The sequence below is a fragment of the Vibrio mediterranei genome, from assembly GCF_900088415.1.
GTDB classification, from domain to species: Bacteria; Pseudomonadota; Gammaproteobacteria; order Enterobacterales; family Vibrionaceae; genus Vibrio; species Vibrio mediterranei.
Genome location: NZ_FLLQ01000004.1, coordinates 288,357 through 346,027, shown reverse-complemented (window position 1 = coordinate 346,027; position 57,671 = coordinate 288,357). Strand labels below are relative to the sequence as shown.

General features: G+C 44.0%; 56 protein-coding genes (2 of these 56 cut by a window edge). 36 read left to right on the top strand and 20 right to left on the bottom strand.

All coding sequences use genetic code 11. The features are described 5' to 3' along the window. The 3 genes from dnaX to recR form a co-directional block, all read left to right on the top strand. Positions 1 to 1,260 carry the 3' portion of a DNA polymerase III subunit gamma/tau gene (gene dnaX / locus VME0621_RS14060; RefSeq protein WP_062460394.1) on the top strand. The gene continues 909 nt to the left of window position 1, outside the view, so only the last 1,260 of its 2,169 coding nucleotides appear in the window; the start codon falls outside the window, past its left edge; the stop codon is at positions 1,258 to 1,260. 110 nt (positions 1,261 to 1,370) lie between these two features. Then, on the top strand, positions 1,371 to 1,700 hold the full coding sequence (locus VME0621_RS14055) for a YbaB/EbfC family nucleoid-associated protein (protein ID WP_006071316.1): 330 nt from the start codon (positions 1,371 to 1,373) through the stop codon (positions 1,698 to 1,700). A gap of 22 nt (positions 1,701 to 1,722) precedes the next feature. Then, positions 1,723 to 2,322 carry a recombination mediator RecR gene (gene recR, locus VME0621_RS14050; RefSeq protein WP_038229955.1) on the top strand — a complete coding sequence of 200 codons (600 nt, stop codon included), beginning with the start codon at positions 1,723 to 1,725 and terminating at the stop codon, positions 2,320 to 2,322. Positions 2,323 to 2,392: 70 nt separating this feature from the next. Here recR and aqpZ read toward each other — a convergent pair whose 3' ends face one another. Both aqpZ and VME0621_RS14040 read right to left on the bottom strand, forming a co-directional pair. Continuing rightward, positions 2,393 to 3,100, bottom strand: coding sequence for an aquaporin Z (gene aqpZ, locus VME0621_RS14045; RefSeq protein ID WP_338126414.1), 708 nt, complete (start codon positions 3,098 to 3,100; stop codon positions 2,393 to 2,395). Between the two features lie 65 nt (positions 3,101 to 3,165). After that, a complete protein-coding gene (locus VME0621_RS14040; protein ID WP_031493115.1) occupies positions 3,166 to 3,414 on the bottom strand; it encodes a YkgJ family cysteine cluster protein in 249 nt (82 codons plus the stop codon). Between the two features lie 159 nt (positions 3,415 to 3,573). Between VME0621_RS14040 and VME0621_RS14035 the strand changes: the two genes are divergently transcribed. Next, entirely contained in the window at positions 3,574 to 4,011 is a 438-nt protein-coding gene (locus VME0621_RS14035; protein WP_038229959.1) for a YcgN family cysteine cluster protein, read from the top strand. Between the two features lie 37 nt (positions 4,012 to 4,048). Here the strand turns inward: VME0621_RS14035 and VME0621_RS14030 are convergent, their stop codons facing one another. The 6 genes from VME0621_RS14030 to gap form a co-directional block, all read right to left on the bottom strand. Next, complete coding sequence (locus tag VME0621_RS14030) at positions 4,049 to 5,923, bottom strand: BCCT family transporter (protein WP_038229960.1); 1,875 nt, start codon at positions 5,921 to 5,923, stop codon at positions 4,049 to 4,051. Between the two features lie 91 nt (positions 5,924 to 6,014). After that, positions 6,015 to 6,380: a hypothetical protein gene (locus tag VME0621_RS14025; RefSeq protein ID WP_062460389.1), complete on the bottom strand. Its 366-nt coding sequence runs from the start codon at positions 6,378 to 6,380 to the stop codon at positions 6,015 to 6,017. A gap of 142 nt (positions 6,381 to 6,522) precedes the next feature. Continuing rightward, positions 6,523 to 7,473 (bottom strand): ChaN family lipoprotein, encoded by a 951-nt coding sequence (locus VME0621_RS14020; protein WP_062460388.1) that lies wholly within the window; start codon positions 7,471 to 7,473, stop codon positions 6,523 to 6,525. 104 nt (positions 7,474 to 7,577) lie between these two features. Continuing rightward, the gene (gene rlmA, locus VME0621_RS14015; protein ID WP_062460386.1) at positions 7,578 to 8,390 is read right to left on the bottom strand and encodes a 23S rRNA (guanine(745)-N(1))-methyltransferase; all 813 of its coding nucleotides are present in this window, start codon (positions 8,388 to 8,390) and stop codon (positions 7,578 to 7,580) included. A 70-nt stretch (positions 8,391 to 8,460) separates the two neighbouring features. Next, on the bottom strand, positions 8,461 to 9,345 hold the full coding sequence (locus VME0621_RS14010) for a D-hexose-6-phosphate mutarotase (RefSeq protein WP_038229968.1): 885 nt from the start codon (positions 9,343 to 9,345) through the stop codon (positions 8,461 to 8,463). A 144-nt stretch (positions 9,346 to 9,489) separates the two neighbouring features. Further along, complete coding sequence (gene gap / locus VME0621_RS14005; RefSeq protein ID WP_004748683.1) at positions 9,490 to 10,485, bottom strand: type I glyceraldehyde-3-phosphate dehydrogenase; 996 nt, start codon at positions 10,483 to 10,485, stop codon at positions 9,490 to 9,492. A 362-nt stretch (positions 10,486 to 10,847) separates the two neighbouring features. On the opposite strand from gap, the gene msrB reads away from it, so the two are divergent. After that, complete coding sequence (gene msrB / locus VME0621_RS14000; RefSeq protein WP_062460417.1) at positions 10,848 to 11,249, top strand: peptide-methionine (R)-S-oxide reductase MsrB; 402 nt, start codon at positions 10,848 to 10,850, stop codon at positions 11,247 to 11,249. An 84-nt stretch (positions 11,250 to 11,333) separates the two neighbouring features. Here the strand turns inward: msrB and VME0621_RS13995 are convergent, their stop codons facing one another. Further along, entirely contained in the window at positions 11,334 to 12,149 is an 816-nt protein-coding gene (locus tag VME0621_RS13995; RefSeq protein ID WP_062460384.1) for a DUF2989 domain-containing protein, read from the bottom strand. Between the two features lie 142 nt (positions 12,150 to 12,291). On the opposite strand from VME0621_RS13995, the gene VME0621_RS13990 reads away from it, so the two are divergent. Further along, a complete protein-coding gene (locus VME0621_RS13990) occupies positions 12,292 to 12,576 on the top strand; it encodes a YeaC family protein (protein ID WP_038229970.1) in 285 nt (94 codons plus the stop codon). Between the two features lie 38 nt (positions 12,577 to 12,614). Here the strand turns inward: VME0621_RS13990 and VME0621_RS13985 are convergent, their stop codons facing one another. Further along, a complete protein-coding gene (locus VME0621_RS13985) occupies positions 12,615 to 14,174 on the bottom strand; it encodes a SulP family inorganic anion transporter (protein WP_038229971.1) in 1,560 nt (519 codons plus the stop codon). Between the two features lie 327 nt (positions 14,175 to 14,501). Then, positions 14,502 to 17,465 (bottom strand): ribonuclease E, encoded by a 2,964-nt coding sequence (rne, locus tag VME0621_RS13980; protein ID WP_062460415.1) that lies wholly within the window; start codon positions 17,463 to 17,465, stop codon positions 14,502 to 14,504. Positions 17,466 to 18,082: 617 nt separating this feature from the next. Between rne and rluC the strand changes: the two genes are divergently transcribed. Next, positions 18,083 to 19,030 carry a 23S rRNA pseudouridine(955/2504/2580) synthase RluC gene (gene rluC / locus VME0621_RS13975; protein ID WP_006075500.1) on the top strand — a complete coding sequence of 316 codons (948 nt, stop codon included), beginning with the start codon at positions 18,083 to 18,085 and terminating at the stop codon, positions 19,028 to 19,030. Between the two features lie 57 nt (positions 19,031 to 19,087). Here rluC and VME0621_RS13970 read toward each other — a convergent pair whose 3' ends face one another. Continuing rightward, a complete protein-coding gene (locus VME0621_RS13970) occupies positions 19,088 to 19,672 on the bottom strand; it encodes a Maf family protein (protein ID WP_038229972.1) in 585 nt (194 codons plus the stop codon). A gap of 135 nt (positions 19,673 to 19,807) precedes the next feature. On the opposite strand from VME0621_RS13970, the gene yceD reads away from it, so the two are divergent. The 15 genes from yceD to VME0621_RS13895 all read left to right on the top strand — a co-directional run bounded on the left by yceD (position 19,808) and on the right by VME0621_RS13895 (position 32,993). Further along, positions 19,808 to 20,335, top strand: coding sequence for a 23S rRNA accumulation protein YceD (yceD, locus tag VME0621_RS13965; RefSeq protein ID WP_031493500.1), 528 nt, complete (start codon positions 19,808 to 19,810; stop codon positions 20,333 to 20,335). 43 nt (positions 20,336 to 20,378) lie between these two features. Beyond that, positions 20,379 to 20,549, top strand: coding sequence for a 50S ribosomal protein L32 (gene rpmF / locus VME0621_RS13960; protein WP_031493499.1), 171 nt, complete (start codon positions 20,379 to 20,381; stop codon positions 20,547 to 20,549). Positions 20,550 to 20,558: 9 nt separating this feature from the next. Beyond that, positions 20,559 to 21,584, top strand: a complete 1,026-nt coding sequence (plsX, locus tag VME0621_RS13955) for a phosphate acyltransferase PlsX (protein WP_031493498.1) — start codon at positions 20,559 to 20,561, stop codon at positions 21,582 to 21,584. Positions 21,585 to 21,589: 5 nt separating this feature from the next. Continuing rightward, positions 21,590 to 22,540 carry a beta-ketoacyl-ACP synthase III gene (locus VME0621_RS13950; RefSeq protein WP_038229973.1) on the top strand — a complete coding sequence of 317 codons (951 nt, stop codon included), beginning with the start codon at positions 21,590 to 21,592 and terminating at the stop codon, positions 22,538 to 22,540. Positions 22,541 to 22,596: 56 nt separating this feature from the next. Next, on the top strand, positions 22,597 to 23,520 hold the full coding sequence (gene fabD, locus VME0621_RS13945; protein WP_038229975.1) for an ACP S-malonyltransferase: 924 nt from the start codon (positions 22,597 to 22,599) through the stop codon (positions 23,518 to 23,520). Positions 23,521 to 23,536: 16 nt separating this feature from the next. After that, positions 23,537 to 24,271 carry a 3-oxoacyl-ACP reductase FabG gene (gene fabG, locus VME0621_RS13940; RefSeq protein WP_062460413.1) on the top strand — a complete coding sequence of 245 codons (735 nt, stop codon included), beginning with the start codon at positions 23,537 to 23,539 and terminating at the stop codon, positions 24,269 to 24,271. A gap of 162 nt (positions 24,272 to 24,433) precedes the next feature. Next, complete coding sequence (gene acpP, locus VME0621_RS13935) at positions 24,434 to 24,667, top strand: acyl carrier protein (RefSeq protein WP_004406112.1); 234 nt, start codon at positions 24,434 to 24,436, stop codon at positions 24,665 to 24,667. A gap of 94 nt (positions 24,668 to 24,761) precedes the next feature. Continuing rightward, the gene (gene fabF, locus VME0621_RS13930; protein ID WP_006075090.1) at positions 24,762 to 26,003 is read left to right on the top strand and encodes a beta-ketoacyl-ACP synthase II; all 1,242 of its coding nucleotides are present in this window, start codon (positions 24,762 to 24,764) and stop codon (positions 26,001 to 26,003) included. Positions 26,004 to 26,084: 81 nt separating this feature from the next. Beyond that, positions 26,085 to 26,888 (top strand): aminodeoxychorismate lyase, encoded by an 804-nt coding sequence (gene pabC, locus VME0621_RS13925; protein ID WP_062460383.1) that lies wholly within the window; start codon positions 26,085 to 26,087, stop codon positions 26,886 to 26,888. Further along, complete coding sequence (gene mltG, locus VME0621_RS13920; protein ID WP_062460381.1) at positions 26,885 to 27,901, top strand: endolytic transglycosylase MltG; 1,017 nt, start codon at positions 26,885 to 26,887, stop codon at positions 27,899 to 27,901. The genes pabC and mltG overlap by 4 nt, the downstream gene beginning before the upstream one ends. Continuing rightward, on the top strand, positions 27,898 to 28,536 hold the full coding sequence (tmk, locus tag VME0621_RS13915) for a dTMP kinase (protein WP_038229980.1): 639 nt from the start codon (positions 27,898 to 27,900) through the stop codon (positions 28,534 to 28,536). Before mltG ends, tmk begins: the two co-directional genes overlap by 4 nt. Positions 28,537 to 28,539: 3 nt before the next feature. Beyond that, entirely contained in the window at positions 28,540 to 29,496 is a 957-nt protein-coding gene (locus VME0621_RS13910; RefSeq protein ID WP_062460380.1) for a DNA polymerase III delta subunit-related protein, read from the top strand. A 91-nt stretch (positions 29,497 to 29,587) separates the two neighbouring features. Further along, positions 29,588 to 30,355, top strand: a complete 768-nt coding sequence (locus tag VME0621_RS13905; RefSeq protein WP_062460379.1) for a TatD family hydrolase — start codon at positions 29,588 to 29,590, stop codon at positions 30,353 to 30,355. A gap of 454 nt (positions 30,356 to 30,809) precedes the next feature. Then, complete coding sequence (gene ptsG, locus VME0621_RS13900) at positions 30,810 to 32,243, top strand: PTS glucose transporter subunit IIBC (protein ID WP_062460377.1); 1,434 nt, start codon at positions 30,810 to 30,812, stop codon at positions 32,241 to 32,243. A 207-nt stretch (positions 32,244 to 32,450) separates the two neighbouring features. Further along, positions 32,451 to 32,993 (top strand): hypothetical protein, encoded by a 543-nt coding sequence (locus tag VME0621_RS13895; protein WP_062460375.1) that lies wholly within the window; start codon positions 32,451 to 32,453, stop codon positions 32,991 to 32,993. Positions 32,994 to 33,056: 63 nt separating this feature from the next. Here the strand turns inward: VME0621_RS13895 and VME0621_RS26615 are convergent, their stop codons facing one another. The 3 genes from VME0621_RS26615 to VME0621_RS13885 all read right to left on the bottom strand — a co-directional run bounded on the left by VME0621_RS26615 (position 33,057) and on the right by VME0621_RS13885 (position 35,692). Continuing rightward, positions 33,057 to 33,149, bottom strand: a complete 93-nt coding sequence (locus VME0621_RS26615) for a MetS family NSS transporter small subunit (protein ID WP_006075081.1) — start codon at positions 33,147 to 33,149, stop codon at positions 33,057 to 33,059. A gap of 1 nt (position 33,150) precedes the next feature. Then, the gene (locus VME0621_RS13890) at positions 33,151 to 34,620 is read right to left on the bottom strand and encodes a sodium-dependent transporter (protein ID WP_062460373.1); all 1,470 of its coding nucleotides are present in this window, start codon (positions 34,618 to 34,620) and stop codon (positions 33,151 to 33,153) included. 484 nt (positions 34,621 to 35,104) lie between these two features. Further along, positions 35,105 to 35,692 (bottom strand): outer membrane protein, encoded by a 588-nt coding sequence (locus tag VME0621_RS13885; protein WP_062460372.1) that lies wholly within the window; start codon positions 35,690 to 35,692, stop codon positions 35,105 to 35,107. A 161-nt stretch (positions 35,693 to 35,853) separates the two neighbouring features. On the opposite strand from VME0621_RS13885, the gene cydH reads away from it, so the two are divergent. From cydH to VME0621_RS13870, 4 genes are all read left to right on the top strand, one after another. Further along, on the top strand, positions 35,854 to 35,946 hold the full coding sequence (cydH, locus tag VME0621_RS26610) for a cytochrome bd-I oxidase subunit CydH (RefSeq protein ID WP_096441502.1): 93 nt from the start codon (positions 35,854 to 35,856) through the stop codon (positions 35,944 to 35,946). Positions 35,947 to 35,953: 7 nt separating this feature from the next. Continuing rightward, positions 35,954 to 37,141 (top strand): patatin-like phospholipase family protein, encoded by a 1,188-nt coding sequence (locus VME0621_RS13880; protein ID WP_062460370.1) that lies wholly within the window; start codon positions 35,954 to 35,956, stop codon positions 37,139 to 37,141. Positions 37,142 to 37,375: 234 nt separating this feature from the next. Then, entirely contained in the window at positions 37,376 to 38,593 is a 1,218-nt protein-coding gene (gene mlc, locus VME0621_RS13875; RefSeq protein ID WP_006075076.1) for a sugar metabolism global transcriptional regulator Mlc, read from the top strand. A 119-nt stretch (positions 38,594 to 38,712) separates the two neighbouring features. Continuing rightward, positions 38,713 to 39,651: a chemotaxis protein CheV gene (locus VME0621_RS13870; protein WP_062460368.1), complete on the top strand. Its 939-nt coding sequence runs from the start codon at positions 38,713 to 38,715 to the stop codon at positions 39,649 to 39,651. Between the two features lie 286 nt (positions 39,652 to 39,937). Here VME0621_RS13870 and VME0621_RS13865 read toward each other — a convergent pair whose 3' ends face one another. The 3 genes from VME0621_RS13865 to imuA are packed head-to-tail and all read right to left on the bottom strand — an operon-like array spanning position 39,938 to position 45,161. Beyond that, positions 39,938 to 43,009 (bottom strand): error-prone DNA polymerase, encoded by a 3,072-nt coding sequence (locus VME0621_RS13865; protein ID WP_062460366.1) that lies wholly within the window; start codon positions 43,007 to 43,009, stop codon positions 39,938 to 39,940. 20 nt (positions 43,010 to 43,029) lie between these two features. Next, a complete protein-coding gene (locus VME0621_RS13860) occupies positions 43,030 to 44,454 on the bottom strand; it encodes a Y-family DNA polymerase (protein WP_062460364.1) in 1,425 nt (474 codons plus the stop codon). Positions 44,455 to 44,465: 11 nt separating this feature from the next. After that, entirely contained in the window at positions 44,466 to 45,161 is a 696-nt protein-coding gene (gene imuA, locus VME0621_RS13855) for a translesion DNA synthesis-associated protein ImuA (RefSeq protein WP_062460362.1), read from the bottom strand. Between the two features lie 223 nt (positions 45,162 to 45,384). Here imuA and VME0621_RS13850 point away from each other — a divergent pair, with 223 nt between their 5' ends. Beyond that, a complete protein-coding gene (locus tag VME0621_RS13850) occupies positions 45,385 to 46,530 on the top strand; it encodes a patatin-like phospholipase family protein (protein ID WP_062460360.1) in 1,146 nt (381 codons plus the stop codon). A gap of 62 nt (positions 46,531 to 46,592) precedes the next feature. Here the strand turns inward: VME0621_RS13850 and VME0621_RS13845 are convergent, their stop codons facing one another. Then, positions 46,593 to 47,345 (bottom strand): YciK family oxidoreductase, encoded by a 753-nt coding sequence (locus VME0621_RS13845; protein WP_006075070.1) that lies wholly within the window; start codon positions 47,343 to 47,345, stop codon positions 46,593 to 46,595. Between the two features lie 87 nt (positions 47,346 to 47,432). On the opposite strand from VME0621_RS13845, the gene sohB reads away from it, so the two are divergent. The 7 genes from sohB (at position 47,433) to pyrF (ending at position 54,083) form a co-directional block, all read left to right on the top strand. Further along, positions 47,433 to 48,494, top strand: a complete 1,062-nt coding sequence (sohB, locus tag VME0621_RS13840) for a protease SohB (RefSeq protein WP_038230006.1) — start codon at positions 47,433 to 47,435, stop codon at positions 48,492 to 48,494. Positions 48,495 to 48,671: 177 nt separating this feature from the next. Further along, the gene (gene cmk, locus VME0621_RS13835) at positions 48,672 to 49,352 is read left to right on the top strand and encodes a (d)CMP kinase (RefSeq protein WP_031496510.1); all 681 of its coding nucleotides are present in this window, start codon (positions 48,672 to 48,674) and stop codon (positions 49,350 to 49,352) included. Positions 49,353 to 49,472: 120 nt separating this feature from the next. Continuing rightward, positions 49,473 to 51,143 carry a 30S ribosomal protein S1 gene (gene rpsA / locus VME0621_RS13830; RefSeq protein ID WP_038230008.1) on the top strand — a complete coding sequence of 557 codons (1,671 nt, stop codon included), beginning with the start codon at positions 49,473 to 49,475 and terminating at the stop codon, positions 51,141 to 51,143. A 181-nt stretch (positions 51,144 to 51,324) separates the two neighbouring features. Beyond that, positions 51,325 to 51,609 (top strand): integration host factor subunit beta, encoded by a 285-nt coding sequence (gene ihfB / locus VME0621_RS13825; RefSeq protein WP_038230010.1) that lies wholly within the window; start codon positions 51,325 to 51,327, stop codon positions 51,607 to 51,609. A 215-nt stretch (positions 51,610 to 51,824) separates the two neighbouring features. Further along, positions 51,825 to 52,106, top strand: a complete 282-nt coding sequence (locus VME0621_RS13820) for a LapA family protein (protein WP_038230012.1) — start codon at positions 51,825 to 51,827, stop codon at positions 52,104 to 52,106. A gap of 32 nt (positions 52,107 to 52,138) precedes the next feature. Next, positions 52,139 to 53,308: a lipopolysaccharide assembly protein LapB gene (gene lapB, locus VME0621_RS13815; RefSeq protein WP_038230014.1), complete on the top strand. Its 1,170-nt coding sequence runs from the start codon at positions 52,139 to 52,141 to the stop codon at positions 53,306 to 53,308. 79 nt (positions 53,309 to 53,387) lie between these two features. Further along, on the top strand, positions 53,388 to 54,083 hold the full coding sequence (pyrF, locus tag VME0621_RS13810) for an orotidine-5'-phosphate decarboxylase (RefSeq protein WP_062460358.1): 696 nt from the start codon (positions 53,388 to 53,390) through the stop codon (positions 54,081 to 54,083). Positions 54,084 to 54,165: 82 nt separating this feature from the next. Here the strand turns inward: pyrF and miaE are convergent, their stop codons facing one another. Further along, on the bottom strand, positions 54,166 to 54,837 hold the full coding sequence (gene miaE / locus VME0621_RS13805; RefSeq protein ID WP_370736771.1) for a tRNA isopentenyl-2-thiomethyl-A-37 hydroxylase MiaE: 672 nt from the start codon (positions 54,835 to 54,837) through the stop codon (positions 54,166 to 54,168). A 165-nt stretch (positions 54,838 to 55,002) separates the two neighbouring features. Between miaE and VME0621_RS13800 the strand changes: the two genes are divergently transcribed. Continuing rightward, on the top strand, positions 55,003 to 55,839 hold the full coding sequence (locus tag VME0621_RS13800) for a hypothetical protein (protein ID WP_062460356.1): 837 nt from the start codon (positions 55,003 to 55,005) through the stop codon (positions 55,837 to 55,839). Continuing rightward, positions 55,832 to 57,671, top strand: partial view of a DEAD/DEAH box helicase gene (locus VME0621_RS13795; protein WP_062460354.1) — the 5' portion only. Its footprint extends 1,370 nt past the window's final position; the window shows 1,840 of its 3,210 coding nt (coding positions 1–1,840); its start codon is at positions 55,832 to 55,834; the stop codon falls past the right edge of the window. The genes VME0621_RS13800 and VME0621_RS13795 overlap by 8 nt, the downstream gene beginning before the upstream one ends.

The following is a 57,671-nucleotide window of genomic DNA, read 5'->3' as shown; positions in this document are numbered from 1 at the left end:
GCCGCAATTGCCGATAGCGAAAAAATTCAGCACCTTGCGCGTGTACTACAAGCAACTGATGTACAGCTGTACTATCAAATTGCTCTGAAAGGCCGACAAGATCTGCCCTTCGCCCCATCGCAACGTGTCGCCGTTGAGATGACGCTACTGCGTATGTTGGCATTTAGACCAAGCACTCAGCTCAGCGCCAATGAAATCACTGTTGCGAATCAAAGTGCAGTGGCTAAGCCTGCCTTGTCATCTTCACAAAGCATGGCAACACAACAGGTGTCGAGTGACACGAACGCTCAAACTTATGCCACACCGACGCCACAGTTTGATAGTACGCGTGAAGCGTATATTGATACTTCAACTATGCCGATGGGTAACCAGCCAGTACAGGCCGAACATCGACCAAGCGCGCAAAGTGAATGGCAAGCACCTCCATCAAGTCAAGAGCAGAATTCGCAAACATCTCCTGCGCAAATCCAGCCCACTAATGATGCTGTTCGCGGTGAGGTGCAGCGTTCAGCACCTGCCAGCGAGCCAGCAAGACCTGCGGGTGGATTGCGTCATCAATTACGTTCGAAACGACAATCGGCTTCTCAAGGTCAAGCGAATTCAGGAAACTCTCCTGTAAAAAAGCCTAAAGCGTCATCTGAATCTGCCTCTGTATTAGAGCGCGTTGCTCAGAGAACCCAAGGTCGCACGCCAAGTGCGTCAAATGGTTTAGATGCCGCTAAATCAAATACCGAGCAGGTTAAAGATAACGAGCCTTATCGATGGCGGCCAACAGGTAATGTTGTTGCTCAAGAAGTGAAGCCAGTCGTCAAACCGTCTACGCTTAAAAAGGCTCTTGAACATATCAAAACGCCAGAAATGGCGCAGCGACTCACGCAAGAAGCTGCTCAGCAAGACACTTGGGCTGAACTGATTGAACGTCTTGATATTGGCAAACTGGTGCAACAATTAGCGCTTAATTCAGTCTTCAAAAAAGATGGTTCATCCATTCAACTGGGACTGCGTGCTACGCATGCGCATCTAAATTCTGACAAAAATCAGTCAGAACTACTTGCAGGGCTTAATGTCTTATTGGGAGAAGAGTGTCATTTGTCGGTAGAGCTCTCTGAGGAGGGGACGACACCACTCGAACTTCGTGAGCAGTTATATCAAGGCAAGCTTTCTGATGCGGCCAAGAGCTTGCAAGCGGATCCTAACATTCAGTTTATTGTTACAAGGTTTGCGGCAGAGCTAGACGAAGAGAGTATTCGACCTTTATAAAGTTACTTTCCCGGTTGTTTGCTCGAGGTAAACAGCTAGGAAGCGGGGTTGCAATCTATGAATGCGTCCCCATGTTATTAGTTGAAACATGAATAAACCGAGAGAACCCTATGTTTGGTAAAGGTGGTATGGGCAACCTGATGAAGCAAGCCCAGCAAATGCAAGAGCAGATGCAAAAGCTTCAAGAAGAAATCGCTAACATGGAAGTAACAGGTGAGTCTGGTGCTGGCCTTGTTAAAGTAACCATCACAGGTAGCCACAGCACTCGTCGTGTTGAAATCGATGAAAGCCTTATGGAAGACGACAAAGAGATGCTAGAAGACTTGATTGCAGCGGCGTTCAATGACGCTGCTCGTCGTGTAGAGGAAACTCAAAAAGAGAAAATGGCTTCAGTAACTGGTGGAATGCAGCTACCACCAGGCATGAAAATGCCTTTCTAATTGAAGGATTAGAGAACAATTAATGCGTACTAGCCATATGCTGGAGCATTTGATGGAGGCCTTGCGATGTCTACCTGGGGTTGGCCCCAAGTCAGCACAACGCATGGCCTTTCATTTGTTACAGCGCGATAGAAAAGGCGGCCTTCAGCTGGCGGATGCACTTTCAAGTGCGATGACCGAAATTGGTCACTGTCAGGAATGCCGTACCTTTACCGAAGAAGAAGTTTGTCATATCTGTAGCAATCCTAAGCGTAAAGAGAATGGCCAACTTTGTGTGGTAGAGAGTCCTGCTGATATTGCTGCTGTAGAAGCTACAGGGCAATTCTCGGGTCGCTATTTTGTGCTAATGGGACACTTGTCGCCATTAGATGGCATCGGTCCTAGCGATATTGGATTGGATGTTCTCGATTATAGACTGCGCCAAGGCGACATCGGTGAAGTCATTTTAGCGACTAACCCAACAGTGGAAGGTGAAGCAACCGCGCACTACATTGCTGAACTGTGTCATGAGCACAAGGTATCAGCAAGTCGTATCGCTCATGGCGTTCCGGTGGGCGGAGAGTTAGAACTAGTCGATGGAACGACGTTGTCTCACTCTCTGTTGGGCAGACAAAAAATCTAAAGTAGATTGCTAAATAAGATTGATAGTGAAAAGGCGCATTTAGCGCCTTTTTTGTGTTCAAAAATCAGTTTTAGTCGCTATCACTGTTTAGCAATGAGCGATACACCCAAGCCCCAATGATTGCGCCAACAATAGGTGCCAACCAGAACAACCACAATTGTGCGACAGCCCAATCGCCAACGTAAAGCGCGACCCCTGTGCTGCGTGCTGGATTTACTGACGTGTTGGTTACTGGAATACTGATTAGGTGAATCAAAGTCAAACACAAGCCAATTGCAATAGGGGCGAAGCCCTGAGGTGCTCTTTTGTCAGTGGCTCCCATGATGACCAGTAAAAACATTGCTGTCATGACGACTTCGCAGACCAAGGCCGCGGTTAACGAGTACTTCCCGGGGGAGTGTTCTCCATAACCATTAGAGGCAAAGCCAGACGCGACTGCGTCAAATCCGGCTTGTCCGGAGGCTATAATATAGAGCACGCCACCGGCAAGTAAGCCACCGATGACTTGAGCAACAATATAGGGAAGTAGCTCTTTGGCGTCGAAGCGACCACCGGCCCAAAGGCCGATACTAACGGCTGGATTTAAATGGCAGCCAGAAATGTGGCCAATAGCAAATGCCATTGTGAGCACAGTCAAACCAAAGGCAAACGCCACACCTAATAAGCCAATACCTACATCTGGAAATGCTGCCGCTAATACTGCGGAACCGCAACCTCCGAGTACTAGCCAAAATGTACCAAATACCTCAGCCAAATATCTGTTCATAAAAAACACCATTCTTAATGTTGTGCGTCTTAACAACATAGCTTACTGGTTTGATACTGCCAGTTTGGGGGCAGATATTAGGTAATTCGTTCAAGCTCTAGGATGTTTGCCAATGCTTTAGCATTAGTATCACCACACACGTCTGGACAGGCTTTAAAAGCATGACACACTTTTGGCCGTTCTGGCTGACCAAACAACTTACAAAGATTGCGCTCATCAAGTTGTATGCAGCGAACGCCGCTGGGTTTGCCGTTTGGCATTCCTGGAATAGGGGAAGAAATACTTGGGGCGATACAACATGCCCCACAACCTAATCGACAATCCATCTTTTGCAGCCTTAAAATTGAAGGGCGCTGAGTTTACCAAAAATAAAGGTGTTGTACATAATTGAATCACAGCTACAGCATCTAGAGCGAACAGAGTACTTGCAGTTTGTATCGACTAGCGGTATAAAACGCCTCCATAGATTTAGAAGGTAATGCCACATGACCAGTCCATTTTGGAAAACAACACCATTAGAGCAAATGAGTGAACAGCAATGGGAATCATTGTGTGATGGTTGTGGTAAGTGTTGCCTACACAAACTTATGGATGAGGACTCGGATGAGGTCTATTACACTAATGTGGCTTGTAGTTGGCTGAACAGCAAAACTTGTTCGTGTAAGGATTATCCAAATCGATTCCAATCGGGTGAAGAATGTTTAAAGCTAACCCGTGAAAAAATCCACGAGTTTAATTGGCTCCCGGAAACGTGTTCATACCGTGTTTTATCAGAAGGAAAACCCCTTCCAGAATGGCACCCATTGATCACAGGCTCTAAGTCCGCTATGCACGCGGCAGGGGAAAGTGTTCGCAATAAAGTCGTGTATGAAATTGACGTGGTGGACTGGGAAGACCACATCATCAATCACCCGAATCGTTAACAAAAAAGCAGGCTTAGAGCCTGCTTTTTTGTTGTTATTAGCTTGCGGAACAAACCTCAGTAAACCTCATTCTCGCATCTTGTGCAGCTTGTGAGGACTGCTCTTTCGCGTTCTGAGCATCTGTGAGTAATTGAAGCTTCGCCTCTAAATCATCCAACAATTCCTGTGGGATCGCTTTACTGGTGTCATCGGCATGCTCTAATGCATAAGCGCGAATCTTTTTCTTAACTTTGAACAGAGCATGCAGCGCAGTTCGCTCTTCATCTGCGGCAATTTGCGCAGCGTCACGACACTTTTCAAAATTAGCTAGTGCAACCCCTTCATTTGACCAAGGATCAAACTCTGGCAGTTCTTCAATGTTAATGGTTGGCTCTACATAATCTTCTTGGTGACGAATATCCAACGTGGTGGCTTTTACCGCTGAGATCATCAACATAACTGCAATACCGAGTAGAGGCAGGCCGCCGACGATTGCTGCAGTTTGTAGTGTGCTCAAACCACCTAAGAACATGAGAACAGCAGGCATAAAGCTCAAAGTGAAAGCCCAAAATAAGCGGTTCCAGCGCATTGGCTCCTGCGTTACGTCTTTTTGAACCACAGACGCCAAGATGTAGGAGATCGAGTCGAATGTTGTTGCTGTAAAGATGATACACAGCAGTGTAAACAAAAGAATGATAAACCAAGCAAATGGTAGCTCTGACAACATAGAGAAGATGGCTTTTGTTGCACCAAACTCGTTTAAAATTGCGACAATATCAAGCTGTCCAGATAATTGTAGCGATAGACCGTAGTTTCCTAAGATGATGAAAAATAGGAAGCAACCACATGAACCAAAGAACAATGAACCTGCGACCATCTGTTTAATTGTGCGACCGCGGGAAATGCGTGCAACAAACAAGCCCATACTTGGCGCGAACACTAACCACCATGCCCAGTAGAAAATAGTCCAATCTTGTGGGAAGTGAGTGTTGTCAAATGTGCCGTAGCCACCAAATGGTTCCGCCCATGTCGCCATCACAAAGAAGTTAGACATCATTCGACCGATGGAATCTAGACCCGTCTCCAGAATAAAAATAGTTGGGCCTAAAACCAACACTAGAGCAAGAAGCAGCATTGCACCCCAGAAGTTGATGTTACTGAGGATCTTAATGCCTTTTTCCATCCCCGCAAACGAAGAGTAGGCGAAAATTGCGGTACAGATAGCTAATACGCCAATTTGTGAATAGGTGTTTTGCGGTAGCCCGAATAAGACACTCAAGCCCTCGCTGATAAGCGGGGCTGCAAGTCCTAATGTCGTCGCCGCACCACCTAATAGGCCAAAGATGAAAAGCACATCAATCAGTTTACCGAGTGCACCATTGGTGTGTTTCTCGCCGATGACAGGAATCAATGCGCTGGATACTTTCAGTGCAGGTTGCTTACGTACATAGAAAAAATAAGCGATCGGTAACGCAGGGATCAGATAGATGGCCCATGCAATAGGTCCCCAGTGGAAAATACCATATGTTGCCGCCCAGCGAACCGCTTCTTCACTTCCCGCTTCTAGTTGAAATGGTGGCGCTTGATAATAATAAGCCCACTCAATGCAGCCCCAGTAGAGAATACTGGCACCGATACCGCCGCAAAACAGCATTGCAGCCCAAGAAGATGTTGCAAATTCTGGTGCCTCGTCAGGTTCGCCTAGTTTAATTTGGCCGATATCGCTAAAAATGATGAATATCATAAAAAAGAGGGCAGCGAGGCCAAGGGCTAGATACAGGAAGCCAAACTTATCGGTCATAATTAGCTTAGCTTGCCCGATGATTTTTGCACCTTGTTCAGGGAACATTATCAGGGGAATGATAACGCTCAGGAGCAATGTGATTGCGCCAAAGAAAGTTGGCTTATCAATCAGCTTGAAGTGTCGATTCATAAATATTGATCATGCAGTTAAAGATGATCGATTATCAAGTGAATGTGGTTTCCACCTCAAACAGGATTATTTGTCGTTAGGATAAATGATGTTAAGCCAAAGCCAATATCAAAGCACCAATGGTCACAGCTGCGGAGACATACTGACCGGCAGAGTAGGAACTATCTTCTTGTTTCTCTAAGTCATCTGGATGGTCCATACCTAACGCACCGTGAGCAAAGGAGGTGACCGACTTACCTACGCTATCGTTATCGCCTTTTGAGATATTCTCTTTAGTAGCGCCTTCGCTCACTTCCTTTTCAAGCATTGCTTTAGCTTGAGGTGAGATGGATACACTATCTCCGTTGCCTGTAGGCAAAGTGTTGCCGTTAGCAGTGGCACCTTCTGCTACTGTCTTAGCGGCCGTCGCAACAGGTGCGTTTGTCTGGCTCAATAGGTTTGAATTGACGCTTTGCATAACTATCTCCATTAGCGCTATCAATCAATACATCGTCAAATGTGGCAAAAACTTTATAAAAGCTTCTATAAATGAGAGATTGATCGATGCTATTGACATGGACTAAGCAATTTGTGCGCCAATCATAACTTGTGTTGATGAGTTATTTACAAACCAGTGAGTCGTTACGTATTTTTAAGCTCTTATACGCCTTCATTCGGTTCTCGTTTTTAACGTAACGTTCTGGTGGTGGTAGTACTTCCAATTGGTAGTCATCGCTCGCACTAGCAATGTCATTCACTGGCGTAATCACGACGATACTCAAGTCAGGGTTCAATTGCTGGATCTGCGCAGCGGTTCCTAATGCTTGCTCGGTATGAAATTTACCTGCGATGTGCATGACCTGAGAGTTAGGATGTGCTGCCATATAGTTAACAATACTTTCTGCCATAGTCGCATCCCAGGCGAGTTGAGCAGCATATTGTTTCTTCGTTTGTTCAATGTCACCGTGATGCATAGAGGACATGAATTTTTCTTTGTATGGTGAACTTGACGTGTCTATCGTTGCTGCGACTAAAGAACGTTCTTGTTCATCCAGTTTATCTAAGTAGCCAACCCCTTGACGCCCAATACAGCGGACGATTGATTTTGGTGCGTTGCTGGCAATGATGTCGATATCTGAATCCTTGGCTAATTCAACGAGTGGGCGGTAGTCGCTTTCGTAATTTGGCCAAGCTCCTCCTTGTTTAATTAAGATCTGCTCACCAATTTGTGAAGCGAGATAGTCATCAACCACAGGCTGTTTGTCACGGGTAAACTGTTCCATAGAAAGCGCGGTGTCCGGATTGTTGTTGATGAGTTCTTTCAGAAGATCGGTTTGAAATCGGTGAATGCCCGCATGGGTATGCCATTCCCCGACTAGGATAACATTGGCATCCAATATCGCCTCCGGTAAAGCGCTCAGGCTGATTGATTCACCAGTAGGGCTGGCCAATTGGTAATCGTAAAATGAAGTGATACTTTCCGGTTTTGTAGCTGGGTATTCAGGTGAGTTTTTTGTCGTGGTGCAACCCGATAGAAGGGCGAGTGATATGAGAATGGGTAATGCTTTCATAGTCTGTTCTCTCTATAAAAATAGCCTTCATCGGAAGGCTATCTTGGAACCGTAATGGTAATAGAGATTGAACGTGGACTCAATCTAATTGAAAATAAATCTCATTACATTTTACGGTAGGCTCGAATCAAGAAGTCGGCGTTACATTGAAACTCTTGTTGTGACTTGAGGTTCGACCTTACTTCGTCTGTCGCTTTCCAAGCAAATGGTGTCATTTGCAACAAGTCATACGCTTGTTGTCCACTAAGGTTCATTTCATAGTCTAGTTTAGATTCAGACAAAAGTTCGAAGCCTTCAATTTGCTCGGCCGTTTCATCATGTAAACGAACATCTTGATAGATCAACGCCCTAAGTTCATATAGATGGTGACTACCTGGCGTTACGGTCAGCATGATACCTTGATCTTCAATACATCGAAGTAACTCATCGTGTTTACAAGGTGCGTAAATTCGAACCACCGCAGCTAGACTGTTTTCAGAGAAGGGCAGCTTATGACTTGAGGCAACACAAAAGTTGACGTTTGGATAGCGTTTTGCGCCGTATCGAACCGCCACTTTGGAAATATCCAGTCCATGAAAATCTAACTTTTTGTTCCTTTCTGCTAGGTAGTGCTGAAAAAAGCTAGTGTAATAACCTTCTCCACAGCCGATATCGAGAACCGTGCCTTGGTTTAAGAGATTGGCTAGAGTCTCCGCAACTTGTTGACGCATAGGTGCGTATAGGTCGTGCTCTAGAAAAGTACGTCGTGCCTGCATCATTTCTTTATTGTCGCCAGGATCTTTTGAGCGCTTGTGTTGCACAGGCATGAGATTGACATAACCTTCTTTTGCCAAGTCGAACTGGTGGTTGTTTTCACAGCGAAAACTACGCTCATTGAGGGACAACGATTGATGACAGAGCGGGCATTGATAGGACATAGGTTAGACTCGACGAAAATTTTCGTAAGTCTAACCATATCATGGGTTGGAAGCAATTAGCTCGGGCGATTTACTTTACCGAAAGAGTAGTTGCGAGCTGGTAAGTGTCACCAGGATTAAGTTCTTGCCCCGCTTCTAGTGTCTTAGCGTGTAATGTCGACTCTATACAGAACATAGTTAAGTAGCCATCATCGTTCATGTCGCCCATTGACTTCGCGCCTGCTTCCCAAGGATTCCAAAGGACTGCAGAATTGTCACCGTCATTAACGATGGAGAGTTGTCGATTGAATGCATTATCGTGAAGCACAATTTCTTTGCTTGGCTCGGTGTAAACACGATCGATAGTGTCGGTTAGAGACAGGATTTCGCCGCCTTGACACACTTTACCTTCTTGTAGGCCGTCAATATAAGTTGGACCCATCCCGGTTACTTCCATGTTATGAATGTCACCGATGTTTAGGTAAGTATGCAGTGCACCTGAGAACTTCCATGCAGCTGAGTCGGTGTTGGTAACATTGAGAGTAGCAGTGAGTGTTTCAGATACTTCTACGTTTAAAACGAGTTGGAAGCTGTGTGGCCAAATTTCGCGAGTTTGGTCATTGTCAGATAACCCCAAGCTTACAATAACACCAGCGTCGCTTTCACGGTGCTCGATTAGCGTCCAAGCGCTGTTGCGCGCAAAGCCATGAGCAGGGGCGGCAACGCGACCAAACCAGGGCCAGCAAATAGGGATACCACCTCGTAGTGCAGCTTTGTTATCGTAGACTGCGTCTTTGCTCATCCAAATCAACTCTTCTTGATTGGAGGGCTTAAACGAGATGATATGACCACCATGAAGGGAAATCGCAGCAGTTGCCTTAGGGTGGTTGATGCGAACGATCGTATTGTCGCCTAGCTTAGCAGTCGTTACGCAGTCAGAAAGTACAGTTAAAGCTGGTAGCGTAGACAAGTCCATAGATTGTAACTCCTAGGTGAGAGTTTCTGGTTCCTAGGGGAGGGTAATGTTTGACATTCCCAGGTGATATTGAACCCAGAAACAGATACAAAAAAGGCGACCCAATGAGTCGCCTTAATACAAATATTCAGCTAAAAGCTTACATTACTTAGAGATGTGAGCGATTAGGTCTAGAACTTTGTTTGAGTAACCGATTTCGTTGTCGTACCAAGATACAACTTTAACGAAGTTGTCAGTTAGAGCGATACCAGCTTTAGCATCGAATACTGAAGTTTGAACTTCACCGATGAAGTCTTGAGAAACAACTTGGTCTTCAGTGTAACCTAGAACACCTTTAAGAGCGCCTTCAGATGCTGCTTTCATAGCTGCACAGATAGCTTCGTAAGATGCACCGTTCTTAAGGTTAACAGTTAGGTCAACTACAGAAACGTTAGCAGTTGGTACGCGGAAAGCCATACCAGTTAGTTTGCCGTTTAGTTCTGGAAGAACAACGCCTACAGCTTTAGCAGCACCAGTTGAAGATGGGATGATGTTCTGAGAAGCACCACGACCACCGCGCCAGTCTTTAGCAGAAGGACCGTCTACAGTTTTTTGAGTAGCTGTAGTAGCGTGAACTGTAGTCATAAGACCAGATTCGATACCGAACTCGTCGTTAAGAACTTTAGCGATAGGCGCTAGACAGTTAGTAGTACAAGAAGCGTTAGAAACGATATCTTGACCAGCGTAAGTGTCTTGGTTAACGCCCATTACGAACATTGGAGTAGCGTCTTTAGAAGGACCAGTTAGAACAACTTTCTTCGCGCCAGCAGTGATGTGCTTACGTGCAGTCTCGTCAGTTAGGAAAAGACCAGTTGCTTCTGCTACTACGTCAACATCGATAGCATCCCATTTTAGATCTTCTGGGTTGCGCTCTGCAGTTACACGTACAGTTTTGCCGTTAACGATTAGGTTACCGCCTTCAACTTCAACAGTACCGTTGAAACGGCCGTGAGTTGAATCGTACTTAAGCATGTATGCCATGTACTCAACGTCGATTAGATCGTTGATACCTACTACTTCGATGTCGTTGCGCTCTTGCGCTGCACGAAATACGAAACGACCGATACGGCCAAAACCGTTAATACCTACTTTGATAGTCATTATAGTTGCTCCACAACTTAATTTCTGTTTAAAGATAACTGGTAGTAAAATTACAGAATCCAGTCACTAACTTCAATAGATAATCGGAATTAATTTGTTTAAAGTCAAAAAAAAGTGTCGCTTTTCTTAACATTCGGTATTAAATGACGTTTTTTTGAACTTTGACAGAGACTCTGTAATAGTTTTAGTTATGTATTTAACCTTGTAAGCAAGGTAAGTTAACATAACTGATACAGCTTGGTTGGAAATTGACAACAATGTGCTACAACCAAGTTTGCTATACGTATGATATATAGTGTGTATAAAATGTAGACAATAAAAAAGGGAGTGTAAAGGTCGTGAGTGGTGAAAATAAAAACGCGATGAAGCCCGATGATTACTGGCGTGAGACCCTGAATGATGAACAGTACCGTGTGTGCCGACAGCAGGGTACTGAAGCACCTTTTAGTGGTACTCTACTACACAACCGTGTTACTGGCTTATACCATTGTACTTGCTGTGAAGCGCCACTTTTTCATTCTGAAAGCAAGTATGATTCAGGCTGTGGCTGGCCTAGTTTTGATGCACCGGTCGATCAAGAAGCCATTCGATTTTTAGAAGATCTAAGTCATGGTATGCAGCGAATCGAGATTAGATGTAAGGCATGTGATAGCCATTTAGGGCATGTTTTTGAAGATGGTCCTAAAACAACGGGGCAAAGGTACTGTGTCAATTCAGTGTCGTTAATTTTCAACAAAAGTGAAAGTAGTGATGTATCTGACTGATTCTATGTACCATTCTTTCATTTTGTAGAGATAAAAAACGGGCGCCATTGTGGAGCCCGTTTTTATTTCCAATAATTTAGTAAACTACTGAAGCACCAAGTCTCTCGTATAGCTTCCGTTATCAATGGCTTTCGCGACAGTTTTTGCCTGCTCGTTGAGAGAGCGATAGTCTTCTTCCGTTAACCCAAAAAGCAATCTGAGTTCGTTGTCTGAAGCGATGGGGATGTCAAACTCTTTGCCAACCATTGCCCAAAGATAGGATTGCTTTGGGAGGTCTAGGTTTTGAGTCACGCTTGCTAAAGACTTAATCACTTCTTTGTTGACGTGTTTTCCACCTGCCGAAAGCTCTAGAGAGCGATTTAATAGTTGATAGGTTTTTTGCTTATCTCGTGAAATATAATAGGTGGCGAGAGCATATTGCATGGAAGAGGTGTCAAGTACACCGGTATTTTCCATGGCTAAAAAGCGACGTTTTGCTGCTTGGCTTCCCGTTTCGCTCCAAAGAAAATAGAGTGTTTCGGGCGAAGTTGAACTCGCTAAATCTCGTGTGATTCGTTCTTGTTCTTCTATCGAATACATCAGGGCGTTAAATCTTTTTGCCTTGAGGTCGGCCTGTTCAATTGGCTGAATTTGTGACGCTAACTCTAGACACTTTCGATATTCCTTGAGCAGGTGATAGTCCTTGATTTGATTATTTTCACTAGGGCTGTCAAGCATCTCATAACGATGCCAAATAAGGTCTGTTCTCGCGATTCGGCATTGACCATCGTTTATATTTAATGAAGAACAGTTCAAACTGGGCTCGTTTTCGCAGAGCTGATCTGTGTTCTTGCGAGTTTCAAAACAGCCGGATAAAAGTGAAGTGGCTACTAAGGCGGATAGGAGATAAGGTAATTTCATTCTACTACTTGTGATCAATTACACTGATTTGTCGTACTCAACTTGACTCAGTGTATCATCACGTTATGGTTCGAGTAACGAATTAACCTCTCAGAACCGAAATTTAGCGGGTCTGAAAGTTCAAGCAAAAAGAAGGTTCAGTATGGACGTAGAACAACTCTTAGAAGCCATGACTCCGGATGTTTATGAGAGACTTCTGTATGCCACTGAAACTGGTCGCTGGCCAGAAGGTAGTAGATTATCTCAAGACCAAAGAGACTCTTGTATGCAAGCGGTAATGCTTTATCAATCGAAGCATAACGTAGACCCTCAGCATATGTCGGTCGCCGCAGGGGGCGAAATTAGCTTTAAAAGCAAAGCAGAGCTAAAAAAACAGTTCGGTGCAGAACAGCAAGACATAATGAGAGTTAAAGTGAGTAATGAATAAAAAAGGGGCGATGAGCCCCTTTTTTATTTTGCTTTCTGTTATCCAGCAAGTACATCAGTTGCAACTTTGTAGCTCGGATCTTCTTTCACATTGATCTCGACTAAGCTGCCCGCCTTTTGTAACAGTGCGCGGCAGTCTGGACTTAAGTGTCTCAAGTGAAGCGTTTTACCCACTGCTGCATAACGTTCCGCTAACGTCTCAATAGCTTCAATAGCTGAGTGGTCTGTAACACGCGAGTTAGCAAAATCAACGATGACATCTGCTGGGTCGTTCTTAGCGTCAAACAACTCTAGGAAGTTCGCTGCAGAGCCGAAGAAGATAGGTCCGTTAATTTGGTACTCTTTAGAGCCTTCAGCATTGACGCTGCTACTCGCGTAGATGTGTTTCGCGTGTTCCCAAGCGAACATAAGCGCAGAGACAACAACACCCACAGCAACCGCTACGGCAAGGTCAGTAAGAACGGTAACTACCGTAACCAGCACAATAACAAAGAAATCTTGTTTAGGTACACGGCGCGCAAGCTTAAAGGTCGCCCATTCGAACGTCCCAATCACAACCATAAACATTACGCCTACTAGTGCGGCTAACGGAATCATTTCGATAAGTGCAGCTGCAAAAAGAATAAACATTAGTAGTGCAACGGCTGCAACGATACCTGACAAGCGGCCACGACCACCAGAGTTCACGTTGATCATTGACTGACCGATCATGGCACAACCACCCATCGCGCCAAACACCGAACAGGTTACGTTTGCTAGACCCTGACCTACACATTCACGGTTAGATTGACCACGTGTATTGGTCATTTCATCAAGCACGGTCAGTGTTAATAGTGACTCGATTAAGCCGATTGCCGCCAAAATAATAGCGTATGGCAGAATGATCTGTAGGGTTTCAAGCGTCAATGGAACCGCTGGGATGGAGAACTCTGGAAGAGAGCCCGCCAACGTTGCGTTCATATCACCTGACATAGAACGCAGAAAATCGACAACGGTGCGTGTATCCAAACCAAGACCCTGAACCAATAAGGTAACAGTCACGATAGCAACTAACGATGATGGAACAGCGGTAGTTAGTTTAGGTAGAAAGTGAATAATCCCCATAGTCAACGCGACTAATCCAAGCATCAGCATCATTTGATCTTGAGGTAGCCAAGTTAAGGCACCTGAAAGGTCAGGAGCTTTAAATTGTCCAAGCTGTGCCAAGAAGATAACGATCGCAAGGCCGTTAACGAAGCCGATCATAACAGGGTGGGGTACCATGCGAATGAATTTCCCCAATTTAAATAAACCTGCACTGATTTGTAGTAGGCCTGCAAGCATAATAGCGGCAAAGAGATATTGTACTCCGTGAGTCGCTACTAGACTGACCATTACTACAGCCATTGCGCCTGTAGCGCCAGAGATCATGCCCGGACGGCCACCGAAGATAGAAGTGACTAAACCGACGATAAAGGCGGCGTATAGGCCAACCATTGGGTCAACACCGGCAACGAACGCAAAAGCAACCGCTTCTGGCACTAATGCCAATGCAACGGTAAGGCCGGATAGAACATCGTTTTTTACCGAGTGCTTGGAAAACTGTGGAAATTCAAACATGTAATTGTGCTTACTTATGTTGTTGGATTTATATGGATTTCATCCAGCGCAAATTGAGACGTTCAAAGTGTAGAATTACTATATGAATAGCATAGGTGAAAATGATTCGTCGTCATTATCCATTTTCTATATGACATAGATATGGCGCATTGTTGATGAAATAATCAAAGCTCGGCATGCTACCGAAATGTGAACAAAACTTCAATATTGAAAGAAAGTGTTTCGATGCTAAGTGGCATCTTTATGCCTACGATTTTCGCCAACGTTTCCCGAATAATAAAAAAGGCTGCGATATTCGCAGCCTTTTAAAGTTTTCCTTTCTACGTATTAGTAGGTAGGTTTTGTCATTACTGCTGACGCAGAGTCAGTTGCTACTTGGCTACCTGCACCCTTCTGTTGGTAACGCTCAGCTTTAATAGGTGCTGCGTTGATGATAATTTCACCAAGTTCTTGCTTGCCCTCAGCTTTAGCCATTGGTGCACTCGCGTGGCCCTTGAAGCTAACAACTGCTTTCTCTGCAACAAGGCTTACTGGAGTAGGTTCCACGATAGTAGGTTGCTCTTCAACCACTGCATTTTCAGCTACCGAGACTTCAACCATAGGTTCGGTTTCAACAACAGCTTCTGTAGCAGGCTCAACGATTGCTGGTGCAGCTTCTGCAACTGGTTCAGCAACAACTTGAACTGGTTCAACTACTGCTTCAACGACCGTTTGCTCAGCTTTTGGTTCTGTTACAACAGGTGCTTCAATAGCTTCAGGCTTACGCATTACGATAACCTTACCCATTGCCATCTCAGGCATAGCAACACCTGTGGTTGTGACTAGCTCTTTAACTTCCGCTTCAGGTTTCGCTTTCGCCTTAGGTTTCACAATGCCATAGCTCGGCATTACTTTACCCATCGCCATTTCAGGAGAAGCTACACCACCCTTACGTAGGCGGAATGGGTTAGGGCGACGATCACGACCACGACGACGACGTTGACCACTTGCACGTAAGTGACGAGGAGAGCGACGGTTACGACGTTGTTTGCCTTCCTCTTTCGCTGGAGCTTCTGTTGCCGCTTCAGGTGCTTGAGGCTTTTCTACCGCAGTTTGAGCTGTCTCAACAGACGCAACCTGAGTCGCTTGCTCTTCTTGTTGTGCTTTTTGATCTTTTACGCGCACTTGCTTAGAAAGCTTACGACGCTGACGGCGCTCTTTAACTTTCGCCGCTTTTTCTTCAGAACGAGGTGCTTTTTTCTCAGCTTGAACATCAGCTGCGATTTGTTGACCTTGCTCTTCTACTTTTGATTTGCCGGCTGCTTCATCGCGCTTTTTATTACGACGATCTTGCTGCTTACCGCGACGATTTTGCTGTTTGCGTGACTCTTGAGCATTGTCGTTAGACTCTTTCTCTTCGTCACGAGCAGGTTTGTTACGGCGATTCTTGTTACGATCATTATCGCGAGAATCTTTACTATTACGGCGACGTTGATCGTTGTTTCGATTACGACGCTGTCTGCCGTTGCGATTCTTAGGTGCTTCTTCTTGCTTCTCTGGTTCTTTCTTAGGCTCTTCATTTGAAGAGAAAAGTGAACCAATAGCAGAAAGGATGCGAGACATCAGACCAGGCTGCTTCTCTTCTTTCTTCACTTCTACCTTAGCTGGCTTACTTGGCTTAGGCGCTGGAGTCGGGGCGTTTTGAGTAGGTGTCGCAAAACCTTGCAGTGCAGGTTGCTCAATCTTACGCGGCTTAGCTTCGACTTCGGCTTCCTTGGCTTCAGCCTCTTTGAGTGCTTCTAGCTTTTTAGGTAGCAAGTATGACAACAGGTCTTGTTCCTCACCTTCACGAACACGAATTACCTCAAAATGAGGCGTTTCCATATCAGAATCAGGAACAATAGTGATCTTAACGTCTTGTACGCGCTCAATGTGGTTAATGGAGCGACGCTTTTCGTTTAGTAGGTAAGAAGCAATTGGCACTGGCACGATGGCAAGAGCTTGAGACGTGTTGTCTTTCAAGGCTTCTTCTTCGATGAGACGAAGTACTGATAGCGCTAATGACTCGTTATCACGTACCACACCAGTACCAGTACAACGCGGGCAAATGTGATGACTTGCTTCAGCCAAAGATGGGCTCAAGCGTTGACGAGACATTTCTAGTAGACCAAAACGAGAAATACGACCTATTTGAACACGGGCACGATCAATTCGTACTGCCTCGCGCAGACGGTTCTCAACCTCACGTTGGTGACGTACAGGTGTCATATCAATAAAGTCGATAACAACTAAGCCACCTAGGTCGCGAAGACGTAGCTGACGAGCAATTTCATCTGCTGCTTCAAGGTTAGTATTCAGTGCAGTTTCTTCGATATCGCTGCCTTTGGTAGCGCGGGCAGAGTTGATATCGATAGACGTAAGTGCCTCAGTTGGGTCAATAACAATAGAACCACCAGATGGAAGCCTCACTTCACGCTGGAACGCTGACTCGATCTGGCTTTCAATCTGATAGTGACTAAATAGCGGTACTTCACCTTCGTATTTTTTCACTCGGTTCACAAAGTCTGGTCGAACCAATTGAATGTGCTGGCGAGCACGCTCGTAGATGGTGTTGCTATCAATCAAGATCTCGCCGATATCGCGACGTAGGTAGTCACGAAGTGCACGAACGATAACGTTACTTTCTTGATGGATTAAGAACGGAGCAGGGTTTTGGTCTGCTGCACCCTTAATGTTTTCCCAGTTGTTTAGGAGGAAACGCAAATCCCACTCAAGCTCTTCGGCACTTTTGCCTACGCCCGCGGTACGAACGATTAGGCCCATACCTTGTGGTAGTTCTAGAGTGCTCAAGGCGGCTTTTAGTTCTGTACGCTCTTCACCTTCAATGCGACGAGAAATACCGCCAGCGCGAGGGTTGTTAGGCATTAGTACTAAGTAGCTACCTGCTAGAGAGATGAAGGTTGTCAATGCAGCACCTTTGCTACCGCGTTCTTCTTTCTCAACTTGCACGATCACTTCTTGGCCTTCACTCAAGACATCTTTGATGCTTGGGCGACCTTGGTAGGTGTAGCCTTCAGGGAAGTATTCGCGTGCAATTTCTTTGAGAGGGAGGAAACCGTGGCGTTCGGCACCGTAGTCAACAAAAGCGGCCTCTAGGCTAGGCTCAACTCGAGTGATACGTCCTTTGTAGATATTCGCTTTTTTAGATTCGTGACCTGGACTTTCGATATCAAGATCGAATAGTCGCTGGCCATCGACCAAAGCGACACGCAACTCTTCTTTTTGAGTTGCGTTGATTAACATTCTTTTCATTACAGAAATTCTCGTTGTATTTTCTTTGTTTTCATCATTGCTCTTGTCACAGTTTTCGTAAGTCGTGGTGCCGGATCCCATGGCTTTGTAAAATGCAGCCTCCCGGCTGGAAGGGATGCTCTTGGGCACTACAGTCTTCACACAGAACTTTCGCTGTGTGCTCCGCATATGTGGCGGTGATACTCAACACGATTACGTGAGTAGGTGACAAGGAAGTCTTAGCGATCAACGTCTTATGCCAGTTGCTGCGTCTCAAAACTAAGCGTTCTACTCATAGTTAAAATTGCTCAAAGATAATATCGACAAATCATAAATCGATTTTTATTACCTATTGCAGCTGTGAACTATAGCAGCGCAGCGAATTATCAGCAATCAGCTTTAGTATAAACCACAGAAAAAATTCTGATTATACCTAGGCAATGTACGTTTAATGTGCTGATTTTAAGCAATAATATCTCAGGGCGTGTAAAAGCTGGTTCAAACTGGTTGATTTCTATCCACAGCTTGTTCAGCCAATGGCTAAGAGTGCGTTGTTGATGGTTTTTCCACTATCTCATCGACAAAATTACCAATAGAAAGCGTTATTTTCTTGCTGCTTTGAATGTTATAATAGCGAAATGAGTGAAATTAGAACTAAAGTCCAATTTGTCGATATTGACGACGATATGGCTGGTCAGCGCATCGATAACTTTTTGCGCAACCAATTGAAAAACATTCCTAAGAGTGTTGTGTACCGAATCGTGCGCAAGGGTGAGGTACGGGTAAACAAAAAGCGTGTCAAAGCGGAATACAAGCTTCAAGCAGGGGATAGCGTCCGTATACCTCCTGTCACAATAGAAGAGAAGCAAGAAGAAGCGCCTATCAGCACAAAGTTGAATAAAGTGGCAGAGCTTGAGTCGCAAATTATTTATGAAGACGACCACATGCTCATCTTAAACAAGCCATCTGGAATTGCGGTTCATGGTGGAAGTGGTTTGAAGTTTGGTGCGATTGAAGCTTTAAGGGCGTTACGTCCACAAGCGCGCTTCTTAGAATTAGTACACCGCATAGATCGCGATACTTCGGGTATTCTTTTGGTTGCGAAGAAACGGTCTGCTTTGCGTCATTTGCAAGCACAGTTTCGTGAGAAGACGGTGCAAAAGTATTACTTTGCCCTAGTAATGGGGAAATGGAAGCCTAGTTGCCGAGTAGTAAAAGCGCCGCTGCTAAAGAATGAAGTGAATAGTATTGTTAGAGTTAACCCTAATGGAAAACCTTCAGAAACTCGCTTTAAGGTACTGGAGTCTTTTGAGCAGGCAACGTTGATTCAAGCAAGCCCAATTACCGGGCGTACCCACCAAATTCGAGTTCACACTCAATACACGGGCCATCCGATAGCATGGGATGATCGCTATGGTGACCGCCGATTTGATGCTTATACAGCGAAAGTAGGTCTAGACCGTTTGTTCCTGCATGCCGCAAACATTGTCTTCATGCATCCAGCGAATGATGAAAAAATGGAAATACATGCTGAGATGGAACCAAAGTTGCAGCAAGCGATTAAAAAGCTAAAAGCAGGCGTATAACCTAAGAGCTGTAACTAGAGCGGAGTGCTTCGATCCAGATGCACTCCGTTTTTGTCTTTAAGCGAGTGGAGAAATGCCTTGTTTCGCTAATAGAGTGACAAGGTCAATGAGAGGTAGTCCGACTAAAGTATTTGGATCTTTACCATCGAGTTGACTAAATAACGTGATACCGAGCCCTTCGCTCTTAAAACTTCCAGCACAGTATAGTGGTTGCTCCATATCGACATAACGCTCGATTTGAGTGGTCGTTAATTTTCGAAACGTCACATCAAAAGTATCAATAACGGTCTCCGATTGCTGAGTCTTGGTGTTGTAGACTGCCAGCCCAGTATAGAACCGAACAGTTTTTCCACTTTGCTGCTGGAGCTGGTGTATCGCATTGCTGCGAGTCAACGGTTTGCCAATAATTTTGCCATCGATGACGCAAACTTGATCGCTGCCGATAATGACAGCGTCTTTTTCGTTTTTTAAGGCACTCGCTTTTTCCAATGCAAGCCGCTGAACCAGCTCCGTTGCCGTTTCGTGCTCTTGTGCTGTTTCTTCAACGTTTGGTGCAATAGCTTCAAAGTCTAAACCTAATTTGGATAGAAGCTCTGCACGGTACGGAGACGTTGAGGCTAAAATGAGTCGAATTGTTTTCATTTTCGGACAGTTTTTCTTATCATAATTGCAGATTCTAGACATAATGTTAGATTCTTAATCTGTAGGCAAAAAAAGTACAACTTTTTAGCCTTTTTCTTTGACTAAATCCGTTTTGGAAGATAATATTCGCGCCCTATGCAAAAGGTAAAAATACCGCGAACTGTTGACCCGGGTAAGACAGCACAGAAAAGATTGGACTTTGATGGCATCATCCAAGTAAGTCTTTTTAAGCGTCTGAGCGAGTCAGTTAGTAGCGTAAAACGCGATGCTGAAGTGACATTGTCCTTCGGGCATGATGAACAGCGACTCGTTGTTATCTCTGGTAAAGCTAACATCGAAGTTGATTTGGAATGTCAGCGTTGTAATGAGATTTTCACACACCTGTGTGAAGTCCAATTCACTTATACTCCTTACTATAGTGAGAAAAGTGAAGAGGATGCACCGGAAGATTACGATTTGGTAGATCTTAATGAGTACGGTGAGGTCGATCTCATACAATTAGTTGAAGACGAGTTCATCTTAAACCTGCCTCAAGTCGCAATGCACGATATAGCAGATTGTAGCGTTGACTCAAACAACATGGTTTTTGGAGATATTCCGGAAGAGGTTCCAGAAGATAAGCCAAATCCATTTGATGTTTTAAAGAGCTTAAAGCGTGAGTAACACAGTTACTGACGTTTAAATTACTAACATAGGAGTAGGGTCCATGGCCGTACAAAAAAGCAAGAAGTCACGTTCTATGCGTGGCATGCGTCGTTCACATGATGCGCTAACTTCAGCTGCACTATCTGTAGACGCAACTTCAGGTGAAACTCACCTACGTCACAATGTGACTGCTGACGGTTACTACCGTGGCAAAAAGGTTATCAACAAGTAAGGTTGACCTTTGCATAATATAACCGTTGCACTTGATGCAATGGGCGGGGATTTCGGTCCTTCCGTAACAGTGCCTGCCGCCGTGCAGGCACTGTCGCTTTTCCCAGAGCTAAAAGTGGTTCTTGTCGGCGACGAACCGTCGATAAATACACAACTCAATCAACTAGGTTACCAACGCAGTACCCGTTTAGAGGTAATGCATAGTGACCGAGTCATCTCGAATTCAGAAAAGCCTTCCTTTGCGCTTAGAAACAGTCACGATACCTCAATGCGTATTGCGATTGATCTCGTTGAGTCAGAAAACGCTGATGCTTGCGTAAGCAGCGGTAATACTGGCGCATTAATGGCGTTATCTCGCTTCAGACTGAAACTATTACCAGGTATTGATAGGCCTGCTTTAGTCACTGCGTTGCCGACGGTATCGGGCAGCAAAACGTGGATGCTCGACTTAGGTGCCAATGCATCGGTCGATGCAGATTCTCTCTTTCAGTTTGCGGTCATGGGGAGTGCACTAGCAGAACAGCATTTGGGCAGAAAACCAAAAGTTGCCATTCTAAATATTGGCGCTGAAGAAATAAAAGGCAACGATCTTGTGAAACGTTGCGCTGAAATGCTTACCCAAACGCAATCTATAAACTATATTGGTTTCGTCGAAGGTAATGAGTTGTTACACGACGCTGCTGATGTTGTTGTTTGCGATGGATTTGTTGGAAACACAGCGTTGAAAGCGTGCGAAGGAACGGCTCAACTCATTTTAGATAAACTAAAAGCAAAACTAACCGCCTCTACATGGAAAGGATGGATAGCAAGAATATTGTTTTCCGATCTCATAACTGAGGTGAAAACACTGAACCCCGACCAGTATAACGGGGCAAGTTTGTTAGGATTGCGCGGCATTGTCATAAAAAGCCACGGAAGTGCTGATATTTCAGCACTTGTTCATGCAATAGGCGAAGCGGTTCACGAGGTTAAACGCCAAGTCCCGAACCAAATCAGCGATCGTCTAGAAGCAGTGTTACTCGAGAGGCAGTATTAGTCTTCATGTATAGCAAAATTTTAGGTACAGGCAGCTACCTGCCATCTCAGGTCCGTACTAACGCGGATCTAGAGAAAATGGTAGATACGACAGATGAATGGATCGTAACTCGCACAGGTATCAAAGAGCGACGAATTGCCGCAGAAGACGAAACTGTTGCAGATATGGGCTACGAAGCTTCGATAAAAGCTATCGAAATGGCTGGTATCGATAAAGATGACATTGATCTCATTATCGTAGCAACGACCAGCAGTAGCCATGCTTTCCCATCATCCGCATGTCAAGTTCAAGCAAAACTTGGTATTAAAGGTTGTCCCGCATTTGATATGGCGGCAGCATGTACTGGTTTCGTTTATGCACTCTCAGTCGCCGATCAGCATATTCGCTCTGGTATGGCTAAAAATGTTTTAGTTATCGGCTCTGATTGCTTATCGAAGACAGTTGAAGATATTGATCGTTCTACTATTATTCTGTTCGGCGACGCTGCAGGCGCAGTCGTACTGGGTGCTAGCGAAGAACCTGGCATTATTTCTACTCACCTATACGCTGATGGTCGATTTGGAGACTTGTTAAGTCTTGAGATGCCAGTACGCGGTGGTGAACTGGATAAATGGCTAAATATGTCAGGCAATGAAGTCTTTAAGGTTGCGGTGACACAATTGTCAAAGCTGGTCAAAGACACATTAGCGGCAAATGATATGGATAAGTCAGAACTAGACTGGCTTGTTCCGCATCAAGCGAACTATCGAATTATTTCAGCAACAGCTAAAAAGCTTGGTATGTCGATGGATCAAGTGGTGGTTACCCTTGATCGTCACGGTAATACCTCTGCGGCAACAGTTCCTACTGCACTAGATGAAGCAGTACGTGATGGCCGCATTAAACGTGGACAAAATCTGTTGCTAGAAGCCTTTGGTGGTGGATTTACTTGGGGATCGGCGCTTGTTCGCTTCTAATCCCAGCAAAATCCAAACCAATACTAATTTAGATTGCGTTGTTTAAGGAAATAACGATGAGTAATTTTGCAATCGTGTTCCCTGGTCAGGGTTCACAAACAGTTGGAATGCTTGCAGAACTGGGCGAGCAATATGATGTAGTTAAAGCAACATTTGCTGAAGCATCTGAGGCGCTAGGTTATGACTTATGGGCACTTGTTCAGAATGGCCCTGCTGAAGATCTAAACCAAACTCACCGTACACAGCCAGCATTGCTAGCCTCTTCAGTTGCTATTTGGCGTGTATGGCAGGAGCAAGGACTAGAACAGCCTGCTCTTTTGGCAGGTCACAGTCTTGGTGAGTACTCTGCATTAGTTTGTGCTGGTGTTATCGATTTTAAAGAAGCGATCAAACTGGTTGAGCTTCGCGGCCAATTAATGCAAGAAGCAGTACCAGCAGGTGTTGGTGCAATGTATGCGATCATCGGTCTTGATGATGAGTCTATTGCTAAAGCTTGCGAAGAAGCTGCTCAAGGGGAAGTCGTTTCTCCAGTTAACTTTAACTCTCCAGGTCAAGTAGTTATCGCTGGTAATAAAGCGGCAGTAGAACGTGCTGGTGCACTTTGTAAAGAAGCAGGTGCAAAACGTGCTCTTCCTTTACCTGTGTCAGTACCATCTCACTGCGCACTGATGAAGCCTGCTGCCGATAAACTCGCAGTTGCTCTAGACGCGCTTGAATTTAATACGCCAGAAATATCAGTGATTAACAATGTTGATGTTGCCGCTGAAACTGACCCAGCGAAAATCAAAGATGCATTAGTTCGTCAACTTTACAGCCCAGTTCGTTGGACTGAAGGTGTTGAGAAAATGAGCGAGCAAGGCGTAGAGAAATTGCTGGAACTTGGTCCTGGTAAAGTACTAACAGGTCTAACGAAGCGAATCGTTAAGACATTGAGTGCTGCAGCAGTTAACGATGCTGCGTCACTTGAAGCGGTAAAATAAAAGGAACGCGATAATGATGAACCTTGAAGGCAAAATTGCCTTAGTAACAGGTGCTAGCCGTGGTATCGGTCGCTCAATTGCTGAGCTATTGGTAGAGCGCGGTGCAACAGTAATCGGTACAGCAACATCTGAAAATGGTGCTGCGGCGATCAGCGAGTATTTAGGTGAGAATGGTAAAGGTTTGGCACTAAACGTGACAGATACCGACTCAATCGAAGCAGTACTAAAGCAGATCAACGCTGATTTTGGTGCGATCGACATTCTTGTAAACAACGCTGGTATCACACGCGACAACCTTCTCATGCGTATGAAGGACGACGAGTGGACAGATATCATGGACACTAACCTAACGTCTATCTTCCGTCTGTCTAAAGCAGTACTACGCGGTATGATGAAGAAACGTCAAGGTCGTATCATCAACGTAGGTTCTGTTGTTGGTACTATGGGTAACGCAGGTCAAACTAACTACGCGGCAGCGAAAGCGGGCGTAATTGGTTTTACTAAGTCAATGGCACGTGAAGTTGCATCTCGCGGTGTGACCGTGAACACAGTTGCACCAGGTTTTATCGAAACAGATATGACAAAAGCACTGAATGATGAGCAACGAGCTGCTACACTAGCCAACGTACCTGCTGGTCGTTTAGGTGACCCTCGTGAAATTGCATCTGCTGTTGCATTCCTTGCATCGCCAGAAGCGGCATACATCACAGGTGAGACACTTCACGTAAATGGTGGCATGTACATGGTTTGATCTGTGCAACATTTGTGCATGATTTAAGTCAAAAATGTGCTGAATTTCGGTTAAATTCGCTAAAATTGTGGTTTGACCAGCAAGGACCCCCTTGCAACTTTCAATAGTTCGAATAAACTACGGAAACATCGCATAAAGCGAAATCTGTAAAGGAAAAGAAAAATGAGCAACATCGAAGAACGCGTAAAGAAAATCATTGTTGAACAGCTAGGTGTAGACGAAGCAGAAGTTAAGAACGAAGCTTCTTTCGTTGACGATCTAGGTGCAGATTCTCTAGATACAGTTGAGCTAGTAATGGCTCTAGAAGAGGAATTCGACACTGAGATTCCTGATGAAGAAGCTGAGAAGATCACTACTGTTCAAGCTGCTATCGACTACGTAAACAGCGCTCAGTAATATCTCTTTCCAGGCGGCCTTCTGGCCGCCTGTGTTTTTTTAAACGTCTTCTATCCTTTCAAATAGAATCACAAATATCCCGGAGAATAAAATCGTGTCCAAGCGTCGTGTTGTTGTCACTGGCATGGGTATGTTGTCACCGGTAGGCAACACCGTAGAATCTTCATGGAAAGCCCTTTTGGAGGGTAAGAGTGGTATCGTAAATATTGAACATTTCGATACAACCGATTTTTCAACTCGTTTCGCTGGCTTAGTAAAAGACTTTGATGGTAGTGAATACGTGTCTAAGAAAGATGCTAAGAAAATGGATTTGTTTATCCAATACGGCATCGTAGCAGGCATGCACGCTCTCAAAGACTCAGGTCTAGAAGTCACACCAGAAAACCAACACCGTGTCGGTGTAGCTATTGGTTCTGGTATTGGTGGTCTTGACCTAATCGAAGCGGGACATCAAGCGTTGGTAACGAAAGGCCCTCGTCGTGTAAGCCCTTTCTTTGTACCTTCGACTATCGTAAACATGGTTGCTGGCCAACTTTCTATTCTTGCTGGTCTTCGTGGTCCTAACATCGCAATCTCTACTGCATGTACGACTGGCCTTCACAATATCGGTCATGCTGCACGTATGATTGCATATGGTGACGCTGAAGCAATGGTAGCGGGTGGCGCAGAAAAAGCTTCAACTCCACTTGGTATGGCTGGCTTTGGTGCAGCTAAAGCGCTATCTACCCGTAACGATGAACCACAAAAAGCGTCACGTCCTTGGGATGTTGACCGCGATGGCTTCGTACTGGGTGACGGTGCAGGCATGATCGTTCTTGAAGAGTATGAGCATGCTAAAGCACGTGGTGCGAAAATTTATGCCGAGCTTGTTGGTTTTGGTATGAGTGGTGACGCTTACCATATGACTTCACCAAGTGAAGATGGTTCTGGTGGCGCTTTGGCTATGGAAGCTGCACTTCGTGATGCAGGCATTACTGGTGAACAAATCGGTTATGTGAACGCTCACGGTACCTCAACACCAGCTGGTGACGTAGCTGAGATCAAAGGCATTAAACGCGCTCTTGGCGAAGAAGGTGCGAAGAAAGTGCTAGTATCATCGACAAAATCGATGACAGGCCACTTACTAGGCGCAGCTGGTTCAGCGGAAGCGATCATCACTATAATGTCTTTGGTAGATCAAATTGTCCCACCAACGATTAACCTAGATAATCCAGACCCTGAGTGCGATGTAGACCTAGTTCCACATACTGCACGCAAAGTTGACATGGAATATGCACTTTGTAACTCATTTGGATTTGGCGGTACTAACGGTTCATTGATTTTCAAAAAGATGTAACCCGCGGTAATCGTACAAGACACTTGTATTCAAACGGCTTGATGCTTAGCATTAAGCCGTTTTGTTTTTAAAGGAAGAACTATGTTTTGGCGTGATGGAAATCAAGTCGACCATGTTTCAGTTACGGACAGAAGTTTTCAATATGGTGACGGTTGCTTTACAACGATTCTGACTAAGTCAGGCAAACTGCAGTTGTGGGATCAGCATGTGAAGCGAATGGAACGGGCGCTGCTTCGTCTGAAGATGGCACCCGTAGATTGGCAGCAGATGAAGGCTGAACTTGAGCGAGTTGTTTCACGCAAAGCACTGGCCGGCATCAAAATACATGTAAGCCGTGGTGAAGGAGGGCGAGGTTATAGCCCTAGCGTAAATCGGGGCCCCTTGATTACTCTAAACCAGTTCGATTTCCCTGTTGGTTATATCGAATTACGTCAGCTCGGCCTTGAACTGTCACTTTGCGATGTCGCATTGGGGTTAAACCCGTTGCTGGCGGGATTAAAGCATAACAATCGTCTGGAGCAAATCCTTGCAAAGGAACAAGTTGAACATAGTGACCGTCTGGACGGCATCGTGTTGGATATTAACGGCAACGTAATCGAAACCACAATGGCAAATATCTTTTGGTTTAAGGATGGTGTGCTTCACACGCCAAGTCTTGATATGGCCGGAGTAGAAGGTGTTATGCGTGAAGAAGTTTTACGAGTTGCAAATCAAGACGAGCTACCAATCTTAATCGACTCGTTTAAGCTCAACACATTGATGTCCGCAGATGAGATATTCGTTAGCAATTGTATTTTAGGGGTTGCACCCGTAACCAAAATTCAGGATGCTCAATTCCCTATTGGAAATATGACAAGACGTATTCAGGAGAAGTTAGGTCAGTGATAAAGAAGTTTTTGTTTGCAGTGGTTGTCTTAGGAGCAATTGCTTTAGGTGGCTTTTTATATATTAAACAGAGTGTAAACGAATTTATCGCTCAGCCGTTGAATATTGAACAACCACATCTTGTTACCGTGGAGCGTGGTAATAATCTCAATACGGTCATCTCAACATTTGTAGAAGACCAATGGATTAAGCCTACTCAATTTTCATCTCTTGTTCGTCGTTTTCATCCGAACCTGACTCAAATAAAAGTGGGTACCTTCGAAGTCCTACCTGGGATGACTTTTGAGCAAGCACTCAACGCAATCATTGATGGTAAAGAATATCAACTCGCGATCACTTTTATCGAAGGGTCTACTTTCAAAGAGTGGCGAGAGCAGTTCAAACAAGCAGAATATCTTGAGCATGAGACTGATACGTTAACAGAAGCTGAAATTGCGCAGCAATTGGGTATTGAACGTGAAAAGCTAGAAGGGCTTTTTCTCGCTGAGACCTATCATTATTCTGTTGGTGATAGCGATTTAGACATCTTGAAGCGTGCTCATCGAAAGCTGAACATTATCCTAGAGCAGAGTTGGGACGCTCGACAAGACAAATTACCTTTAAAGAATAGCTATGAGGCGCTAATACTCGCTTCAATCATTGAAAAAGAAACGTCGGTACCATCAGAAAGAGAGCGAGTGGCGTCCGTCTTCGTGAATCGACTCAATAAACGTATGCGACTTCAAACCGATCCTACCGTTATTTACGGAATGGGCGATCGTTATGATGGCAATATTAGAAAGAAAGACCTCCGAGAAGCAACGCCATATAACACTTATGTCATCAATGGCTTGCCACCTACGCCAATTGCTATGCCAGGCAAAGCGTCTATCTTAGCTGCAGTAAATCCAGAAGATAGTAATTACTTGTACTTTGTTGCGAGCGGTACAGGTGGACATGTATTTTCTAAAAATCTACGAGACCACAATAGAGCGGTCCAACAATACTTAAGACAATTAAGAAGTAAAAAATGAGCCAAGCAAAATTTATCGTTATTGAAGGACTAGAAGGTGCAGGGAAAAGCACTGCGATCAGTACGTTGCGAGCTGAGTTGGATGCAGCTGGCATTCAGGACATCGTTAATACACGCGAACCTGGAGGGACTGTCCTAGCAGAAAAAATGCGAGCCTTGGTCAAAGAAGAACATGAAGGCGAGCCGCTGCAAGACCGCGCTGAGTTACTGTTAATGTATGCATCACGTATCCAGTTGGTTGAGACAGTGATCAAGCCGGCGTTAGCAAAAGGTGCTTGGGTAATTGGTGATAGACATGACATGTCTTCGCAAGCATACCAAGGCGGTGGTCGTGAAATTGATCAGGCTGTGATGACTTCCCTAAAGCATATTGCCATTGGTGAATTCAAGCCAGATTTTACTTTGTATCTGGACATCGACCCACGTCTAGGTCTTGAGCGTGCACGTGGACGAGGTGAACTCGACCGAATCGAAAAAATGGACATTAGTTTCTTTGAGCGTACCCGTGAGCGCTATCTTGAAATGGCGACTAATGATGAGTCAGTTGCCATTATTGACGCGAGCCAGAAGATTGAAGACGTACAGCACTCGATCCAGCAAGCTGTGCGTACTTGGTTAGCAAAGCAAAAAGGGTAATCTATGCAAGTCTATCCATGGTTAGTACCAACTTGGTCGAAGCTTAAGGATAACCTTGAACGCCAGCACGTGCCCGGAGCGATGTTGATTCAAGCTAAGGTAGGCTTAGATCCGGAATCAATGATTGAACGATACGTTGCAGGGTTGATGTGTCAAAACGACAAGTCTGAACCTTGCGGTTTCTGCCATTGTTGCGATTTACTTAAGGCTAGTGGACATCCTGATGTTCACTATGTGCTTCCCGAGAAAGATAAGAAATCATTATCCGTTGAGCAGATACGACAAGCAAACAAGTGGGCATTAGAGTCTTCTCAGTTTGGTCACTATCGAGTTATTGTTATTCCTCAAGCCGATCGTATGAATGCCTCGGCCGCTAATGCGCTGTTAAAAACACTCGAAGAGCCTCCGGCGCAATGTTTATTTATTTTGTCGACTGAGAACACCAAGTTATTGCTGCCAACGATCATAAGTCGTTGTGAAGTTTGGCATGTTTCATCGCCTTCCGAACAAATGTGTATTGACTGGGTTAGCCAAGAGATAGGAAAGTCCGTTCCTCGTCATTCGGCACTACTTTGCCATTTTGAACCTATTTCGACGCGTCAGTTTGTAGAGTCGGGACAAGACAAAGAGTATCAAGCGTTAATTGGAGCCTTCATCGGTTTTATTCGTAGTGATGGTTTAGATACGAATGAATTTATTACAACGTTAACGAAGAATAGTAGCGAGCTTTCTACCCAGCTCAATTGGTTATGGTTACTTCTTAGCTGTGCTCAAAAATCTTCCTTAGGTATTGATATTCAGACCTCTTTACCTGAAGCGAGTCAAATTGCTGAAGTGTACAGTTACGAAAGCCTATATACGCATGCTCAGTCGCTGCAGGCGCTGAGTGAGCAATTACGTTCCTTCCCTGGCCTTAACATTGAATTACTCGTGGCTGATTGGCTTTATGGGTTGAACTAAGTCTAGAATTAGTCATTGCGTTATATTACTTTGAACGGCGTTGGCTAATGCGAAAGCTTGTTAATCATTATCAAATTTAAGTTAGAAAATTATGTTTGTAGATTCCCACTGCCACCTAGACAAACTCGACTATGACGATGTCCATTTGGACATTCAAGATGTTATTCAGAAAGCGAAAGCAGCGAATGTCGAGAAGTTGTTATCAGTTGGTGTGACATTAGGTTCCTTTCCAAAGATGTTGGAGTTAATCGAACCGTATTCAGAGGTTATGGCGTCATGTGGCGTCCATCCATTAGACGTTGAGAGTGACTTTTCTCTTGAGCTGTTTAAGCAATATGCCTCACATAACCGAGTGGTGGCTATTGGTGAAACAGGGCTGGATTACCACTATCAACCGGAAACAGCCGCCCTTCAGAAAACCCGATTTGAGCAACAGGTCGAGGTAGCGGTTGAGGTTAATAAGCCTCTGATTATTCATACTAGAAACGCACGTGAAGACACTTTAGCTATTCTGAAAAATGGTTCAGCTGACAAGTGTGGTGGTGTCATACATTGTTTTACAGAAGATTTGCCATTTGCTCAAGCAGCGATGGAGTTAGGCTTCTACATCTCTATCTCTGGAATTGTCACTTTTAGACAAGCCAAAGAGCTTAAAGAGGTGGTAAAACAGCTACCTTTAGAGCGATTACTTATTGAAACGGATTCGCCTTACCTAGCTCCAGTTCCTCATCGAGGGAAAGAGAATCATCCGGCTTATGTAGTTGAAGTTGCAGCATACATAGCACAATTAAAAGGGGTCTCACTTAAAGAAGTCGGTGAAAAAACAACCCAAAACTACCACAATCTATTTTTGCGATAAAAAATAAGTTTACCACTAAGAATGATTAAAAAAGGCGCACATTGCGTCTTTTTTGTTTTCTAAAATTGAAAAAGTCAAAAAAAGTTAATGTTCACCAAATCTGTTGAGGAAAAAGTAGTGAGTCTGCACAAACTGTAATTATGTTACGTAAAATAACTTAGGAGTGTATTTTATTCACTGCGTAAAATTAATTGATGACAATATTAATATTAATAAAAACAATGACTTATTTTAATTGTAAAGCATTACATTTTGGCCGATGAACTGTGATCTAAACGTAGTTTTGAAACTAAATTTCGTAAGTGTGTAGAAACCATGAGGAGCATCAATATATATTTAGAGGCAGAAAATATAATTCAATTCGTGGTTACATTTTCTATGGGTGCTAACATTTAAGGCTACGGGGGTGTGCCGTTAGAGCCCATAAACTAATAACTTTATCAGGAGCATAAACATGTTTAAGAACCTTTTTGCTAACCTGCAAAAAGTTGGTAAGTCTCTGATGCTACCAGTGTCAGTACTACCAGTTGCAGGTATTCTACTTGGGGTAGGTGCTGCCAACCTTGGCTTCATCCCAGATGTTGTTTCTAATCTAATGGAACAAGCTGGTGGTTCAGTATTCGGCCAAATGGCTCTTCTATTCGCTGTGGGTGTTGCACTAGGCTTCACTAATAACGATGGTGTTGCAGGTCTTGCTGCAATCGTTGGTTACGGCATCATGACTGCTACGTTAAGCGTTATGGCTGGCGTAATGGGTGTTGAAAAAATCGATACAGGTGTACTAGGTGGTATCCTTGTCGGTGGTGTGGCTGCTTGGGCATTCAACCGTTTCTTCAAAATTCAGCTTCCAGAATACCTTGGCTTCTTCGCTGGTAAGCGTGCTGTGCCAATCATCACTGGTTTCACTGCAATTGCACTAGGCATCGTACTGTCTATCGTATGGCCACCAATCGGTTCTGCAATCGGTGCATTCTCTCACTGGGCTGCTGAGCAAAACCCACAACTAGCATTCGGTATCTACGGTGTTGTTGAGCGTTCTCTAATTCCATTCGGTCTACACCACGTTTGGAACGTACCATTCTTCTTCGAAGCAGGTACTTGTGTAAACGCAGCGGGCGAAACTCAAAACGGCGTACTAACTTGTTACCTAGTTGCAGACGAAGCATCTCGTGCTGCTGGTAATGGCTTCGGTCAGCTAGCGGGTGGTTACATGTTCAAGATGTTCGGTCTACCAGCTGCTGCAATCGCTATTGCACACTGTGCTAAACCTGAGAACCGCGCAAAAGTTATGGGTATCATGGCTTCTGCAGCACTAACATCGTTCCTAACAGGTATTACTGAGCCAATCGAATTCTCATTCCTATTCGTTGCTCCAGTACTATATGCAATCCACGCTCTACTAGCTGGCTCTGCATACGTTGTTGCTAACACTCTAGGCTTTGTGCATGGTACTTCATTCTCACACGGTCTAATCGACTTCCTAGTTCTTTCTGGCCACGCTCAGAAGATGGGTCTGATGATTGGTGTTGGTCTAGTTTACGCGGCAATCTACTACTTTGTATTCCGTACCGTTATCACTGCAATGGACCTTAAGACTCCAGGTCGTGAAGACGAGTCTGAAGATGCAACTGCAGCAGTTTCTGGTAACGAAATGGCTGGTGAACTAGTTGCGGCATTCGGTGGTAAAGCTAACATCACAGGCTTAGACGCATGTATTACTCGTCTACGTGTAGCGGTAGCTGACACTGAAATCGTCGACCAAGACAAGCTTAAGCAACTTGGTGCAGCAGGTGTGGTTGTAGTATCTGGTGGTGTTCAAGCTATCTTCGGTACTAAGTCAGATAACCTGAAAACAGATATGGACGAGTGGATTCGTAACCACGGCTAATCAACACGTTCAATAACAATTGAAAAGGGAAGCATTTGCTTCCCTTTTTTTGATCGTATGGAGTGGAAATTCTTGCTCTCTGTTTTCCTCGTCATGACATTCGGACAACTTGCCTCTCTAGAATGCCGTTATTCCAACTTACATGCCAGAAGACACAAGCTCTCAGTTAAACAGAAGAGCAGGCATGATCAATCAGAGAGCAAACCTATGAAAATAAAATTCCCTTTGGTAGTGGTATTTACTATGGCTACCATTTCGTCATTCGCAACGTTTGCAAGCAATACTGCTGGCGGTGAAGAGCAATGGCAAATTGTTGAAGAAAATCAAACTGCAACTCCTGCGACAAGTAAACCGGCTCAAAGTAATCAAAAATCTAATCAGTCTAGAAGCTCATCGCGCAGCAGCGCTAACTCTGGCTTCAAGATCGGTATGGGGTTGGATCAAGGATTAAGTATTGCTGGCCAAATCAATAATACCGTTAACTTTGCAGTGGGTAACGATGGCGTTGCTGCTGACTATATCTTTAGTCGTGGACAATTTGGTGGAGACGTACCTTTTAGCTGGTTTGCTGGCGTCGGTGGTCAAATTCAACGTTCTGATAAGTTTGGACCGCGCGTGGCACTTGGCGTAGAGCTCCCTTTTGCACGGAGTTGGGACGCTTACGCTCAATTAACTCCAAATCTGATGTTTGATAATAGTGATTTGAAGTTAGGTATTGGGGCGGGTATCGGTGTTAGATACAGCTTCTAAATTGAACATAAAAAAATGCCAGCATTTAGATGCTGGCATTTTTGTTTAAAAAGAAATTTTGGGTTATTTATCCATGGCTTTCTTAATGCAGTAGGATGCACCACCCCATGTGATACCAAGCCCTAAAACCATCATAAAGATTGCGCTGACTGTCATACTAAGCCTCTTTCTTACTGGTTAAATTAATCACAATTCCGACCACAACGAGTAGCCCCATAAGTCCCCATCCTAACAAAAGCAGATCCGATTGGTCGTAACCACCGTAGCCTTCGGTAAAGAGAGTCTTAAACTTCGTGGCGACGATAATTGCTAGGATGACAGGAGTAATGAATCGAAGACATACGTCGAACCAAGTACCAATAGTGAAGTCAGATATTTGATTGACATAGTCTCGTACATCAGCAATTTTCAGCAACCAAGCCATAAGGATAATTTCGATTAGGCAGCTTGCTACGATACCAACGTTATTTGCGAAATGGTCGACAAGGTCAAGCAGTAGTAGACCTCCATTAGTGGCGAAGGCCATAGAGATAACTAAGCCTGCACCACAGATAACGCTTGCCGCTTTATTTCTACGCCACTTTAGCTTGTCGATGACGGCAGATGTCACTGCTTCCATAATAGAAATGTGTGAGCTTAAACCTGCAATGACAAGTGCAAAGAAGAAAAGTGGCCCTAGGATATATGGAGCTGGTAGTAAGTTAATCGCTGCTGGTAAAGTTACAAATGCAAGACCAACCCCTGCGGTAACGACTTCAGTCAAAGGTTTACCTTGTTCTTGCGCCATATAGCCTAAAACAGAGAAAATCATGATACCTGCTAGGATTGAGAAGCCGCAGTTAATAAGGACGGTCATAAACGCATTATTGGTGATATCTGACTTCTCGGGTAAGTAACTGGAGTAGGCGAGCATGATGGCAAAGCCAATGCTCAACGTGAAGAAGATCTGCCCATAGGCGGCTGCCCAAACTTTTACATCCCAAATCTTGCTGAAGTCAGGTTCAAACATATAGTTGACGCCATCCAGTGCGCCTGGAAGGAAAATCATACGACCAATCAGCAGTAATACCATGACAAACAGTACTGGCATCATGATTTTCGCTGCGCGCTCAATACCAGATTTAACGCCTCCTGCAATTGCCGCATATGTAATGGCCCAAGCGATAAGCATCGACCCTGCTATTTTCCATTGAATATCACCAAGGTTACTCGGAGAGTTGTCACCAAGCTGCAAGTATTCACTGAAGAAAAATGCATTGGTATCAGTTCCCCAACTTTGCGTGAAAGACATTCCGAAGTATGAAATAGCCCATCCGATAACCGCCACATAGTAAACGGCGATGGTGGCTGCGACACCGACTTGAAACCAACCCAGCCATTCAAACTTGCTGTTGATTTTAGCCAAGGTTGCTGGTGCAGAACCGCGATACTTTTGACCCATACTGAACTCTAAGATCATAAAGGGGATACCGGCGGTAATCATGGCGAACAAATAGGGAATAAAGAACGCGCCACCGCCATTTTCATAAGCCATATAAGGGAAACGCCAGATATTACCAAGCCCAATGGCTGAACCTACCGCTGCAAGTATGAATCCCGCTCGAGATCCCCACTGTTCACGTTTCATAATTAACTCCTTTTAGTGAATCTTCTACATGGCATCATCTATACTCAAATCCAAATATTATTCTGGAATGTAAGTTTCTGCTTATTGATAAATGTTCAAATAATATATTTTATAAATCGGTTGTTATTTTTAATATTATTCTACAAACGTTGATTGAAATAGATGAAGCGACTGGCTTTTGTGCTTTTCAATGTTTTTTATTGAAACATTTAGCTACAAATTAAAATTAGAGTAACGTCGTTATTGCTTGATCGCAATAGATTTCACTGTGCGGGGTTGATTGGTCTATTAGTGATTAATGCTGATATATATTTTTTTGCTGGCTTTATATGTTGAGGTGTTGGAGATGTCACTCTCTCTACTTCTTTTTACTTCAATAAAATTTAGTGAAATATTCTTAAAAATTTCCTGTGATTTTATCTAGCTATATATCGCGATGTAGCATAATAGTTCACATAATGTATCAAGGGTGTTAATAAATGAGTTAAAATCTGAAACTGATGCCAAAGTTGGTTTGAAACTGATTCATCCAATTGGTTTTAAAGCCGATAAGACAGCTTTGATCTTCTGTCGGCAAGTTACAAATAGATATAGTTTCGTTGCTCACTACGGTGCCTTGCCAGCGAATCTGCCCGTTTAAAGCGAGGTTTTTGGTTAGATGGTACTCCATTCCACCAAATATACTTGCCGCAAATCCGGTGTGTGACTTAGTCCACTCCCCAGAAGTATGAGAGGCACCAAGTCCTGCTCCTATGTATGTAGAGGTTTGATCGTTAACTCGATATTCGGCGCTACTTTGAAACTGGAGGTATTGAATTCGAGAGTCCAAGTTCAAGGTATCTAATGAAGAGTCTTGTTGAGAGTAAAATACGCCCATTCGTCCATTGCGAAACGGAAACTCAATTGCTAATGCTGCATTTGCCGATGGAGAAATATCATAACTCTCACCATTGCCGTTTTCGGCAGCACCTCCCATCGAGTAGCCAATAAACGGTGTCACAATGACATTGGCACAACTGGAAAAGCTTAAGAGTGTTGTGGCAAGGGGGAGCAGTAAGAACCTGTATGTCATTTTTGCATTCCTATAAATAAGAACCGATTGGCTACAATTCACGTCTGGGATGTACTAGTTTTAATTATAGTGTGACATTAACGTCATAAATTTGAAGCGGTTACCTGTATATTGTAATTGTATGTCACAATAGTAATTAAAATGTTACAACTGGAGGTGTTATGGAATACGATCTTAAACTAGCTCTGACGATCACGACGGTTGCGTTCAGCACCATTGTTGCGTTTGGACTTATCGCGATCCTAACTGCATAAGATTTATATGGCGAATCTTGGGTTAATTACCAATACCCGAACCGTCATAGATGATGCTCAGTTACAAAAATATATTGGCGGTAAAACGGCGTTAGTTGCACAGGGAGGAGGCCAGCGAGGTATCTTCACATCTGGTGTGCTAGACGCCTTTTTGTTGTCTAATTTTGACCCATTTGATGAGTTTTATGGGACTTCAGCTGGCGCTTTAAACATTTGCGCCTACCTTTCGAGACAAGCCGGCCTAGGCAAATCTTTTATTCTCGACCTTACCACCGATCCACAGTTTTTTAATCTGTTTAGTTTTATTCGTCGCAAACAGTATCTCAACTTAGAATGGGCGCTCGACAGAATTTGTGAGTATCCGTATAAGCTAGATATCGACATGGGGCGAAGGGTCATTGGTCAGCGAAGAGCATTCGCAGCGGTCACCGATGTTTCGACTCTCAAAGATCACTATTTCCCAATGTTGCAAGATAATTGGTATCAAGTGCTGATGGCCACAAGTGCGATTCCCAATTTATTTGAGGGTTCGGTAACATTGAATCAACAAGCATTCATCGATGGAGGGGTGTCTGCGTCAATACCCGTTCAAGAAGCATGGCGACAAGAGAACCGTACGATCGTCGTAATTCGAACAGAAGAGTGTGGAGGTGAAGATACTCCAGTGGTGGATGATCAACCCGTTGCCACCGAACCACCAACTTGGTTCAGGGAGTCACTTAACGGCTTACAGCTACAGTGGCAAGAAAAAATACAGAGTTGGTCTAATGACTGGAATGGTTTCTTTGATAACCAAATATTAAAAGCTCAGGAAAGTAAGCATGCACAACATCTCAACCTAATTAACGGTGGTCGATGGCTGTTCGGCGCTGCAGATATTTACCGTCTCAGTCATTTATTCGGAGAAAAGTTTGATTCTGGGTTAGCCGATATGCTCATGGTGCATTACCAAACATATGCGTTAACTCAAGAGTTCTTGAAAACCCCTCCTGATGACTGCTTCGTACTACAAATTGCTCCAGAAGTTGCTTTAAAAACCGCTTCTTTAATGAGTGATCCTGAGGATATTCTACATGACTATCAACTTGGGCTCGATGCTGGATTCCGTTTTGTCGAGCGTTATAATCTTGCAAGTATCACTCAAGTAAACGCTTCAGAAACGTCTGACCTTTGGCTGCCATCTCAAACAGGTTAGTTATTGTTCGTCGTGAAAAAAGTGCTGATATTGTTAACAGCTCTTTAATCATCTATTGATTGTTTTTTATACGTCAGATTTTATTGATGCCTTTGCCAATCAATGTCGTATGGTGATTTGAGCCCCAAAGATTCATCTATATGCGTGATATTTGTCACGGCAATCCATTAAACTGCTTCACAATTACTTCGCAAAGTAAAAAAATTAATAGGTTGTTGTTTTTTGGAGTGCAAAATGTACATGGCTCAACCCGGGCACATTGATCATATCAAGCAGATCAATGCTGGTCGTGTGTATAAACTGATAGACCAATTTGGGCCTATTTCGCGAATCGATTTATCGAAACTAAGTAGTTTAGCTCCGGCTAGTATTACTAAAATCACTCGCGAGCTTATTGATGCACACCTAATACACGAAACCACCGTTCAGGAGGCGACCAGTCGAGGTCGTCCGGCTGTTGGATTACAAACCAACAATCAAGGTTGGCAATTCCTTTCCATGCGTTTGGGGCGAGGCTATCTATCTATCGCGTTGCACGAGCTTGGCGGCGACGTTCTTATCGATACCAAAATAGAAATTCACGAAGTGGATCAGGAAGATGTACTTGCTAGACTGCTTTATGAAATTGATGACTTCTTTGAAAGTTACAATGAGCAACTCGATCGTGTCACCAGTATTGCGTTGACGTTGCCCGGTTTGGTGAATTCTGATCAAGGCATTGTGTTGCAAATGCCCCATTACAATGTAAAGAACTTAAACATTGGCGAGGAAATTTTTAAAGCAACAGGATTGCCTGTTTTCGTAGCGAATGATACCCGGGCGTGGGCATTGGCGGAAAACCTCTTTGGGCACTCTCAAGATTGCGATAACTCAGTGTTAATCTCAATTCACCATGGGCTAGGTGCCGGAATCATCTTAGATGGTCGTGTGTTGCAAGGTCGCCACGGCAATATCGGTGAGTTAGGGCATATCCAGATCGATCGCAATGGCGCACCTTGTCACTGTGGCAACAGAGGCTGCCTTGAAACTGTTGCTAGTTCACAAGCTATCAGGGACGAAGTCTCTAAGAGATTAGCGAAAGGCGAAGCGTCGGTTCTTTCTGAATGCGAAGACATTACAGTCGAAGCTATTTGTGAAGCGGCGGCGAATGGTGACGCTCTAGCGATTGGGGTGATAGAGAAATTAGGCGAACATTTAGGTTCTGCTATTGCTATTGTCATCAACCTCTTCAATCCTGAAAAGGTATTGATTGGTGGTGTTATCAACCAAGCGAAATCGATTTTATATCCCGCCATTGAGCGTTGTATCGCAGAGCAAAGCCTCCCTGTTTATACTCAAGATCTACAACTTGTCGAGTCTCGTTTTTATAAACAAGCAACAATGCCGGGCGCCGCTTTGGTGAAACAAGCGTTATATGATGGCTTGCTTCTGATGAAAGTGATTGAAGGATAAGGCTTTTCACCATTTTTGTAGACGGTCATACTTTTCTATACAAAGTCAGTAAACTTCTTGTGCTTCCTGCCGATTACATGAGATAAGAGTTTTAGTTCGTGTTATGCCAAGGAAGCCTCATGTCGAGCGTTTTAAGTTCAGTAGATCAGCGTACCCAGTTAGTGGGAGAAAATAGATTAGAGCTGTTAATGTTTACGCTTAACAGCCGTCAAACTTTCGCTATCAACGTATTCAAAGTAAAGGAAGTGCTAAAGCTTCCTGCCTTAACTCAGCTTCCTGGCTCTCATTCCAGTATTCGCGGAGTGGCTTCTCTGCGTGGCGAGTCCGTTCCGGTGATTGATTTACGTCGTGCTATCGGCTTTCCGCCAGCAAAAGACGGTGGCGACCAAAACCTGATTATTACAGAGTACAATCGTTCCGTTCAGGGCTTTTTAGTTGGTGAAGTGAAGAATATCGTTAATACTGCTTGGACAGAGATTCAACCCCCGCCTCGTACAGTAGGTCGTGCAAACTACCTTACGGCGATCACCAAGGTTGAAGAAAATCAGCAAGTCAATCTAGTTGAAATCATCGATGTTGAAAAAGTACTAGCAGAGATCATCGACTATGATGTGTCGATTTCTGAACATACCCTTGATCGCAGCTTATTGCCTCACTTGTCAGGTAAAAAAATCCTTATCGTTGATGATTCTTCCACGGCTCGTAATCAAGTGAAAGGTACATTGGATCAGCTTGGCGTCGAGATCATAGAGTGCTTTGATGGTGCGATGGCTTTCAACCTTCTCAAGCAGTGGTGTGATGAGGGCATTGATGTATGTAATGAATTATTGATGATGATTACAGACGCAGAAATGCCCGAAATGGACGGCTACAAGCTGACGCATGAAGTTAGAAGTGATCCTAGAATGCGAGATCTGTTTATTACTTTAAATACCTCGCTTAGTGGTAGCTTTAATGATGCGATGGTAGAGAAAGTCGGCTGTGACCGTTTTATTTCTAAGTTTCAACCTGATTTACTAGTTGAAGTTGTGCAAGACCGTATGCGAGAGACATTGTAATTGTTTTGCATCGCAAAATAATTTACGCCGTACGTTAAAAATGAGCTATAATTTGGTTGTATTATGGTTAAATACCATAAGAGTCATAAATACAGTTTAACTACCAGCTAAAGGTTGTTCCATCAGAATGATTTGGTTAACTTCTAAGGTCTTGATGACGTTAAGTTTACTCATTTTCAAGGAATGGAAAAAAAGACGTACGGAAGCGGCAGTCGAAGCGGATCTATGATTCAATATGATTTAAAACGGGAGCAATAGCTCCCGTTTTTTCGTTCTATGTTTGCAATCAGTGGAACTCTCTTGACTGCACCTTAAGATCAGAAAGTTGCTCGGTCATATCGATCAAGCGTCCAGCTATTACGTGGATGACTTGCCCCTCACGTTCTAAAATCCCTTTCACCTTAAGGATTTTAGCGGTGAGGTACTGTTTTTTCTGAGCTCTTGCGGTGGCTTGCCAAACAACAACATTAATATTGCCGGTATCATCTTCGAGTGTAAAAAAGGTCACGCCTGCTGCGGTGCCTGGTGACTGTTTTCCAGTGACAGTACCCACTACGGTGACCAAAGATTTGTGTGGCTTCAGAGTAAGATCCTGCATACGAGTAAAGTGTCCTAACTTGCCAGCTTGGTCCAAGAGGGTGATGGGGTGTTGATTGAGGGACACGTTCATTGCAGAGAAATCCTCTAACATATCTTCAATTGGCGATGGCTGATGGGGGAGTGACGAATCATCACTCTTCTCCCCTTTAAACAAGGGTAAATCCTGTAAATTATCCATCATCGCCCATCGTGTAGCGTAACGGTGCCCTGATATGGCTTTCAGGGCATTAGCTGAAGCGAGTATTTCCAACTCACGACGATTCAGGCCAAGCTGTTTAATTTGCGTGGCTGTCGTGAAGCCCTCGCGAGGCCTATGTTGTAGCAGGCGTTGCATACTCGATTCACTGAGCCCGTTAACTTGTCTAAAGCCAAGTTGTAGTACTAAGCCTTGTGGTGTCGATCTTAAATAGTGATGGTATTGCGAGTAATTGACGCACACCGGGGCAATAGAAACATGATGTCGTTTAGCGTCTTGGAGCAGTTGTGATGAGCTGTAAAAGCCCATAGGCAGACTATTGAGTAACGCGGTATAAAAAGCATCTGGGTAATAGTGTTTAAGCCAAGCGCTGCAATAAGCAAGCACAGCAAAAGAGGCTGAGTGACTTTCCGGAAAGCCATACTCACCGAATCCACATATTTGCTCAAATAGTCGCTCGGCAAATTCGGTCTCATAGCCTTTGGCCTGCATACCTTGAATCAATTTAGAGCGAAACTTAAATAAATCGCCATTTTTCTTCCAAGCTGCCATGGCTCTGCGTAGTTGATCCGCTTCACCGCCAGTGAATCCTGCTGCAACCATCGCAAGCTTGATGACCTGTTCTTGAAAAATAGGCACCCCTAGGGTGCGAGAAAGGACAGATTCGACTTCTTTGGAAGGGTAAGAAATGGCTTCTTCTCCGTTTCTACGTTTCAAAAAGGGATGAACCATATCCCCTTGTATCGGCCCGGGCCTCACAATGGCAATTTGAATGACCAAATCGTAATACGTAGCGGGCTTTAAACGTGGCAACATGCTCATTTGTGCTCGTGATTCGATTTGGAATACGCCAATAGTGTCGGCGCGTTGAATCATGGCATACACATTAGGATCATCTTGTCGGCGAGTGATGTCTGCAATGGTCAGTGTTCGACCGTAGTGTTTATTGATCAGCTGAAAACATTTGCGGATTGCGGTTAGCATTCCCAAGGCAAGGACATCGACTTTGAGTAGACCAAGGCTCTCAAGGTCATCCTTATCCCATTGAATGACAGTACGTTCAGCCATGGCGGCATTTTCTACTGGAACCAATTCATAAAGTGGCCCTGATGAAATGACAAATCCACCCACATGTTGCGAGAGGTGCCGTGGAAAACCTGTGATCTCATTGACGAGTTCAATAAACTGCTGACCTTTCAGTGAGTCAGGCTTCAGCCCTAGCTCGATAAGTTGAGCTTGCCAACCTTGTGAGCGATCACGGCGGTTGATGTTCTTGATGAAATAGTCGAGTTGAGTGTCGCTAACCCCTAAGGCTTTACCTACATCACGTACAGCACTTTTAAAACGATAAGAGATCACGGTTGCTGCAAGGGCAGCACGCTCTCGTCCATACTTTTGATAGATGTACTGTATTACCTCCTCGCGGCGCTCATGTTCAAAATCAACGTCGATATCGGGCGGCTCATTACGTTCTTTACTAATGAAACGCTCAAACAGGACCGAGATTTGTCTCGGATCAACAGCGGTTATTTCTAAGCAGTAACAGACGATAGAGTTCGCCGCTGAACCTCGTCCTTGGTAAAGAATGCCTTGTTGTTTGGCAAACATGACGATGTCATGAATAGTGAGAAAGAAAAACGGATAATCCAGTTCCTCAATCAAGGCTAATTCTTTATTAATAGTTTGCTCCACATGTGAAGGCAGTCCTTCGGGGAATCGCTGTGCTTTACCACGCTCGACTAACTCTCTGAGATACCCCATTGGTGTTTTGCCGTTAGGAATAAGCTCACTAGGATATTCGTAACGAAGTTTGCTGAGCTTAAACTCACATAAGCTTGAAATATATACACTCTCGTTTAACCACTCAGAGCGATACAGTTTCTCCAATTTAGTTTTGGGTCTTAAGCTTCGCTCGGTATTAACCAGTAAGTGACTGCATACTTTTTCGATAGAGGTATTGAGTTTTATCGCGGTTAATGTGTGTTGCAGCGGAAGCCGAGTTGCGGTGTGCATCAAAACGCCACCACAAGCGGTAATGGGGAGCTGAAAATCAACAGACAGTGTCTCGCAATGTTGTATATAGCGATGTTCATTGGAAGTCAGGTGACGTTGTAAGCCAATCCAAAGACGCTGGTGGTGATACTGTACCAACCAGCGACCCCATCTCACATCAGACTCTCTGCCTGTCGGTAGCCATAGAATAAGACAATGACGTAATGACATGATGTCCCATTCTGATAGTTGGTAATCGCCTTTCTCGCAGCGCCGTCTAGCATTCGTTATAATACGGCAGAGTTCAGCGTAGGCTTCCCGTGTTGGACTAAGCAAAATGAACTGACACTCATCATTGAGCCAAAACATGCTACCGACGATTTGTTTTAGCGATAGACCATGCTGCTTAATGGCGGTATGAGCCCGCACTGCACCTGCGATGGAGCATTCATCCGTAATAGCAATAGCGGAATACTGTAAGAACTCTGCTTGCAATACTAGTTCTTCGGCGTGAGAAGCACCGGTTAAAAACGAAAAGTTGCTTTGGCAAAATAATTCGGCGTATTTCATATCTGTTTTACTTTTCCGGACTAACTGAATAACCCATGAATAAACCACTGTTTATCTTCGGTTCGAAACAACCACAACCATTGTCCTTGTTCGTTACGAGCAACGTAGTAATCACGTTTAATGTCATTACCATCCCACCAACCGCTGATGATTCTCTCTGGCCCTAAAATGACAGAAACACGCTGCTCTAATAAAACTGGCTTAGGGTAGAGCAAGCTAGGGCGGAGCTTTTTGAGTAAGTAGGTATTTACCTCGGCTTTATCATTGGCTGTTGGCGTCATAGGTTGGGTGGCAAATTCAGGTCTTGGATCGTCAGTGAGCTTGAGGGATGTGACCGCTTGTAAGCCAAGCTTGGCTTGTAAGGTCGATATGAGCTCAAGGCTAGTTTGACTTCCTTTCACACCATCAAAGAGATCGTGTTCATTCACCTGAGTTTCTTCAGCTCGAACGATAGAAAGCGTTAAGCCATTTACGGGACCATCAAGCTGGATACTCTCCAAAGTTAACCTAGAAAGTGCTTGCCATTTCGTGGCCAGGTAATCGCCTTGAGCGGAATGAAAAGTCACAGGCTTATCGCCATGATCTCGTTGATGTAACGTGAGCTGTAATTCAAACGCGACCTTGTCACGAAGCTTCAAAAATACCTCTAATTGCTTGAATAACCGCGTCAATGGCTTTTGCAGCCAGTCGATATTTTCAATATCAAACAGCAACTCCAGATATTGGCTAAAGTGCTCTGCAGGGTGGTAAAACTCCACAGGATGCTTAAATTGGCCAGTCAGTCTTCCTACATAGTTGACGAGGTCGATATCAAAACGTTTTGCTACTTCAGGTAAAGGTAGTACTAGTAAATCGTCGATGGTCTGAATACCGACTCGTTGTAGTTTCTCTACTTGTTTATTAGGTAGCTCAGTACATGTTAAGGGGTAGCTCAGGATGGCTTGTTTCAGATGAGTGAGCTGTGGCTCAATCCAGTTTTTACCTTGCTTCGCCATTAACATCGCACTGAAAGGTGACTGGCCTGTAGAGTAAAACGTTTGAACCTCAAGATGGCTAAGGTGTGCGTATAGAGTCGACCAATAATTGTCGATGCCATCATAGAGTGAAAGCATATTAGTTACTTTGATTAACAATCCATTAGGCGGAAATAGGCAAATATCAGAGGTGATCATATACAACCATTGAGCGATATCATTCAACCGGTTAGCTTCCATTTCTGGGTCGTATGGGTGTACTTGAAGATCCTGGCAAAGTGCGGCTGCACTACCAAGCCCCATTCCTAATTTAACACCTTGTTCAAGGGCATACTGGTTGGCTTGAATGACTTCATGGCGGCGACCATCGACGATAGCAACAGCGACATCAGCATCATGGTGGCTGTCTTTATTATAAAATAGAGTGTCGAGTTGCAGAGTCGGGAAATGCAAATATAACCACAGTAACATCGTTGTCCCACTTATCCTTGTTGCTGCATTGGGAAAGGAATCACGGTAGAAGTATGAGGTTTTGTAGAAAGTGTTAACTCAGGCCAATAAGTGCTCATATCAATAACAAAACTGTCTCGAACAAAGCCGCCTTTACGTTTAGTGATAGAGATGGAAAGCCCTGTTTCATGAGGAGTCAAATTCAAACTCAAGGAGACGGGTAGTGAGAATACTTGTGATGTGCTTCCGGATAAGGCTGGCTTAAATAAGAACTGTAAGCAGTGTCCGACTTCACTAGCTACTTGTAAGCGCTTTGCTTGATGGATTTCGAGCCCATCTTGCCATAAACAGACACCACAACATGCGCCACTCTTTAAGCATTGCTCTGCTGCCCAGAGTGCGTGTTTCCCTGACTCAGGGTAAATCAGCAAGATCTTGGCAGGATCAATTCCTTGAGCGTATAGGTATTCCGCACATAGATAACCAGGCGGGTTGATGAACACCAGAAGTCGTTCTGTTGTTTGTGCTTGTGCGTAGGGCATTAATAGTCTCAGTTCACCGATACCAAGGGGTGATTGAATATCAATAACACCAGAAATTGGGAAGCCTCCACCTAAACGACGATCTAATTCAGCAAACCCTGTTGAATGACACTCACTGAAAGACTTGGCTCTTGCGCCTTTCCAAATCAATTGTTTACTTTGTAATTCGCTAATCAATTCATGCATAATAAATACCTGTATATATATACAGTATATAATAATTCTTAACGGCTGCAAGCCTTGTATTATCAGGAGGTACACGAATATTAGGAGACAGTTAACATAAACAAAGCGTTAGCCGAATTTAGTGGTAACAAAAAACACGAAAAAAGCAGTGTTCAGACTAGAGCAAATATTTTAATCTCAAAGGAAGATTGCGCCATCGTCGGTTCGGATAGGAGAAGTGGTCGTGTTCAAACAAAATGAAAAATACTCGTTGATTGTACAAGGAGGCGGCCAAAAAGGGGCGTTTGCTGCAGGTGTACTTGATAAATTTATCGATGTGAATTTTGACCCATTCTCACTCTATATTGGCACATCGGCAGGGGCATTGAATGTCTCTTCTTTTGTCACTAAGCAACGTGGTCTAGGGCTAGATTTTATTATGAATTACACTACCCGAGACCGATTTTTCGACTTCAATAAGTTCCTACAAAAACAGCAGCCAATGGATTTGGACTGGGCGTTTGAGTTTGTAAACAGTGGTGAATTTCCTTTGGATCTTGCTAAGGGTGAGCAGTACCTTGGTGAGGATAGAATCGCACTCGCTTGTATTACCGATGTTGAAGAGCTTAAAGATTACTACTATCCGATTTTTGCGGAGAATTGGTTTGATGTACTAAGAGCGACCTGTGCCATTCCAATGCTCTATTATCATGACATTGAATTTGATGGCAAAAAATGGGTCGATGGTGGTGTATCTGCGACTATTCCAGTAGAAGAGTCTTACCGTCGAGGGATAAACAACATGGTAGTCATCAGTACCATTCCGCAGCCGAAACAGCAACATGCGGTGACTGCGTCAGTAAAAGATTCACTAGATAAGTGGAAGAAAGAGCTTGAAGCTGGGTTGGATACTCACATCAACCACTTAAAAATCTCGGGTACCAAGGAAAAGTTGTCAGAGTTCCATAAGAACTTTTCTGAGAAGTTAGAGAGCATTAAAGCGGATTATCAACGCTTAACAGGACCACGCTTGGAATCTTACCGAGAGCAGAACAAACTCAAAGCGGCCGATAAACTTAAGTTATCTAATTGGCTCCAAGACAAAGAAAAGCTTAGCCGACTGATCGACATTCAAAACAAGCGTGTACCTTTCAGTCGCAGCGGTACAAGTCATTTGGATATGTTGGTGTCTCATTATGCTAATCATGCGGAAGTGGAGCAGTTTCTGTTATCACCACCGGAGGATGTAAACCTATGGCACATTCAACCGAAACATGAATTATCGTCAAAAGGGTTGCTGAGCCAGAAAGACCAAATAATGGAAGATTATGAGCACGGTTTTGCAATGGCAGGGGAGTTTCTGTCTGAGCATCATAATGTGAGTCGCTGATGCAAATGGTGAATACCCGTCATTCTTAGATCTACTGAGAATGACGGATTCATGGAAAAATATTAGCTAACCACTCGCTTTGGCTGAGCGTCAATGCACTGACCATTAACGTCGGTGACACTAGGGTCCATCAGGTGTAGATACAATGGCATAATATCTTTCGGTGTTTTGAGCGTATTGGCGTCTTCTCCTGGATACGCTTTTTCACGCATACGAGTACGTGTAGCACCTGGGTTGATGGCATTGACTCTGATTTCAGTATCACTAAGTTCATCCGCTAAAATTTGCATCATGCCTTCTGTTGCAAACTTAGAAATCGCATAAGTGCCCCAGAAAGCACGACCTGAATGGCCAACGGTAGAGGAAGTGAAGATTACTCGTCCTGCCTCTGCTTTTTTCAGTGCAGGCAGCAAGGCTTGCGTCATCAGAAACTCAGACTTGACGTTAATTTTCATCACGTCGTCGAAGGTCTCTTCGTCAATTTGATCGAAAGGGCTTAATGTGCCCAAGACGCTGGCGTTGTGGAGAATGCCATCGAGTTTTCCAAATTGTCCTTCAATCGTTTCCGCCATATCGATGTAATTCTGCTTAGTCGCACCCTTTAGATCTAACGGGATGATAGCGGGTTGTGGGTAGCCTGCATTCTCAATTTCGTCGTAGAGGTACTCTAAATTCTTAACATTACGACCCAATAAAATGACTGTTGCGCCATGTTCGGCATAACTCAAAGCAGCTTGGCGACCAATGCCGGCACCAGCGCCTGTGACTAGAATAACTTTACCTTTTAGCGCCTCAGGAGCGGTTGAATATTCCACTGAACACTTCCTTAGTTTTGAATAATTCTTGGTAATCGTGACAAGATGGTTACAATACACTAATTCGTCGTACAGGGGATTAACACATTGGAATTTTTATTAGACTACGGATTATTTTTAGCCAAGATCGTGACTGTTGTCGTAGCGATTGTCGCGTTGTTGGTTATTGCTAAGTCAGTTGGTGGACGCTCTGGTGGCGCAAAAGGCGAACTTGAAATCACTAACTTAACTGAACAACGTAAACAAACAGTAGAGCAATTAGAACACCACTTACACGATGACGCGTTCATCAAAGCTCGTGATAAAGCAGAAAAGAAAGCGGAAAAAGAGAAAACCAAGCAGCGCGAGAAAGAGATTAAGAAAGCGTCAAAAGATGGTGAGCTTGATAGCAAACGCGAACCACACCTATTCGTTCTCGACTTTAACGGAAGCATTGATGCGAAAGAAGTGGCATCGCTACGTGAAGAAGTGAGCGCGATTCTGGCTGTAGCGCGTGATGGTGACGAAGTATTAGTACGCCTTGAATCCGGTGGCGGTATGGTTCATGCGTATGGTTTGGCATCTTCGCAGCTTGACCGTATTAAAGCCGCGAAATTACCTTTGACTATCGCTGTAGACAAGGTGGCAGCAAGTGGTGGTTATATGATGGCGTGTATTGCTGACAAGATTGTCTCAGCGCCATTTGCTGTTGTTGGTTCTATTGGCGTGATTGCACAATTGCCGAACTTCAATAAGTTATTGAAGAAAAATGATATCGAATTTGAACAGCTTACAGCGGGTGAGTACAAGCGCACGCTAACAATGTTTGGCGAAAACACGGATAAAGCTCGTGACAAGTTCAAACAAGAACTAGAAGAAACGCACGGTCTGTTTAAAGACTTTATTCGCGAACATCGTCCGGCTCTCGACTTGGATAAAGTTGCGACGGGTGAGCACTGGTTTGGTACTCAAGCCAAAGAGCTAGGGCTGGTGGATGAAATTAAAGCATCGGATGATATTGTTATCGAAGCGTGTAAGGACAAAACCGTGTTGTCTATCCACTATGTTCAAAAGAAAAAGATCACCGATAAACTGGCAGGCGTAGCAGGCGAGGCTGCCGATAACGTGCTACTAAAACTGATTAGCCGCGGCCAAAAACCAATCGTATAAACACATTAAGTGAATAGAGCGCCAACAAGGTTATTTGTTGGCGCTTTTTTATGTTTGAAGGTAAAGAAAATGGCATCTTGAGGCTATTGGGTATATAATTCTGCGCCGTAAAATTAAGAACAAAAATGAGTTGGACCTTCAAAGTCGAGCTTATGAAAAGACAACGTGGAGTAAAACATGTCCTCAAACACACCAGTGATTACTGTGGATGGACCAAGTGGTGCTGGCAAAGGCACACTGTGTATGTTGCTAGCTGAGAAATTAGGCTATCACTTACTGGATTCTGGGGCGATTTACCGCGTTTTAGCGTTAGCTGCAATTCATCATGGCGTGGATCTTGAGTCTGAAGACGCGCTAGTCCCATTGGCGATGCACTTAGATGTGCAGTTTGTCGCTGAAGGAGAACTGGTTAAAGTGATCCTTGAAGGTGAAGATGTGTCAGGTGAACTTCGTAAAGAAGAAACTGGCAATGCGGCATCAAAAATCGCAGCGCTGCCTCGCGTAAGAGAAGCTCTGCTACGTCGTCAGAGAGCATTTAATGTCGAGCCTGGTTTGGTTGCCGATGGTCGTGATATGGGAACTGTTGTTTTCCCTGAAGCACCAGTAAAAATCTTTCTAGATGCAAGTGCAGAAGAAAGAGCGCAGAGGCGTTTTAAGCAGTTGCAACTAAAGGGTTTAGATGTTAGATTTGACGACCTTTTGAGCGAGATCGAAGAACGAGACTACCGAGATCGTAACCGTGCGGTTGCACCTCTTCGTCCTGCAGATGACGCTCTAGTGCTAGATTCAACTTCGCTAAACATCGAGCAAGTGTTGGAAAAAGCGCTACAATATATCGAATCTAAACTCACGAAGTAGCCTCTATTAGGCATAGACTTGGTGAGCTTTGAGCCGTTGGTCGCAAGGATGATGACCGACTAAATTATCAACCCCATGCGGTAGGATGCCCATGGACGTTTACTTATTGAAGATTAAATAATGACTGAATCTTTTGCTCAACTCTTTGAAGAGTTTCTAAACGAAACAGAATTCCAACAAGGTAGTATCGTTAAAGGTACTGTAGTTGCTATCGAGAACGGTTTCGTTCTTGTTGACGCTGGCCTTAAGTCTGAGTCTGCTATCCCTGCTGAACAGTTCAAGAACGCTGCTGGCGAACTTGAAGTTGAAGTTGGTGCTGAAGTAGACGTAGCTCTAGACGCTGTTGAAGACGGTTTCGGTGAAACTCAACTTTCTCGTGAGAAAGCGAAGCGTCACGAAGCTTGGATCGTTCTTGAGAAAGCTTACGAAGAAGCTGAAACTGTTGTTGGTATCATCAACGGTAAAGTTAAAGGCGGTTTCACTGTTGAACTAAACGGTATCCGTGCTTTCCTTCCTGGTTCTCTTGTTGACGTGCGTCCAATCCGTGACACTGCTCACCTAGAAAACAAAGAGCTAGAGTTCAAAGTTATCAAGCTAGACCAGAAGCGTAACAACGTTGTTGTTTCTCGTCGTGCTGTTATCGAATCTGAAAACAGCGTTGAGCGTGACGAACTTCTTGAGACTCTACAAGAAGGTACTGAAGTTAAAGGTATCGTTAAGAACCTTACTGACTACGGTGCGTTCGTTGACCTTGGCGGTGTTGACGGTCTTCTACACATCACTGATATGGCGTGGAAGCGTGTTAAGCACCCATCTGAGATCGTTAACGTTGGTGACGAGATCCTAGTTAAAGTTCTTAAGTTCGACCGTGAGCGTACTCGCGTATCACTAGGTCTTAAGCAGCTAGGCGAAGATCCATGGGTAGCAATCGCTAAGCGTTACCCAGAAGGTCACAAGCTAACTGGTCGTGTTACTAACCTAACTGACTACGGCTGCTTCGTTGAAATCGAAGAAGGCGTTGAAGGTCTAGTACACGTTTCAGAAATGGATTGGACTAACAAGAACATTCACCCATCTAAAGTTGTTAATGTTGGCGACGAAGTTGAGGTTATGGTTCTTGATATCGACGAAGAACGTCGTCGTATCTCTCTAGGTCTGAAACAGTGTAAAGCTAACCCATGGCAGTCATTCGCTGAAATGCAAGCTAAGGGCGACAAAGTTACTGGTAAGATCAAGTCTATCACTGACTTTGGTATCTTCATCGGTCTAGAAGGCGGCATCGACGGTCTAGTTCACCTATCTGACATTTCTTGGAATGTTGCTGGTGAAGAAGCAGTTCGTGAGTACAAGAAAGGTGACGAGATCTCTGCAGTTGTTCTAGCAGTAGACGCTGAGCGTGAGCGTATCTCTCTAGGCGTTAAGCAAATGGAAAATGACCCATTCAATGCTTACGTTGCAGACACTAAGAAAGGTACTCTAGTAAACGGTACTGTTACTGCAGTTGACGCTAAAGGTGCTACTATCGAACTAGAAGAGGGTGTAGAAGGCTACATCCGTGCTTCTGAAGTATCACGTGACCGCGTTGAAGATGCGTCTCTAATCCTAAGCGTTGGCGACAGCGTTGAAGCGAAGTTCACAGGTGTTGACCGTAAGAACCGCGTAATCAACCTATCTGTTAAAGCTAAAGATGAAGCTGAAGAGCAAGAAGCAATGGCTTCACTGAACAAGCAAGAAGAAGGCGCGTTCGGTAATGCTATGGCTGATGCATTCAAAGCTGCTAAAGGCGAATAATTTACGCCATTAGTGAAAAAGGAGCCGTAAGGCTCCTTTTTTTTGTTTTTATCTTTTCAAAATATAGACTATTATCAATTTATACAGGCAGTTAGTGCACTGTTGTTGTAAAATGACAAATAGACCACTATTCACTGAATATAAAGATACTAAAGATAAAGAGTAACGAGGGTACCTACCTATGACTAAGTCTGAACTGATAGAAAGACTCTGCGCGGAGCAAACTCATTTGTCCGCAAAGGAAATTGAAGATGCGGTAAAAGATATTCTAGAACATATGGCCAATACGTTAGAGAGCGGTGACCGTATTGAAATCCGCGGTTTTGGTAGCTTTTCTCTTCACTACCGTGAACCTCGTGTAGGTCGCAACCCTAAAACTGGTGATAAAGTGGAACTTGATGGTAAATACGTACCACACTTCAAACCAGGTAAAGAGTTACGTGAGCGCGTGAACGAAAGTCTGTAAATACTCGTTAATCGATAAAACGGCATACTTATTAGTGTGCCGTTTTGTTTTATGGTCGAGTGAGCATAGTCGCTTAATTGTCACTAAAGGTGCCTATGGAATAGTCTATATACTCTAATTTTAGCCACGATTAACAAGATTATTGTTAGAGGGCATGGTGTGTGAATCCAATTTCCTGCATAATCGTAGCTATCCAATAACTGTGGTAAAAACGCATGAAGATTATAAAAATAGTTTTACTGATAGTACTTTTTTTAGTGACCTTAGCTCTTGGCTCACAGAACCAAGAAGTGGTGACTTTTAATTATTTGCTGGCCCAAGGTGATTTCCATCTATCGACCTTACTGGGTAGTGTTTTTGTCGTAGGTTTTGTTATCTCTTGGGTTATTTTTGGCAGCTTACACCTCAAGTCTCAATTGACGGTACGCAAGTTAAAGAAACAGTTAGCGAAACAAAAACCATCAGAATCTAAAGAAGTGGTTAGCTCAAATAGCTAATCAAACACAAAGGGTTAGGGTCTATTTACTAAATGCTTGAGCTATTATTCCTGCTTCTTCCGATAGCTGCAGCCTATGGTTGGTACATGGGTCAGCGCAGCGTGAAGCATGATCGACAGGAGCAATCGCATCAAATATCTCGTCAATATATGACGGGCCTTAACCTATTGCTATCTGATCAATCAGATAAAGCGGTGGATCACTTTATCGAACTGCTACAAGTCGATAATGAGACTATTGATACTCACCTAGCTTTGGGTAACTTATTTCGTTCACGCGGCGAAGTAGACCGGGCCATTCGAATTCACCAAAACCTTATCTCCCGTTCTGGGTTGACCATCGATCAGAAAAACCTCGCTCTGCAACAGCTTGCCAAAGACTATATGGTGTCAGGTTTTCTTGACCGTGCAGAAAAGATCTTCGTTCAATTGGTTGATGAACCTGAACATCGTGAAGCTGCTCTAACGCAACTGCTGGCAATCTATCAGCAAACCAGTGAGTGGTATAAAGCGATTGAGTACGCCACAGCATTACAAAAGATGGGCAAGAAGCGAGTGAAGAACAGCATCGCTCATTTTTGGTGTGAGTTGGCTATGATCGAAAAAGCCGATGGTAATACTAATAAGGCGATCCAAAACTTTAAAAAGGCCCTTGCCGTTGACCCTAGGTGTGCTCGTGCCAGCATTTCATTAGGTAAACTTTATCTGGAAGATGAAGATTACGCTAAAACCGTGTCCTACCTTGAGTCAGTGCTAGAACAAGATAAAGACTTTATCAGTGAAGTTCTCCCTACCTTGGCTGAGTGTTATCACCACTTAGGGCAAGAACAGGGTTTGGTTGAATTTCTGAGAGCCAGTATTGAAAAAGGTGCCGGTGTTTCTGCTGAGTTGATGTTGGCGCAGCTAGTTGCAAACCACGAAGGAACGGAGGCCGCACAGGCGTTGCTTACTCGGCAGCTGGTTCGTAGCCCAACCATGAAGGGTTTCTACCGCCTGATGGACTATCATCTTGCGAATGCGGAAGAGGGTCGAGCGAAGGAGAGTTTAACGACCTTACAATCACTGGTGGGTGAGCAATTAAAAACTAAGCCGCACTATCGATGCCGTAAATGTGGCTTTTCAACGCATTCGTTATATTGGCATTGTCCTTCATGTAAAGGATGGGGTACGATCAAGCCTATACGAGGACTGGATGGCGAGTAGCCTCCGACACAGAATTTTTAATGCAGCACTTATGTGCTGCTTTTTTTGAGTAAAACTCAACTTTCAACGAGGAGCGAAAATGATTGACCAAAAAGTGATTGTTGCACTGGACTATGATAACCAAGCCGATGCATTAGCTTTTGTCGATAGAATTGACCCAAGCTCTTGCCGACTAAAAGTGGGCAAAGAGATGTTCACACTATTTGGTCCTGAGTTCGTTCGAGAGCTTCATAAACGAGGCTTCTCTGTATTTCTAGATCTTAAGTTTCATGACATCCCTAATACTTGCTCGAAAGCAGTACGAGCTGCAGCAGAGTTGGGTGTTTGGATGGTAAACGTCCATGCTTGCGGTGGTGAGCGTATGATGGCGGCATCTCGTGAGATTCTAGAACCTTATGGTAAAGACCGACCGTTGCTTATTGGTGTGACTGTACTGACGAGTATGGAGCAGTCAGATCTCGCGGGTATCGGTATTAATGTTGAGCCTCAGGAGCACGTTCTTCGTTTGGCTAACCTAACCAAAGATGCTGGCTTGGATGGGGTAGTTTGTTCTGCTCAAGAGTCAAGCATGCTAAAAGCACAACTTGGCAAAGAGTTTAAACTAGTTACTCCAGGTATTCGTCCAGCAGGTGCTGCGGTTGGTGACCAAAAACGTATCATGACACCAGATATGGCGATTCAGGCGGGCTCTGATTATCTTGTGATTGGTCGCCCAATTACTCAAGCAGAAAACCCAGCTCAGGTTCTAGCAGACATCAATGCGTCTTTGCGTTAAACCAAATTGCTAAGCCATTAAAAAGAAAAGAGCCAATGTCGATAAGATGTTGGCTCTTTTTTATGCTGCTTGCTAAATAGGCTTAAGAGGGTATTCCGCTATGGAACTTAAAGTCATTATCTGGAGACGAAATTAGCTCCGCCTCGATCTTACCAAAGTAAGCCACTCGTTCACTGATATCTTCACCGGCTACCTGCTCTGCCAACGTTAAGTAGTCTTGGTAGTGGCGCGCTTCCGAACGCAATAGTGATATGTAGAATTTTGCGATATCGTCATCCATGTGAGGTGCCAACTTAGCAAAACGTTCGCACGATCGAGCTTCGATATAGGCACCAATAATGAGCTTATCTACTAGGGTATTAGGCTCATAAGTTGCCATTTTCGACAGTAATCCTTTCGCATATCGGCTTGCGGGTATTGGTTCATAAGCAATACCACGCTGTTCCATGATTTCCAATACTTGATAGAAGTGATGCAGCTCTTCCTTAATCAGTAACACCATTTTATCGATTAAGTTTTGGCTATAAGGTGAGTCGGACTTGGCGATAATGGACTTAGAAATATTGCTCTTACCACGCAGTGTTTCCATATTACCAATACGGCGATATGCAAACTCTTCATAAGGCTTAAACCAATCAAACAACACAGTTGCGCTTTGTTTATCTACTGCGTATTTGCGGATCAGGAACATCGCCGACTGACCTGCTTTCAACTCACTAAAAGAATGGGTGTGCATGTGAAGTGAGTCACGCATTTTTGCTGAGTGAGAGTATTTATCTGCGACTTAACATCTTAGAGCGAATACTGTTGCTGTCCTTATGAGTTTATATGACTATTAGCAGCTAGTGATATCGATCTAGTTTCAGTAAAGTCAAATGCATCTACTAAGTGGTTGGGTTTGAAGCTTAATAGGAAAATTGTGGACTCTCTTAAAATAACTAACTTTCCCATAGATGACGTATGCATCGGTTCTAGGTGGGAAGTTTCAAATGAAGATCAGCTTGCAAGATTAATTGCTATTGTTGTCATGGGGCAGGCGCTATATGCCGCGCATATTATTCGAGAGTTGATGCCTGCTAGCCCAGCATTTTCTACTGAAGAGTTGAAAAAAGAAGCAACTATAAAATTCACAGTACAAGATACTCCTCAACCTATCCGGTCTGGCTACCCCAGAGAACAAAGAGATGGATTAATTTTTGAGATTATTTCTTGGATCGCTGCGAAACAAGTCGCGGGTAAGCATTCATATTTGAAAGATCCTCATACTAGCTCAACGTCTCAAGGGCTTGATGGTTTAATGATCGAACTAAGTGACGATGGAAAAGAAATATTAAAATCCACAATATTCGAAGATAAGTGCTCCATTAACCCAAGAAGAACATTTACTCAGAGTGTAATCCCCGGTTTTATCGACAGGCATAAGAACACGAGAAACAGCGAGCTTATAGCAGAAGCGACTTCTTTGATTAAACTAAGCGGTGTTGACGATATAGCTGCGATGCGAATGGTTCAGAAAGTACTAGACAACAATTCTAGGTACTATCGTGCTGGATTCGCTGTGACATCTAACTTTGATACTGAAGAGGCTAGGAAAGGTTTATTTGATGGGTATGGAAAAATTACCGGAATCAGAGCTGAGCAAAGAATCGCTTCCACTTTTGTTGTAGACGGTCAGTTAAGGGATTGGTTTGAGATGTTAGCTCAAAAAATCATTACTTACATATCTCAGTTAGATGGAGAATTATCAAATGTATGATCCGGAAACTGCCAGCTTATTGAGATCTGCACCAGCGTTAGAAGGCTTGGATCCTACAACAATCCCTCAATTGTTGACTTCACACTACTCAAACATTGTTGCGGCAAGATTAGGTGGCGAACATGACCAAGACGAAGATCTGAGTCGTTGGAGTCTAGCTAAAATAGCTGATACATACGAAATAGTGGCTTCTATCCACAGTGAGCAAGAAACCAGAAGAGCTTCAGCATTTGTAGCGGCTAGCGCTCAGCAGATTATTTCGAGAAAAGAATCGTTGAAAAGCCAAGTACCGCCTACTAAGTCTAATATTGATGTTTCTAGAGTGTCCCCCTCACTAGCTGCGGTACTACTGTTTCTTGCTGCTGAACAATACGCTGATGCGCATGAGGCTGCCTCAAATGTATTCATCAACATTTCAGAACAAGAATATTGTTCGTATGTAATTTCTCAACATGTTATTGATTTAGGAAGAGGGCAGTTAACTCAAATCGTTGAGCGAGGTAAGGTATGGCGAAACGAGTTTCCTGAAAACACAGTTCAATATGATGTTGAATCAGTTGCAGTAAGAGCGATGATGAATCATTTAGCTTTCGGAATCGAAGAGTTAGCGAGAGTACTCTTAGAGCCAAGTATTAGCGAGAGGGATAACGCTAAGAATATTTTTCGGAAAGTTTTAAATTTAGCTGCTAAAAGTGACGTCATATTAGGCCAGAAAGAAGAAAGAATTGACTATACATATCCGGGTATTAGACATCTTGCTTCACTACTGATTCTCGTATTTGACGGTATCTCGGAATCTGCCCTATCAAATATTAAGCCTCCGTTTGGTGCAGATCCATCATTTTGGAATCGCTGGATAAGTTATAGAGCGAAGAAGTTCCCTTACATTTGGCATAATCACAGAAAAGCGATTGATAAAGGGTTTCATCATTCGGGCGTGTCTTCAGTATTGGTATTACCTACAGGGGCAGGAAAAACGACAGTGTCATCAATTAAAATTGGTACTGCTCTTGCTCAAGGGAAGAAAGTTATTTTCCTAGCTCCCACCCATGCGTTAGTTGATCAATTGACGAATGATCTAAGAGAAATGTTTCCCCCTGACTTACTAGGCTCATCAGTGTCGAGTGACTTTGATTTACTATTTAAAGTTGATGTCGTTTTACCTGAAATAGAAGTAATGACCCCTGAGCGTTGCCTTGCAATGATTTCGTTTTCTCCCGAGTCTTTTGAAGACGTGGGGTTACTTGTTTTTGATGAGTGTCACTTATTAAGTCCTGAATCGGGGAAAATTCGTCGAGCTTTAGACGGAATGCTATGCGTACTTGGTTTTAATGAGATAGCACCAAATGCAGATATGCTTTTTTTATCTGCGATGATAAAGAATGGTGATGAGTTTTCTAAGTGGGTTGAAGAGCTAACAGGGAGAGCGTGTCTAAATATCGAATTATTGTGGAAGCCTAGCCGACAAGCTAGAGGTGTTGTTATCTATAGTCAAGACGAGTTAGAGCAGGCGAAAACACGAGCGAGGAACACCCAAATACAGTTAAACATGGAGAAAGCTAACATTGCGAAGTCTTTACGCTCGAAGTCAGCGAAGGAGTTAAATGTTCAACCTCATGTTTTATGGGGCCTACAACACAATTGGCTAGATCGGAGAAATAACAAAGCGATCTGTAACTTTACTAAGCTAATAGAGCAAAATATTCAGTTGAATGGAACTCTTAGAGATGGAAGAGTAACTTTACAGCCAAACGCAAACTCAGTAGCGGCACAAATAGCCACTCAATGTGCTACAAAAAATATGAAAACGATAGTTTTTGTTAACCAAAAGC

Coding starts and splice junctions, on each gene's coding strand:
- tmk (WP_038229980.1), top strand. CDS start 27,898: ATGAGCCAAGCAAAATTTATCGTTATTGAAGGACTAGAAGGTGCAGGG.
- VME0621_RS13865 (WP_062460366.1), bottom strand. CDS start 43,009: ATGAAATACGCCGAATTATTTTGCCAAAGCAACTTTTCGTTTTTAACC.
- rluC (WP_006075500.1), top strand. CDS start 18,083: ATGAGTGAAATTAGAACTAAAGTCCAATTTGTCGATATTGACGACGAT.
- yceD (WP_031493500.1), top strand. CDS start 19,808: ATGCAAAAGGTAAAAATACCGCGAACTGTTGACCCGGGTAAGACAGCA.
- VME0621_RS13950 (WP_038229973.1), top strand. CDS start 21,590: ATGTATAGCAAAATTTTAGGTACAGGCAGCTACCTGCCATCTCAGGTC.
- rne (WP_062460415.1), bottom strand. CDS start 17,465: ATGAAAAGAATGTTAATCAACGCAACTCAAAAAGAAGAGTTGCGTGTC.
- VME0621_RS13885 (WP_062460372.1), bottom strand. CDS start 35,692: ATGACATACAGGTTCTTACTGCTCCCCCTTGCCACAACACTCTTAAGC.
- VME0621_RS14010 (WP_038229968.1), bottom strand. CDS start 9,345: ATGGACTTGTCTACGCTACCAGCTTTAACTGTACTTTCTGACTGCGTA.
- cmk (WP_031496510.1), top strand. CDS start 48,672: ATGTCCTCAAACACACCAGTGATTACTGTGGATGGACCAAGTGGTGCT.
- miaE (WP_370736771.1), bottom strand. CDS start 54,837: ATGCGTGACTCACTTCACATGCACACCCATTCTTTTAGTGAGTTGAAA.
- recR (WP_038229955.1), top strand. CDS start 1,723: ATGCGTACTAGCCATATGCTGGAGCATTTGATGGAGGCCTTGCGATGT.
- VME0621_RS14055 (WP_006071316.1), top strand. CDS start 1,371: ATGTTTGGTAAAGGTGGTATGGGCAACCTGATGAAGCAAGCCCAGCAA.
- pyrF (WP_062460358.1), top strand. CDS start 53,388: ATGATTGACCAAAAAGTGATTGTTGCACTGGACTATGATAACCAAGCC.
- VME0621_RS13870 (WP_062460368.1), top strand. CDS start 38,713: ATGTCGAGCGTTTTAAGTTCAGTAGATCAGCGTACCCAGTTAGTGGGA.
- VME0621_RS26615 (WP_006075081.1), bottom strand. CDS start 33,149: ATGACAGTCAGCGCAATCTTTATGATGGTTTTAGGGCTTGGTATCACA.
- cydH (WP_096441502.1), top strand. CDS start 35,854: ATGGAATACGATCTTAAACTAGCTCTGACGATCACGACGGTTGCGTTC.
- VME0621_RS14035 (WP_038229959.1), top strand. CDS start 3,574: ATGACCAGTCCATTTTGGAAAACAACACCATTAGAGCAAATGAGTGAA.
- gap (WP_004748683.1), bottom strand. CDS start 10,485: ATGACTATCAAAGTAGGTATTAACGGTTTTGGCCGTATCGGTCGTTTC.
- VME0621_RS14025 (WP_062460389.1), bottom strand. CDS start 6,380: ATGCAAAGCGTCAATTCAAACCTATTGAGCCAGACAAACGCACCTGTT.
- VME0621_RS14020 (WP_062460388.1), bottom strand. CDS start 7,473: ATGAAAGCATTACCCATTCTCATATCACTCGCCCTTCTATCGGGTTGC.
- VME0621_RS13910 (WP_062460380.1), top strand. CDS start 28,540: ATGCAAGTCTATCCATGGTTAGTACCAACTTGGTCGAAGCTTAAGGAT.
- lapB (WP_038230014.1), top strand. CDS start 52,139: ATGCTTGAGCTATTATTCCTGCTTCTTCCGATAGCTGCAGCCTATGGT.
- msrB (WP_062460417.1), top strand. CDS start 10,848: ATGAAGCCCGATGATTACTGGCGTGAGACCCTGAATGATGAACAGTAC.
- pabC (WP_062460383.1), top strand. CDS start 26,085: ATGTTTTGGCGTGATGGAAATCAAGTCGACCATGTTTCAGTTACGGAC.
- VME0621_RS13905 (WP_062460379.1), top strand. CDS start 29,588: ATGTTTGTAGATTCCCACTGCCACCTAGACAAACTCGACTATGACGAT.
- VME0621_RS13970 (WP_038229972.1), bottom strand. CDS start 19,672: ATGAAAACAATTCGACTCATTTTAGCCTCAACGTCTCCGTACCGTGCA.
- aqpZ (WP_338126414.1), bottom strand. CDS start 3,100: ATGGTGTTTTTTATGAACAGATATTTGGCTGAGGTATTTGGTACATTT.
- fabG (WP_062460413.1), top strand. CDS start 23,537: ATGAACCTTGAAGGCAAAATTGCCTTAGTAACAGGTGCTAGCCGTGGT.
- mlc (WP_006075076.1), top strand. CDS start 37,376: ATGTACATGGCTCAACCCGGGCACATTGATCATATCAAGCAGATCAAT.
- rlmA (WP_062460386.1), bottom strand. CDS start 8,390: ATGTCCTATCAATGCCCGCTCTGTCATCAATCGTTGTCCCTCAATGAG.
- ptsG (WP_062460377.1), top strand. CDS start 30,810: ATGTTTAAGAACCTTTTTGCTAACCTGCAAAAAGTTGGTAAGTCTCTG.
- ihfB (WP_038230010.1), top strand. CDS start 51,325: ATGACTAAGTCTGAACTGATAGAAAGACTCTGCGCGGAGCAAACTCAT.
- VME0621_RS13990 (WP_038229970.1), top strand. CDS start 12,292: ATGGACGTAGAACAACTCTTAGAAGCCATGACTCCGGATGTTTATGAG.
- VME0621_RS14040 (WP_031493115.1), bottom strand. CDS start 3,414: ATGGATTGTCGATTAGGTTGTGGGGCATGTTGTATCGCCCCAAGTATT.
- VME0621_RS13880 (WP_062460370.1), top strand. CDS start 35,954: ATGGCGAATCTTGGGTTAATTACCAATACCCGAACCGTCATAGATGAT.
- rpsA (WP_038230008.1), top strand. CDS start 49,473: ATGACTGAATCTTTTGCTCAACTCTTTGAAGAGTTTCTAAACGAAACA.
- rpmF (WP_031493499.1), top strand. CDS start 20,379: ATGGCCGTACAAAAAAGCAAGAAGTCACGTTCTATGCGTGGCATGCGT.
- VME0621_RS13995 (WP_062460384.1), bottom strand. CDS start 12,149: ATGAAATTACCTTATCTCCTATCCGCCTTAGTAGCCACTTCACTTTTA.
- VME0621_RS13985 (WP_038229971.1), bottom strand. CDS start 14,174: ATGTTTGAATTTCCACAGTTTTCCAAGCACTCGGTAAAAAACGATGTT.
- VME0621_RS13895 (WP_062460375.1), top strand. CDS start 32,451: ATGAAAATAAAATTCCCTTTGGTAGTGGTATTTACTATGGCTACCATT.
- acpP (WP_004406112.1), top strand. CDS start 24,434: ATGAGCAACATCGAAGAACGCGTAAAGAAAATCATTGTTGAACAGCTA.
- VME0621_RS14030 (WP_038229960.1), bottom strand. CDS start 5,923: ATGAATCGACACTTCAAGCTGATTGATAAGCCAACTTTCTTTGGCGCA.
- VME0621_RS13890 (WP_062460373.1), bottom strand. CDS start 34,620: ATGAAACGTGAACAGTGGGGATCTCGAGCGGGATTCATACTTGCAGCG.
- fabD (WP_038229975.1), top strand. CDS start 22,597: ATGAGTAATTTTGCAATCGTGTTCCCTGGTCAGGGTTCACAAACAGTT.
- VME0621_RS13820 (WP_038230012.1), top strand. CDS start 51,825: ATGAAGATTATAAAAATAGTTTTACTGATAGTACTTTTTTTAGTGACC.
- imuA (WP_062460362.1), bottom strand. CDS start 45,161: ATGCATGAATTGATTAGCGAATTACAAAGTAAACAATTGATTTGGAAA.
- VME0621_RS13860 (WP_062460364.1), bottom strand. CDS start 44,454: ATGTTACTGTGGTTATATTTGCATTTCCCGACTCTGCAACTCGACACT.